Raw genomic sequence first — 44,684 nt, forward strand, 5'->3', positions numbered from 1 at the left:
CGCCGCCGAAGCCGCCGAATTCGGCACGGCCAGGCGCTGATTCACGGACAGGATCGCAACGTGACCCGCAAACTCGATATCGATGAGCCCGACGAGATCATCGCGGCCGCCGGACGTGCGACGGCCGCGGCCGCCGCCGTGACCGGCCGCGCGGGGACCACGATCGCCGGTCTCACCCCGCAGGGCACGGCCCGGTGTGAACTGGATACCGCGCTGCTGGGCGTACTGCACTGGGTCAAGACCGGCTGCACCACCGCGGTCACTTCGGACAGCCGAGGTTCGAGCGCCGCACACCACTTCATCGTGCAGGCCGCGCACGCCCTGACCACGACCGACAACCACGGCCGCACCGTGGTGCGCCGAACCCACGACCAGGCCTGACCCTCCCCGATGCGGCCGCAGTACGAGAACCCCTACTGGGATGCCATCGTCGGGGACAACTGGCCCGGCATCGAAGAAGGGGCTTGGCGCACACTGGAATCCGCCGCACGCGCCGGTGCGGCGGAAATGGATGTCACCGCGTTCGAGCAGGCCCGCCGCGCCTTCGACGAGCACATCCGGATCAGTGCCGCACTGCAACCGGCGCAGGACGCATTGCGGGTGGAGCAGGGCAGACTGTGGGCGCTGACCGATGTGCTGAACCTGGCCGCCGATCTGTTCGGGGAGATGGCGCAATTGGTGCGCCGTACCTGCGCGCGCATTCTCGACATTCTCGACTCGGCCGTGGCGGGCATCAACGGTCTGCGAGCTCAGCAGGATGAGACCCAGGACGAGCGCGACGATCGGCTGGCGCGGATCGACCGGATCGTTCGCAATGCTCGCGATGAGGTCGCCGCGGTGATGGCGCGGGCGACACAACAGGCTGGGCCGCAGGGTTTTCCGGAACTGTCCGCTATCGCCGACCTGCTCGGTATACCCGGCATGGATGAAGCCGGGAACGGTTGGCAGCCACACTGGGGCCCGGGCGGACCGGGCCGACCCGCAGGGCCCGCCCGGCCGGGACCGAGGCATCCGCGCGGACCCGACCACGGCCGCCCCGGATCGACTGTGCCGCAACCGCATCCGAATCAAAATCCCGTTCCGTCCATGGATCCCACCGGGGACGGATCCCTGCCGGGCGCGAAACCGGGGGGCCCGCCGGATGCGGATGCGGACACCGATGCCGATCGCCCGAGCACGGTGCCACCCGGTACGGCAGTTGTCCCGGACCCGAATCGGAACGAGCGCCCGCCGGCACCGGTCGACCACGGCGGTGGCGGTGGCGGCGCGAACTGGGGTGATGCACCCGGGTACCGCCCGCCGACGCCACAGCCGGGCATGCCGGGCGCGAACCCGGGATTCCTCGGAGGAATCCCGAATGTGACCGCACCGCCGCACTACTCATCGAATGACGCGGTGGCGGACTCCGGTGGTGACACCCATACGCCCGGAGCGGCGGCGGACTCGGTCGGCGGATCCGCTCGTTCCGACCGCACCGGCACCGAGGATTCGGCTTCGAACTCTAGTGACAGCGCGAAATCGACAGGCGGGTCCGCGGATTCGCGAACCGACTCGAATTCGGGCACAACCGGCCATGATCTGTCCGATGCGAGCCCGGTGAGCGCGGGTGACCCCGCACTCGGTGGTCCGGCCGGAGCGGGCGGGCCGATACCATTCCTGCCGTTCGGCCCGGCCCCGGCGGGCGCATCGGCGTCGCCGCAAGGTGCGGGGGCGCAGCCGATTTCAGCGCAGACCGGTACGGGCGCGGGGAACAGTGCGAGCCCGGGGACCGGTGCCGGTCCTGCGGCAGGCGGTGCGGCGAACAATGCGCCTCGGCCGGGTCAGGTCGCCGGACCGGGTGGCGTGACGTCGTCATCGCCATCCTCTCCCCCGGGCAGTGGCACCGTGTCCGCACCCGCGGGCGACCACGCGTCGCGAAACCGCACCGGTCGACCCGAGCAGCGTGAGACCACCGAACACGCCGCGCCCGAACATGATTCGTCGGCGTTCCAGGCGGCGGTGGGCGCGGCGATGGCCGCCGCTGCCGCACCGTCCTTCGTACTCGGCGATCGCGTGGACGGCGATTCGGCGCTCGCCCGCACGCTGTTGCGCAGCATCCTCGCGGTCGTGGACTGCTCACCGATCGCGCCCGCCTGGGCGGTGGCGGTGACCCGCCACGCCAGCGGTGTGAGTGCCTTCGTAACCTCGAACGAGGGCCGCGGGTGGCTCCCCGCGGGCCTGTATCTGCCGCGCACCGTATCGACCCCCTGGGTGTGGCAGGCGGCGCGCGACGCGGCCTGGGAGGGTGTGGCCGATCCGGCCCGCGTGCTCGTGGAGTTCGGCAGGGCCTGGGGGCGTACCTCCGGGGCCGAGGTCTCGGCGGTGGCCTCGTCCCTGGTGATCGATCCGATCCTGCGCGCGGCGCTGCCGTCGGTGCGATTCGAGGGCGGGGTCGGCCCGTCGCCGGAGTTGAATCTCGGTGTGCCCGCTCCGGATCGGCGAGATCGCCTGGAGGTCACCGCGTCATCGCGGCTGCTCGACCGGGTCATGGCGGTACAGGAGCCGACAATCGGATTGCGCTGCACCGAACTCGCGCGGGACGCGCACGCACGGGTCGCCCGGGCGATACCGGATCCCTTGCACGCCATGGGGACTCCCGCATTGCGCCAGCGCATCCTCGCGGCCCTGCGCAACCGCGCCCCGGTGCCGGACGAGTGGTTCGAGGAATTGCGCGATGCCGATGACCTGCTCGCGGCGAGCACGGTGTCGAAGCGATTGGACGTGAGTCGAATTCCGCTGGGGGAGTTGCGGTTCGAGCAGAGCGGCGAACCCGCCGTGCTGCGTGCCATCCAATTGCAGCGCCGCTGCGACGAATTGGTGCTGCTGCTGGCGCAGACCCCGGATCGGCAATGCCTGCGAGACGCGGTGTACCTGCACGCCCATCTCGCCGAGCATCCGGCCATTGCCGCGGCCGGGGAGTCCCGGGTCCCGCCGCGGGTGAGCAATTGACCTGCGGCGGGATGGCGATATGGCATACGCCGGTGGCATGCCCCGGCCCATCGGGGCATGCCACCGAACTCGCCGAATGGTCTGAGGCGAAACCGGGTTCGCCGACTTCGGACAGAACAGTAAAGGCTTCCCATTGGTGGGGAGGCTCGACAATTGTGCGAGTCGCCGAGGGCGGAAGGGAGTTCGATTCAACGTGGTCGAGAGAGTGCATATCGATCCTGCGGTACTCCGCCAACTCGCGGTGCAGCACCGCAAGGTCGGTGACGACACCGTGGAGTGGGCCAAGCCGCCGTCGGACTGGCTCGAAGCCTTTCCGCACACCTACGGGACCATCGCCAGCCCTGTCCTCGACGCGCTGAAGAACTACTACAGGGCCAGGCAGGAAGCGGGCAACGCCCTTGCGGCACAGCACTATCGCACCGCGGACGAACTGAACGCCTCGGCGGACGAATACGAGCGCTCCGATCGCGACAGCGCGGCAGCGATCCGTCGTTCCCTCGGCGACCACCCGGGCAGCACCGGAACACCATCCCCGGCGCCGACGCCGATGCCCGCACCCACGCCACAGCCGACCCAGCCGGGCGGACAGTTCCCGGGCGATCCGGGCAATACCGGCGCTATGCCACCGGGCTCGGGCGGCAGCGACGCGAATATGCCTGGGCGACAGGACACCTCGCCGATATCCGCACCGGGGACACCCGGCGCCGGCAATCAGCCGCCGCCCGTCGGCGCACCGGGCACCCCCGGTGTATCGGGAGCACCGATCGCACCCGCCGCCTCCGTGACGCCGGATACGACAGGTTCGGGTACCACCGGGCGGGACGTGCTGCCCGGCAGCACCGCCGACTCGGCGCGTCCCGGCGCGGTCACCGCTCCGTCCGGCACCGGCGTCGCACCGATCCTCAACGGATCCGGTGGGGACGCGACCCAGAATGCCTCGGCCGCCGGAACCGGTGTGCCCGGCGATGCCGTGCCGACGATCGTGCCGACCCCGTTCGCCGCGGCGGTGGCCGCCGCCAAGGATCGGGAGACCGGGCCCGCCAATGTGGTGAACGAGGCCGTCAACGAGGATCTGGTCATCGCCCGCACACTGCTCGCCGCGGTGCTCGCCGCCGCGGACGAGCCGATCATCGGCCTGGCCTGGGCCGTCTCGGTCATGCGCGGCCCCAGTGGAATCGGCCTGTTCATCACCAGCAACGAGGGTCGCGGTTGGCTTCCCGCCGGCCTCTACCTGCCGCGCGAGGTATCCACCCCGTGGCTGTGGGACGACATGCTCGGCCCCGAGCAGAGCTGGCCCTGGGAGGGCGTCGCCGATCCGGCGCGCATACTCGCGGAGTTCGCACGCGCCTGGGGCGGCACCACCGAGTCCACGCTGACCGCCCTGGTGTCCTCCGGCTCGATCGACGCGAGTCTGCGCGCGCAGCTGCCCGATACCGCCGTGGAGGGGATGGTCCCGCCCGCCTACGACGTCGATCTGCGCTCGCCCGGACCCGGCACCGCCGACCGACTAGCCCTCGCCGCGTCAATTCCCGCGCTGGAAAGCGTTGGTGCGGTGGCAGATTCGGCCATTCACCGCCGACGGACGGAACTGGCCGAACAGGCGCACGGCGAAGTCGGCCGCACCATCCCGACCCCGGCCGAAGCGGCCGGAGCCCGGGCACTCCGTGGTCGAGTCCTCGCCCTGCTGCACGACAACCAGCAGGTGCCCGCACAACTGTGGCAGGACCTGCGCGACGCCGACGATCTGCTGGCGGCCACCATGCTGTCCCGCCGAGTCGACGCCGGCCGGGTCAGCCTCGGGCAGCTGCGCATCGAGGATCAGGCGGAAACCTTGCGCGCCATGGTCTTCGAGCGCCGCTGCACCGAACTGACCCTGCTGCTCGCCGAGCAGCCCACCCGGCAGGGCCTGCGGGACGCGGTATACGCCCACGAACAAATCCTGGGCCACCCCCTGTTCGCCGCACAGCCCGTTGCCGCCGCCACCGCCGCGGAGCAGGTCTCCACGGTCGACACCATCTCCACCCGGGTCGCGCCGCCGACCATCACCGCGGGTCCGCCCAGCGGGGTCACGGTGGCGCCGGTCGATGATCGTGTGAACGGGTAGCGCACGGATCGGGCATTCCGGTGACGTGCCGGAATGCTCGACCCATCCCGGCGGATGCGAGGCGTCCAGCCTTCACCGTGACGTGTCAGGCGGCGTCCCAAATGGGCGTTCCGTACACATTCACATTGCGGATGCCACCATCAGGCGAGCAGCCCAGGCCGACAACCGAATAGCGCCACGAGGCGCCGACCGATTCGGAGGCCGAAGTCAATGCGTCCAAGGCCGCCGTGCCGCCATGGTGGCGTACCGCCAACGCATGTACGAGTGGGGTCAGATCGCCGCCTCGATGCGGCCCGAGATGCAGTGCAAAGATAGGCTCATCGCCGCGTCGTCCGGTACAGATCACTATCGGAAACTGATGTAGGGTGGCGGCGTCCGCGCCGCAGCGAACCACTTCGGATAACACCTCCCATGCTGGATCGCCGAAGTGCCGCACCAGTTTCATCGGTGTGGCCGCGTCGTCGTACCTAGCCCTGAAATAGACCTTGTGCGCGAACCCGCCGTTGGAGTCGATTTCGATTGCGGCGAAGTAAGGTTCGACGAAAGCGTCGCGTGCGGGAACGAGGATCGATTCGGCGAACTCGGGGAAGGTAGCGCGCAGCCTGAGCAACCCGTCCGGTACCGCAAGCAGGCTTCCGTACAGCTTTACGCCGACCCTGCTTTCGGGTCCGTCGCCATGATGCGCGATTCCGAGCCAGGTGGCGAAACCATGTCGCGTGCCGACCGCGGCCGGATTCGGATACAGCGCGGTGACGAAGGATCTCAATCCAGCCGCCTCCGCCGCGACGATATTCGGAATCGCTGCGGTCACGGCATCGATCGCTGCGACCTGCGCGGTGAGACGTGATCCGAAGTCCGGGTGCTGAGTTCCGGCCTCCACCACATAGCGCAGGACCGGGTGAACCCGCCCCCTGCCGCCGGTCACACTGGCCTCGAACGGGATACCGGTGACCGAGAGTGTGCTGGTTGGGAACCCATCGGCGGCACGGCCGGTCAACCGTCCGCCGCAGGCACTACGCAGTATGGCGCGCATGGGCTCGGGACGATTTCCGAATCCGAGCAGTTCGGCCGCGGCGAGGAGAAAGTCGGCCGCGACCGTTGCCGGTTCCATCCTCAGATCTCACCGCTGGGACGGGTCGGAGGGGTCGCCGCGGGCACCACACCGGGCGCCGCGGGTGCTGCGACCTTGGGTGGGTCCTCGGGCTTCGTCTGGGGCGGAGCCTGCCCGTCGGTGCTCAGATCTGCTCCCGTCGGATGGAAGAAGCCTTCGAACTTTCCGAACTCGCCGCCGAGTGAATCCGGCAGATTGTTCGGATTGAACTGCACCAGATGGCCGTCCTGCATCGGACCGAGTTTGCCGTCGAGGATGATCTGCGGTCCGTTGTCCGTCATCACCACCAGGGCGGTCCGGTTGCCCCACTGCGCGATATCGCCGGTACGGAGTTCGGCGTCGGAGATCTGCTTCCACGGCATTCCCGGTGTGGATTGTCCTGGACCGCCGTCGTACGCGGCGCGAGCGTCGCAACCGGCCGGGTTGCTGAACGCTTTCGTGAGCGCGTCCTGAACCACGGTCGATACCTGCTGGGTTCCGTTCAGGCCCGGAATCGTGACATTCACCAGACCCTTGGCATTGGTCGGCGGGGGAGTCGTCTGGTCGGCGGTCACCACGGGTTGCCCGGGCGCACCCGGTGCTCCCGGGGCCGTGGGTGCTCCGGGTGTGTTGGCCGCCGGGTTGACAGCGTTCGGGTCGCGGGGGCGGCGCGGTTCACCCCGGTCGTCCTGCATTCCGCCATTGCCCTTGTCCCGGTTCTGCATTGCCTGCTGCAGCGCGGACATCATCATGAGCTGGCTCGGATCGAAACTCGATCCGCCACCGGAATTCCCGCCGCCATTGCCACCGCCGCTGTATCCACCCGCGTTCGTGCCGGGGTTGTACACGGCCGGTGTGACACTGTCGTTCTGCCGGACGCGATTCTCCGCCGCGTCAATCGCGTCCAGAGCCTGCTGGTTGTTGTTGGTATCGGTCGATGTGGTGCCGGGCTGTGTGCCCTGTGTGCCGGGAGGAGTCGCGCCATCCGCACCGGGCGGCGTTGTCGCCTGGCCGTCGGGGCTGTTCGCGAGCGCATCCTTGAACAGCGCGCTGTAGTCGGTATTCTGCGGAGTCGCGGGACCCGGTGTGACGGCAGGACCTGGACTCGGTGTCGCGGCGGGCGGGGGTCCGGGTGTGGGTCCGGGTGTCGGTCCCGGCGCCGGGGGGCGTGGGGGCGTGGGCGTGTCAGGGGGAGCCGGGAGCTTCTCGGCGTCTTTCAAGAACTCCTTGGCAGCCTCAGCGTACTTCTTATCCCATCTCAGAACTAAATCCTTGAGTGGCTTCACATAGTATTCTTGTTCTGCTTCCGGCGTGAGGAAGAACTTGTTGTTGTCCGCCTCGGGGGTTTTGTAGAGTTCATTTTTCGACGTATTCCGCTCGAACAGAACCTGTGTGGTTGGCTCGTCATGGGGATGGTTGATCTTCTTGACCAGCTTATCGCCGTCGCGGGTCCACCCGTCCAAGGTTTTGCCGAGTAACTTCTGGGCCTCTCCGACCATGCCCACCAGGTCTGTGAAGAGTGCTTTTCCTTTTATTTCGGTATCGAAGGTAGCATCGGTTGCTATTTTATGTTGACCGTTATATTCGGTTTGGCGCGCATCCAATTTCCCCTTCAGGGTTTCGTGCGCCGCTCTGATATCGGACCAGCCACTCACGGTGGTATATCGCTCGTCTGCTACCAGTACCGGGGAGAACTCGGGCGGAGCCGTCTTGGGCGTATGAAGACCGAGCGAGTCAAGGTCCCACTGCATCGTGAACTCGGTGTCCTGTACCAATGCTTCGAGTTGCGCGCTGGCGCCGTCCGGCGCTGTCAGGACCACCTCGACGATGTGTTTGCCGAAGTCCGGGACGCCGGTGGCCGGGTCGTGTTTCGCGAAAACCGGTTTATCGGCATCGTCCTCCGCCTTCTTCTTGGCGTCGATGACCGTTTTCGGATAGTCATGCTGAACCGATGTCAGGAGATCCGCATACTTCGGGTCGTCTCTGATTTCCTTAGGTACCTTGTTGAACAAGCTCGTCTTGAGATTGTAGTACCCATTGTCGCTTTTATAGTCCATCTGCGACCAGGCATATGCAAACTCTTCGGAGTTCATCTTGTTCAGCTTTTCGGCCGCGTCCGCAGCCTGTTTATCGGTGAATCCCCAAGGATCTGATCCCCAGTTCCAAGGCATAGCGCCCGAGTGGGAGTCGCAATCATTCTTCATTTGCTTGACAATGTCGTCGATCTTCGCCTTATCGACAGGTGGCACCATCAGCCGGTCCTCTCCATTTCGGAGTCGAAGGAGCCCGCAGATCGCTCCGACCCCAGCGGGTGGTCGGCAATCTGGTCACAGGTGTAGAGCATGTCGCGCAGTGTGGCGCGGGTAGGCGGGACGAGCGTCGACAACTCCAGCAGTTCATCGATCCGGCGCGCGATGAAGGCCTCGTGCGAGGTTGTCGCGCCCTCCAGCAACTGGTCCTGACCCTTTGCGGCATGTACAAACTCGAGGCAAGTCGAGTGAATATCGCTGTCGGACAATGTTTCCGCACGCTGTAATGATTCGTCCGATCCTGCCGCCGTGAGCCGGTCGACGAGCCCGGGGCCGGGCCGCGACAAGTCCGCGTCGGCACCGGCGGCCGTCACCCGATCGGCTACGGCCGTGTCGATTGTGAGCGTTCTCCGCAGACTGTCGGCGATATTCGTGGACGAAGCCAGTGCGCTGACTCGAATATTCGAGCCTCGCCCCGCAATAGCGAGGAACTCGAGGAGCGTTTGTGCGGGGTCATCGTTTCCCACCAGTGCCGAGGCGGTCCGTAGGTCGGCTTCACGGAAGGCGAAATACCATCGCCACGGGACGATCACCTCCGACGGCAGGAAGAGCCCCGGGGGCAACCAGCCGCGACCTGCCGTGGAGGTCAACAGCAACACAGGTCCCCTGGGCGTCTGCGCGACCGCGGTTGCCCATTCCATGTTGGGCTCCGAATCGCCGACGGCGGCAAGCACTGCCGCGAGCAGCGTGCGAGCGAGCACGAGATCGGCGTCCACCGTGTCACCAACGACCAGCGACTGTCGAGAGGACTTGCCCGCCGCGGCTTGTGCCGACGCGGCGAGCGGGCCCGAGGACAACGGCCCGGGAGGCGGCCCAGCGGACGGTCCGGGTGTGAACACACGTTGACCGGGAGCCATCGGATTCGCAGTCATCGCCGGCGTGCCTATACCGCTCACCGAGCGTGTGGGCGTTCCGGCTGTGGTCGATATCTGCTGGGAAGCGGGTGCGACCGCGCCTCCGGTCGCGGGCGGGATGCTTCCGGACCTCATCGCAGGGCCGTTGGTACTCGTAGATCCCAGCGGCGATAGAGATCCCACCGACGTACCGGAACCAACGGGTGCGATCGGAACGCTCGACGTACCTACGCCCACGGGTGAAATCGGACCGGCGGAGGGTGCCGAGCTCGGGACCGGCGACACGGCCGGTGGCGATGTCGACGGCATGCCAGGTGTGATCTGTCCGGGTACGGGCGGGGCCATCGGAACCGGCCCGGGCACGGTGGGGTTTACCGGTGACGGCGAGATGGGCCCGGGTATCGGCGCCGGGAGAGCAGCGGTCGGTGCACCCGGTCCGTGCGCACCATCCGGGGGGATATCGAAGCCGGTGCCGCCGGCACGGCTGATCTGCTGTCGGTTCTGGTAATCGCGTTGCTCGAGTTCCTCTGCCGCCCTGAGTAATTGGTCGCGAGTCTGCTCGTTCCTGCTGGCGAGGCGTTCGGCCTTCTCATGCCGATCGTTGTAATAGTCGACCAATGCCCCGTACATTGGGTCGGCGATCGTGCCGTGGGTGCTCGGGAACTCGTCGAGCCAGTCCTGCGGGATCCTGCCCCATTTACGAAGGTCCGCCGCGATCAGCCGATGTTGCTCCGCGGAGCGTCGCAGGTCATCGGGCTCGACGATGAGGTGGTCGGCCATACTCTGATATCCCTCCCGCCCGTCCTGTCCGCATCATTCTTTCGTCTTCCCGAATTGAGGGTCCTGGAAGCCACCGCTCCCGTTGACACGCCACTCACCCATGACCTCGGCGAGCGGACGCGGGAGCAGCGCCGGATCATTCATCGTGAGGTGGTACTTACGCTTCGCGTCGGCCGTGCTCTCGACAATGGCTGTCATCAGTTCGGCGATCAGTTCGTGAGTGTCGAACCTGTCGCATGTTCCGGGCGCCAGATAGAGATCACGGAGTCGCCCACGTGTATCGACCTCGGGTATGACCAGTCCGGACGGAGAGGGACGGCGTGCGACGATTTCGGCGGCCCGCTCCTGCATTTCGTCGATGCGGTGCCGTAACTCCCGTTTCATCGCGAGTCCCGCACGCACGTCGGGGTGAAGTTCTCTCATCGGTCCTCGTTCGTCGGCGGCCCTGTCCCCAGCATGCTTCACCGCATGGCGGGCGACTTCCCGTCGCTGGGAAGGAGTTTCGCCGAAACAAGTACGGGATAGCCTGCCGCGCAAGCTATCCCGCTGACGTCATGCTCCGGCGGAACCCGTGCGCGGGGGCGGGGGCGGCGGCGGAGCAGGAGGTGCGCCCGGCGGGGGTTGCGCGCCGGGCACCGGTACCGACGCTCCGGCAGGCTGAGCCGTCGTGGCCGGATCTCCGCCCGGACCCGGTTGCGGTGCGCCCGGTGCGCCCGGTGCGCCTGGCGCGGTCGCGCCGGGCGGGGGAGCGCCGGGCGAGTCGGGGCCGGCCGCACCGGGCGGCGGAACACCGGGGGAATTGGGGGCCTGGGCGCCCGGTGCCGGGGGTGCGCCCGGGACTCCTCCCGGTGGTGCGCCGTTGGGGGGTGGTCCGTCGTGTCGATCGTCGTGTCGATCGTTCTTGTCGTTCATCTTGTCGACCAGTTGCAGCGCCGAGGGCAGCAGACTGGCGCCCAGCATCGGAATCATCATGAGCGCCTGCATGAGTCCGGAGCCGCCGCTGTCACCGCCACCGCCACCCTGCTGCGGCTGACCGCCGTTCCCGCCACCGCCGGAGTTCCCACCGCCACCGCCGTTGCCACCGCCGCCGGGGTTGCCGCCATTGCCGCCGCCCGACATGCGCAGATTGTCCTCGGCGACCTTGGTGACCCGCTTGTAGACCTCCTCGATCGTCTTGGCGATCGTATCCATGAGGCTTACTTCGTCGGCGGGTTGCAGCTTGGCGGCTGTTTTCCTGCTCAGCACGGCAACCAGATCGGCGATCATATGTTTGATCGCGGCCAAGGTGCGATCCTTGTCGGCCGACATCACATTGGCGACGTCGAGCACCTTGTCATCCATGGTCAGCAGCGAGGCCTGGCGAGCGTCGACCGCCGCGAGCGTCTTCTGATACTGCTCGTTGGCCTTACCCTCACCGAGGTTCTTGTAGACGACCGTCGTGAGCAGATCGTCGACCCGGGGCGGCGGGAATGTCGTTCCGCGGCCGAGCAGATCGACAGCGGTCTGCAGGGCGGCCTCGGCCATAGCGATGAAACTCTTGAGCGCGGGCGAGGCGCCTGAGGGCACGGGGAGTCGCGGAATCGTCCAGTAGTGCTTGCCGATCCCTGATGGTCGCGGATCGTGGCCGGTTTTGGCCGGGAGCGTGCGCGCCGCGATCGGCGTGCCGAGGTCATCGGTGTCGGCGGGCAGGGTTCGGGCGCCGTCCGTCGTGGCAGGAAGTGTTCGCGCGTCGTCCGTTCCGCCCGGCAGAGTGAAGATAGTCGCCGGGTCGGCTGTGGTCTCCGCGTCGGTCGTATCCGTCGCATCCGTGGTCATCGCCGCTGGCACCCGCCTCCCTGTTGATCTGATTCATTGTCAGGTGTTCCCCGAGGTGGGAAGGCGCGCGGCGGACCGTCATGCATAGTCGACGGACGGCTATGGCCGATCCGCGAACGCGTGCTGCCCGGAAACGGCTGGGCAGCACGACAATCGGGAACTTGACGGACGCTCGGTGGGCACGAAGGCGGGTGACGCGAATGGCGACGGTTCTGGCCGATGACCTGAGCGGGGTGCTGAAGTCATTGCTCGGCCTGTACGGAGCGGGTTCTCCCGATCCGGTACAGATGGCGAGACTGGGTGTGCTCGAACGGGATACGGGTGAGGGCGCGGGCATCACGGCAACCGCGTACACCGGTGCGCGGGGGATGCATATGTCGATCGCGGATTCGCACGAGGGCAAGGACAATGTGGTGCGACAGGCGGTCGCGGTGTCGGGGGGCAATACCTCGGACGGCCGAAATCACCTCACCCATCAGATTTCCGACCTGCAATCGCGCATTCAGGCGATCGCCGGTATTCGCGATACCCGATTCAGCGGTCCGGCGCTGCTGGATGCCGTGCAGACGACCATCACCAACGCGACCCAGCAGGTCGACCGGGATACCGTCGCCGCACGCAAACTCGCCGCGCAGATCATGCCACCGGCCGCGCCGAAGGCCATCACCACCAGGTCCGCCACTCCGAGACGCCGCCGACCGCGGGTACGTCCCCGGCGGCGCACGCGAGTTCCCGGTGACGGCACCGCGGGTAGCAACGCCGTTCTCGCGGCGAGCAATTGGCTCGGCACCCGCTACGTCTGGGGCGGTGGCGGAGCGGGCGGCCCCAGCGGCGGCGGCTTCGACTGCTCGGGCCTGACGCAGTACGCGATCGCCCAGGCGTCGAACGGTGAGGTGATCCTGCCGCGCACCACCTACGAGCAGATCCACAGCGGCGTCCGGGTTCCGGTGTCCGAGGCTCGTCCCGGGGATCTGGTCTTCCCCGCCGGTTCGTTCAGCTCGCGCGGACCCGAACACGTGCAGCTTGCCGCCGGCAACGGAATGGTCATCGAAGCCCCGTACACGGGATCGACGGTCAAATGGTCGCAGATGTCGAGTCAAGCCATCGTCGTCCGAGTGCTCTGATCCACGCTGTAGGCGGATATGGCCATCGAGATACCGCACGAGGTGGCGCTGTTCCTCAATTTCGCGGGTGTGCCGTATCCCGATATCAATGAGGACCAGGTCCGCGAATTAGCCGCGCACGTAGGGAATTTCGCTGCCAAGGTGCGCGAGAGTCATGAGGGTGCGACCGGAGTCATCCAGAATATGGGCGCCGTCTGGTCCGGCTACTCCTACCAGCAGCTGATCACCATGTGGGCGCGGATGAGCGCGACGCATATGGCCGAGCTCGACCGCGCCTGCGACATCGTGTCGAAAGCGCTCTATGTCGCGGCCGAGGTGATCGCCGTGACCAAGGCCGCGGTGCTGGCCGAACTCGCCGCCCTGGCGTCGATGTATCTCGCTTCCCTGGCGGGAACCTTCGCCACCGGCGGGCTCTCCGCCATTGCGGCGCAGGCGCTTCCGGCGGCGGCGAACAAGCTGCTCTCGGTGATGGAGCAGGTGCTGATCGCCTACATCCTCGCCGAGGTGCTGGGCAAGGCGATCGAACCGCTCGCGCATCTCATCGATCGCATGATCGGCGGCACGCTGCACAACATGGTGGCCGACGTCCTGGATCTGCCCGCGCCGCCGAGCAGTTCCTCAGCACCGCCGATGCGGATCGATCCGGAGGAAGTGCTGCGCTACGCGGATGCACTGGATGCCTACGCGGACCAAATGCTCTCGCACGCACAGGACTTCGCCGACAAGGTGGGAGGGCTGGATTTCACCACCGCCGGTGGTCGCGATCTGGAATCTCCGAACGACACGTCTCGTGATCCCAGGACGGACGCGATCGCGACCCCTCGACCCGACCCGACGCCACCCGGAAACCAAAGCCTGTCGATCGCCCCGCCCCCCGTTCGTCCAATGCAGGTGCAGTCGCCGCCGGTCATCCTTCCCCCCGCTGTCACGGGCGGGCCGCAGCTCCCGGTGCATACCGACGCGGTATCGGCGCCGACTGCTCCCGCCAATGTCAACGCAACTCGGCCGGGATCGAATCCGGCTGTGCACGAGTCGAACTCGAAAGGAGCCGGAGCATCGACCGGATCGGGTCCCAGCTCGACCGCCCCGGCGGCGAACCCGGTGTCGGCACCGGCGAATGTGGAGGCACCGCGATCGAGTTCCGTGAGCCCCAAAACAAGTTCCGCTCTTTGGGGAGACAACGGCGGGCTTCCACGGGGATCGGTGGGTGCGCAATCGGTCCAGCCCATCGGCGCGGACGCGGGTACGGCGATCTCCGCGCCGCAGTCCTCGAATCAGGTCGAGATGCCTGGCGTCACAACACCTTCCGTGTCGGGAAGCGAAATTCCGAACTCGCGCGCGTCCGTGGAGGATTACACGTCGCGAACTCTCGGCACCGGCACCGATGCGACGACCAACAGCGGTGACGGAGGCAAATCGACTGTGCTGGGTGCGGATTCGATGGCGATGGGAACCCCGCCGGGTGGCCGGACCGCGTCCAACCCGTGGCGCGGTGGACTCGCGCGCCGTCGACGCCCCCCTCGCGCGAACCGCAATCAGCGTTCCGACGCCGAAACCGCAGCGGCGGAATCCGAGGTCCGCGACCGGTCCGCGCGCGAACCACGGCAGCGTGGCGTCAGCTCCACGCCGTGGACGAAGATAGGGCGTGCGGCCGACACCGCGGCAAAGGTTTTCGCTCCGGAGGCACCGACGCCGGCGCCACGAGTCACGGCTCCGTCTCCCGTACAGCGACCTCCGGTCCCCAAGGGAGGTTCCGACGCCGACCCGGACCAAAAGCACGATCGACCGCCCGAGCGGCGAGAAGACCGTTGATCGATCAGGGCCGTGCGCGATCGCCATCCCTGCCCACACCGGTTCCGTGTGTGGACACCCTGGCAATCCAGGTTCCGGGCGGTGGGGTCGGGACGCGTGTGGGCGGGGGCGGTGCGGGCACGGACGGTACAGGTGCGGTCAGCCGTCGAGCCTTTCGCGCCAATACCGCCATACCCACGACCAGCATCCATCCCAGCGCCCCCGTGCCGAAGATCGACACCAGTACCCCGGAGGCCAGCGCGCCCGCGGCGGTGCCGCCGTGCGAGATGAGCTTGCTGGCTCCGAAGATTCGGCCGATCAGTTCTTCGGGGTAGACCCGCACCCGGTACAGGGTTAGCGGAACGTTGACCATGGTTCCGACGAATCCCACACCCATCCAGCAGATGCCGAGGACCAACGGATTCGAGGTGATCGCGATCGGCACGGCCAGCAGCGTCCAGGCCCACAGCGAGGCCGTCAGCACCCGCTGTGGATCGAGACGATTGCCGAATCGCGCCGCGGGCACCGCGCTCAGCAGACCGCCGATACCGGTCGCTCCGAGTACAACACCGACGGTCCACGTCGCGTGGCCACCGTGCTTCACCGAGAGCGTGATCAGCAGTATGAGGACCTGGATGATGCCGTTGGATACCGCCAGGATGATCATGGAATCGCGCGCGAAGGGATCCTGGGCAAGATGCCGCATGCCGATCCGGACCTGATCCCAGTCCCAGATCCGGGTGGCTTTCGCGGGAGCGGGTGTGGCCTGGTCCCGACTGCGAATTCTGGACAGGGTCCACAGGCAATAGAGGTAGGAAGCGGCATTGGCGAGAAAAGGCAGCCCGCGTGCGATGCCGAGCAGTGCCCCACCGAGCGATCGGCCCATCATATTGGCGATCGGTTGCTCGGCCTCCAGGAATGCGAACGCGGCGGGGCGCTCTTCCTCGCTGACGACGTCCCGAATCAGAACCAGCTCAGCGGTATTGAAGAAGACATACGCTGTGCCTTCGGTGAAGGCCGCGATGGCGAGGAAGAACGCCAGGCCCGGTGGCCGCGCGACGATGACGGCAGCGGCGAGCAGGGTGGCCGCCAAACCCATACGCTGGCAAAGGATCAGGGTCTGCCTGCGATCCCAGAGGTCAGCCGCGACCCCCGCGGGAATCTCGAACACCAGTCCCGGCGCGGCGATCGCGAAGGCAACCAGACTCGCCGCGATCGGCGAATCGGTGAGTAACAGCGTCAGCAGCGGATAGGCGATGCGTGCGCCCTGCAACCCGACATGGGAGATGGCGTTGCCGGACCACAGCAGCAGGAAGTCCCGGTTTCGCAGGACGGTCGCACCGGTCATTCGGAATCGCTTCTGTGTGAATGGAATTGGTCGGCGACAGCTAGAGGATGCGAGCGGCCACAGCTTTTGTCAGGTGCAGCAGACCACGTCTGGCGCGTAACGCGGCCACCGCGGCCGAGACCACGGTGATGGCAAAGGCGATCAACGCGGTGGACGTCAATCCGGCCACGCGGAGCTGTGATTCCTTGCCGGGCCAGGGGTACTCGGTGGTGCCGCGCAGCGCGCCGATCGCCAAGCCGAGCTGTGCACTCAGATCCTTGCTCATCGACACCGCCAATTGCACCTTCGGGATGGCTGCGTTGAGGTGGTAGAGGTCCGCTGCCACGAAGATCGCCGCAGCCAATGCCGCTATGGCAGTGAGTGTTTCGGTCGCTGAACTGCGGTACCGGCTGGCCCGGATCGCCGCCACCACGGTGATGACGATGGCAACGGACGCGAGTACCGCCCAGGTGTTGCTGATGATCCCGACCGGTGGCGGAGACTGGGACCACAGATTCAGGTGTCTGGTCGTGCGACGCAGGCGGCCGAAAGCGTTGACCACGCCGAAGCCGTCCCAGCCCGTGGCGGTCAGCCATGGCTTGAACATCAGGTAGAAGACCGCGGAATTCGCCAGCGCCACTGCGATATACGGCCACCCCTCACTCAGCGGGCGGGTCGCTGTGCGTTTCGGATCGGGCCCGTGCTGCGCCCCTGTCGACGGCGACGGAGTCGATTGCACCATCGGTCCAACCTAAGCCGTGCCGACGCGGTGGTGCTGCCACCGCTGGGGAGAGTCCGCGCCCGGATGAATTGCGGGCCTGGGGCTTTCGTCCACTATCCGGCAGTAGCTCATCAAAAACGGCCGCAGCAGCGCGCGCATGAAGTCCGGCCCGTCGGCGGCCGTGACCGGCGGGACGGTCGCCGGTGTCTCGATGCCTTCGCGGTACCAGTGCAGTGCGAGCGGGCACGCGCTGCCATTGTGCAGCCGGAGTTCCACCGAACCCTGTGCGTTGAGCCGGAATTCAGCGACGCGATACCACTCGTTCAGTCCCAGTTCGTAGATCGAGACCAAGGTGGGGATGTGCTGTACGGGACTGCTGGGGATCATCTGATTTCCTCACTCCCTTTCCATCATTGGATCTCCGACTAGGCCGCATCGGCCAGCGCGGGCGCTTCCCCGGCCTGGGAAGTCACCGAACGCGCCACATCGGGCATCCTGCGAACAGCGGGTGAGATACCACCGTGCGGTTGCGATGGCGCGAATTGGCCCTCAGCTGACGCTTTCTGGTACCTGAATGCCGCTCGTCCCGGTCGTAGAGTCGATGCACACTTCGCCGACGGGTTAAGAAAATGAGCCCGGGGTCACACGGCGACATGATCCGGAATCAATCGGCTCGGAGATTCGATGAGGTTAGTCAGCACGACCCGGATTCGGCAGACTGCGCTGCCGGTCGAGCGGCAGTGTCGTTCGACGCCCACGGGAAAGGGCGGGTGCCATGCTGATTCAGAGTAGTCGTTGTCGCACTTTCGAATACGCGGTCACCACACCGTCGGCCTGTGCGGTCGGGGTGGCCGAGGGCGAGGTCGGCAAGGCACACAAATTCAGCGAATGCCTGGTGGTCTCGATCGCGCTCGAACACGGCGATCTGCTTCTCGGCGCGGCCGCGGCCAAGTTGGTGCGCAAGCTCATCGCGCGCACCGAGGCGACCTCGGTGGTCATCGACGGCTATCTACGGCCACCCGGCCGGGATGAACGCGCGGCGACAGGGACCGAGTTACTGACGGATCTGGCGGATTCGCTCGATCTGCTCGCCGAAGTCACCGAACGGCTGACGCACAGCGGGGAACGGGTGCACACCGTGCCGTTCGGCTGGCGCACCGGAGCGCGGGCCGAGGTATCGGGCGGTGCGCACGCACAGCACAGCATTCGGCTCAACGCGGCCGATCCCGATACCGGCGGTGGTGTGGTGGCAGCACTGGATGTGCCTGCGGCGCAACGTTTTCGCCCGATGAGCGCAGCGACTTTCAGTCCGACCTGCGCGTAGGGGTTTTCCGGATCGGCCGGTGGTGTCCCAGACCACCGGCCGTCCGTGGAGCAGGTTGTCGTGGGGAGGGATTTTCGACAAACCATGTCCGAGGCGGCTGGCATACCCGGATCGCGGGGGCTCCAGCCACTGGGTCGATACCAACCCGATGAGGGGCAGGGTGGTATCGATCCATCATGCCGTCAATCAACGGCACAACGAATGTTGGCATATTTCAACGGGTTTCGGCGACCACCGATTCCCCCTCGTGGGAAGCGCGAGGTGATCGCGGGCAAACGCCGCACGGGTATTCCCAATGATGGGAAATGTCCTGGCGGCCTTCGCCTCTAACCTTCGTGCAGACGAAATCGGTGGAAGGGAAGTCCGAGTTGTCAGCGGCCGAGGACGCGTTCTACACAGGGATTCAAAGTCTCGGATTGGTTTCCGGGGGAGTGCGCAACGACCAGCACGCGCTGGCGGCATTCCATGCGGCGACCGACCTCGATCCGGATATGTGCGATGCCTGGCTCGGGCTGGCCATGGCCGGGGAGATCTCCGGGGAAGTCATCTACGGGGCCTATCGCTCCGTCCACAATCTGTACCGGGATCAACAGCGCGCGGGACTGCCCGACCGATCACTGTGGTGCCAGGTCGAAATCGGCATGTACGGGCTGCGAGTGGCGATGTCGGATCGCGATCAGATCGCGCTCGCACAGGCCTGCAAATACGCCGAGGGCGGTGAATGGGATGAGGCCACGGCCATTCTCGATCAGCTGCCCGCGGACGACGTCGCCGACTTCGTCCGGCTCTCACTGTATTTCCGCACCCACCGCTGGCCCGATGTCATCGAATTCCGGGCGAGCAAGCCGGTACTCGACGACAATCTGCTCGATATCGCCGCCGAACTGATGACAGCCCAGGCGCTCGCGCATCTGGGTCGCTTCGGTGAGGCGCAGCCTCGGGCGCAGCGCATTGTGGAGGACAGCTCCTCGGGCAGCCTCTCGTATATCTGGGCGGACGCACACTTCCTGCTCGGAATGGTGTTGCGGCACAACGGAGATCATGAGGCCGCCGACCGAATCCTGAAGGGGCTGCAGGGATCCGCGCTGTGGTCCCAGCACGAGGATTGGCAGCGCGCGGTCGCGGACAAGAACTATCGGTTCGAGATCACCAGCGCCGAGGTCATTTCCACCCGCACCAACCGCTGGGATGCGCGCACCGGAGACGATCCGGCCGAAGTGGCGGCCTCCGCCGCGCGCGACGAACGCGAATCCCTGCTCACCGAGGCTTCGGATCTGCTACAGGCCCAGATCGGCATGGACTCGGTCAAGGAACAGGTGGACCGTCTCAAGTCCGGGGTGCTGATGGATCAGGTGCGCGCCAAACGCGGTCTGGCCGTTGACTCCCGGTCCCATCACCTGATCTTCTCCGGGCCGCCCGGAACGGGTAAGACCACGATCGCCCGCGTCATCGCCAAGATCTTCGCCGGTCTCGGCGTGGTGCAGAACGCGGATGTGGTCGAGGTGTCCCGCAACGATATGGTCGGCACTCATCTCGGTCACACCGCACCCAAGACCAACGCGCTGATCGACTCGGCGCTGGGCGGAGTGTTGTTCATCGACGAGGCGTACACCCTTATCCAGGAAGGGCTTTCGGGCGGTGACGCATTCGGCAAGGAAGCGGTCGATACGCTGCTGGCCCGGATGGAGAACGACCGCGACAAACTCGTGGTGATCATCGCGGGGTACGAGGACCAGATCGACCGGTTCCTGGCCTCGAACGATGGTCTCGCGTCGCGCTTCACCAAACGGATTCGCTTCGCCAGCTATGACGCGGACGAGCTGGTGCGCATCGCCGAACATATCGCCCAGCACAAGGACTCGATCCTCTCGTACGACGCCAAGCACACTCTGCACGAGCGCTGCGAACGGTTGTCCGGGCAAGCCCGCAATGGTCGCCGCCTGATCGATCTCGCCGGTAACGGCCGCTTCGTGCGCAATGTGGTGGAAGCCGCTGAGGCCGAACGCGACTACCGATTCACCCGCGAGCTGGCCAATGTGGCGGCCATGACCGATGAAGAACTGATGACCATCTCCGAAGCGGATATCACCGCCGCCCTGGAAGGGCTGGCACCGGCCGCCACGAACTGATCGGCGCGACGGGAAGGAAACACACGACGGTGGCTCGCTTCCGGGTGGTGACCAAACACCAGATCTCCGGCTGGCGTTTCCTGTTCCGGCGCATCGAACACGCGCTGGTCCGGCGGGACGCCTCCATGATCGATGATCCGCAGCGCGGGCGTTCCACCGCGCTGTCGATCGGCATCGCCATGGCGTGTGTGGTCATCGCCGGATCGGCCGTGCTGGCCTTCTTCAAACCGGCGAAGCCGCTCGGTGATTCGCGCATCGTCGCCGAAAAAGGCACTGGTGCACTATATGTGCGGGTGGGCGGGCGTCTGCATCCCGCGCTGAATCTCACCTCGGCGCGGCTGGTGATCGGCGCCGCCGAGAATCCGGTGCAGGTATCCAAGGAGGAATTGGCCAAGCTCCCACGCGGGCCGATCGTGGGAATCGCCGGTGCGCCGAACGCCATCTCGGACAGTAATGACCGCGACTCCTCCTGGGCTGTATGCGACACCACCGCAACCGGTTCGGCGGGTCCGACCGATCCGGCCACCGGCCTGCCCACCACCAGTCGCTCCCCTGTGCGCACGATCGCGATCGGCGGTCGGCTGACGATCGACGGTGACGCCATCCGTCCGCTCGGCGATACCCAGGCCCGGCTGTTACGCGAGGGCTCGATCACCTGGCTGGTGTATCGCGACCACGATCGCGGAATAGTCAGGGCCACCATCAATCTCGCTGATTCCCCGGTAACGCTCGCGCTCGGGATCGATGCCACCGCGCCGGTGCTACCGGCGTCGGCCGGTCTGCTCGAGGCCATTCCGGAGGTGCCTCCGCTGCGGGTGCCCGCCGTGCCCGGCGCGGGCCAAGCCATCGTCCTGCCTTCGGGGCTCTCGGTCGCCGTCGGCTCGGTGCTGTCGGTGTCCACCGTCGACCGCGGCGCGGCCTACTATCTGGTCTCGCAATCGGGTGTGGTGCAGATCAGTTCGGTGCTGGCGGCCATGGTGCGCAATGCCGATTCGCACGGGGCGGTCTCGGCCATCGCGGTCGGCCCGGACGTCATCGCCACCAACCTGCGTCCCGGCGGCTGGCCCGGCACCACCAGCTATCCCACCGCCGCCGTGCGCATCGCCGATCCCGAACGCGACAGCATCACCTGCTACCACTGGACGCACGCGGCCGCCGATCCGAACGCGAGCACCGAACTGCTGGTCGGGCGGCAGTTGCCGCTCGCCACCGACGAAATTGCCCGCACGGTGCCGCTCGTCACCGCCAGCGGTTCACGCGGGGCCACCGCCGATGCGGCCTACCTGCCGCGCGATACAGGCAGCTTCGTGCGCGTCACCGGAATCGATCCGGCCTCGCCGCTGCGCGAAGCGATGTTCTGGGTCTCGGACAGCGGGGTGCGCTATGGCATCGACGCGCGTGGCGGCAGCACGAGCGATGCCACCCTGACCGCGCTGGCATTACGCAACCCCATTCCCGCGCCGTGGGCCATTATCTCGCTCTTCGCGGTCGGCCCCACCCTTTCCCAACGTGATGCCCGTATTCAGCACGATGGCATCGCCGCCGACCGCGCCGCCGCGCCACTGCCCGGAGGACAACCGTGACCACCACGCGCCGTTTCGTCCGTCCCGCCCGCATGGTGCGCGGGCCCAAGGCGCCGGCGGTGGCCGAACTGCGCCTGCAACCGCCCACCGAACTGCCTAAACCCGTTCCGCCGTCCCGGCTTCGGATGATCATGCCCGTCGTGATGATGGCGGGCATGGGCGGAATGATGGTCATGATGTTCCGCGGCGGCGGGGCCATGAATCCCATGGCGATGATGTTCCCGATCATGATGCTGGTGTCCATGTTCGGGACCATGGGCGGCGCGATGGGCGGTAATGGTTCCGGCGGCGCGGCCTCACTCAACGAGGAGCGCAAGGACTACCTGCGCAGCATCGCCGAGAACCGGAAGTCGGTGCGCGCCACCGAAGCCGAACTCCAGAAGTACCTGGCACACACTCACCCCGGTCCCGATAGCGTCGCTCGTCTGATCGGCGGCCAGCGCATGTGGGAGGTGCAGGTCGCCAGCCCGCAGTTCCTGCGGATCCGGGTGGGACGCGGTCGCATCGCCAACCAGGTCCGCGTAATCGTTCCCGAGGCCGCGCCGCTGGCGGATCTGGATCCGGTCGGCGTGGTCGAGGTGACGCGATTCGCCAAGGCGTACTCGACGGTCGGCGGTATGCCGGTGGCGATCAATCTGCTGTCCGCGCCCGAGATCGGATTGGACGGCGACGCGGCGGCCGTCGCGGGCCTGGTGCGCGCCATGCTCGCGGAAACCGCTGTGCTGCACGGTCCGGACCAGGTCGGCGTCGCCGCGGTGCTGTCCGATCCGGACGCGCCGGAGTGGGCGTGGCTGAAATGGCTGCCGCACACCCAGCATCCCGCCGACAAGGACGCCATCGGTTCGAGCCGCATGGTGTACCGCTCGGTCGCCGAGCTCCGGGCCAAAGTGCTGGCCGGGCTCAATCGCGGACCCTTCTCGGCCAATAGCCAACCGTCGCTGGAGCGTAAGCATTTTCTGCTGATCGTCGGGGTCGGCGGTGCGGCGAACGAACGCGATATCTCCGGCATCGACGGCTGCACCTGGTTGCGGCTCGGCGACACCGAACAGCCGCTACCGCGCGCGCTGCGCTTCAGCGTGGACGCGGACCGGTCGCTGTACGAGATCTCCGCGCGTGGCAGGCGCCGGGTCGGCCGGGCCGACGCCATGTCCGTCAGCTCCTGCACCGCGCTGGCCCGCAGCCTCGCCCCTTACCGCCTGTCCACCGTGGTCGAAGCCGTGGCAGCGGAACAAGCGGGCGGCACCACCTGGGAGGACATGGTCGGGATCACCGATCCCGGTGATATCCAGCCGGATCGAACCTGGCGGCCGATCCGCGATATCGACCGCTCGCGGTTGAATGTGCCATTCGGATACGACCCGGCGGGCAGCCTGGTCCACCTCGATATCAAGGAATCCGCCGAGGAGGGGATGGGTCCGCACGGCATGTGCATCGGGGCGACCGGCTCCGGCAAATCGGAATTCCTTCGCACGCTGGTGCTTTCCGCCGTGACCACGCACTCCCCGGATCAACTGAACCTGCTACTGGTCGACTTCAAGGGCGGTGCGACCTTCCTGGGCTTCGATCGTCTCTCCCATGTGACCGCGGTGGTCACCAATATGGAGGAGGAGGCCGATCTCGTCACCCGTATGGAAGATGTGATCAACGGCGAAATGGCACGGCGGCAACGCATTCTGCGTGATGCGGGCAATTTCGCGAGTGTCGCGGATTACGAGCGTGCGCGCGAACAGGGTGCGCAACTCGAGCCCATGCCGACCCTGCTGATCATTCTCGACGAATTCGCCGAACTGCTCGAACAGCACCCCAGCTTCTCCAAACTGTTCGTCGCCATCGGCCGACTGGGTCGATCACTGCGTATCCACCTGCTGCTCGCCTCGCAGAAGGTGCCCTCCAGCCGGATGGGTGAGTTGGAGGCGCACCTATCGTATCGAATCGCGTTGCGCACCAACCAGACCAGCGATTCGCGCGATGCCATCGGCACCGCCGATGCCTACCACCTGCCCAAGAAGCCCGGCGCGGGCTATCTGCGGGTGGGCGCGGGCGATCTGCAGCGTTTCCAGGCGGCCTACGTGGGCTCGCCCTATATCGCCCCGATGCAGGCGAATACGGTCGGCACACAGCGTGCACGCCGCGCCGGTGGCGGCTATCGAGCGCCGCAACGATTCACCGCGGCCGCTATCGCCGAAACCCAGAGCACCGTCATCGAACCGGTGGCCGCGCCCGAGCCCGAGGTGATCGACGTCGAGCCGGTGACGGTGATGGAGACCGTGCTGCAGCAGCTCGCCGGGCATGGCCGGCCGGCACATCGAATGTGGTTGCCGCCGTTGAATGTCGCGCCCACCTTGGATCAGCTGGTGCAGAACGCGGTGCCGGGCACCTTGCAATTGCCCTGGGCGATCGTCGACCAGCCGCGCCTGCAACGCCAGGATGTATGGACGGTGGACCTGTCCGCCGCGGGCGGACACGTCGCGATCGTCGGTGGACCGCAGTCCGGCAAATCGACTGCGGTACAGAGCCTGGTGCTCTCCGCGGCCCTCACCCACACCCCCGAACAGATGCAGTTCTACTGCATGGACTTCTCCAGCGGCCTGGCCGGGTTGCGCAATCTGCCGCACGTCGGGTCGATCGCCTCGATCCGCGATGTGGACCGGGTCCGGCGTACCTTCGCACTGCTGACCAATCTGCTCGCGCACCGGCAGAACCTGTTCGGTGAACTGGGTATCGACTCGATGCGCGAATTCCGCCGTCGGCGCGCATCGCCGCGAGAATCGGCCCAGCTCAACGCCTATGGCGATTTGCATGGCGATGTATTCCTCGTCATCGACGGCTGGGATGTCGGGTTCTCCAGCAACGGCCCCTTCTATGACGAATACCTGTCGGTGGTGGAATCGCTTGCGCTGCAGGGGCTCAACTACGGTATCCACCTGGTCATCACCAGCTCGCGCTGGGCGGCCATTCGCGCCGCTATCAAGGATCTGCTGCAGACGCGCCTGGAGATGCGACTCGGCGACCTCACCGATACCGTTTTCACCACTCAGCGGCAGGTCGTCGCGGCCATTCCCGCGAATCGTCCGGGCCGTTGTATCTCCACCGAGGCGTTGCACATGCTTACCGCGCTGCCGCGTATCGACGGCGTCTCGGAGGTGGACTCCACCGCAGCGGGAATGAACGCGGCTATCGAATCCCTGATCCGCCAGTACCCCGGCCGTCAAGCACCGGAAGTGAAACTGTTGCCGGCGCGGATCACGCTCGAGGAAGTCACCGCGGGAATACCCGCGCCGACCACTCCCGCGCAGCGGATGGTGGTGCCGTTCGGTCTGCGCGAATCCGATCTGACACCGGCGGCCATCGACTTCGGCGTCTCCACTCACATGATGGTGCTCGGCTCCTCGGGTTGTGGGAAGTCGACGGTCATCGGTGCCCTGCTGAATTCGATCCATCGGCAATTCACCCCGGACCAGGCGCGCATCCTGCTGATCGACTACCGCCGACACCATATGGACGTCGTCCCCGAAGAACATCTGATCGGATATCTCACCAGCGAACGCGATTTGCACGAGGGGCTCGGCGGTTTCGCCGATCGCATGCGCCAGCGGCGCGCGCCGGACGGGGTGACCGCGCAGCAGCTCAAGGAGCGCTCCTGGTGGAACGGGCCGGAGATCTTCGTGGTCATCGATGATTACCACATGGTGGCCCAGCGTGGGCAGATGAACCCGCTCGATCCGTTGAAGGATCTCATTGTCGATGGTCGCGACACCGGCCTGCACGTGATAGCGGCGCGCAATATCGCCCAGTCCGATTCCGCCATGTACGACAACATCTTGGGGCAGATGAAGAATCTGAACTCCTCGGGACTCATCATGGACGGTTCGAGATTGGACGGCATGCTGATCGGCGATGTGAAGCCCACCAAGCAGCCGGTGGGGCGAGGCATATTCGTCGAACCCCTGCACGCGCGCCGCGACCTGGTGCAGGCGGCTGTCACGGCTGAACAGGAGTGAGTCGCCTGCTTCTTCCGGCAGGTGTCGTGTGGCATTCGAGACGTATTCCCATGTGTGGGAATGCAATAGCGTTTCTCACATACCGCTCCATTCGAGCAATCGAATAGTCGCAAGGAGACGATCAATGTTCGTCGATGTCGCACCCGAAGAGCTCCCCGGTATCGGCGGGCAGCTCCAAACTATTCACGCGAGCCTCTCCTCGGTCGTCGGCTCGCAACTGCACCAGGCGGTCCCGATCCCCGCCGGTGCCGATTCGGTAAGTGCGCTCGTGTCGGCCCGCTTCATCGCGCAAACCGCACAGCATTTCGCGGTCACCGTACCCGGACTGGCACATCTGCTGGCCGGGGCCGAAATGATCTATCCCGTCAGCGGCGCCTACGGCGGCCAAGACGGGCTGGGCGGCGTCGGTATCGGTGCGGCGGGCGCGCGGTTCCAGGCATAGGCCCCACATCCGGTTCGGAGTGATGCCATGGTCGACTTCGCGGCGCTGCCGCCGGAAGTGAATTCCGCACGACTGTTCGCCGGCCCGGGGCCGGAGGAGATGCTCAAAACCGCGGCCGCGTACGCCGCGATCGCCGAGGGCTTTCACACCGCGGCAGCAGCATCGGACGGAAGCATGGGCCAGATGGAGGTGATCTGGAAGGGCCCCTCCGCAGATACGGCCCAGGGTGCTTTCCGCAACCACGCCAATTGGCTGCGGACCGAAGGCGATGCCGCGGCTGCCACCTCCGCTATTGCGGCCGGGGTCGCCGCTGCCAACGCCACGGCCCTTGCCACCATGCCAACCGTTGCGGAAATCGAGACCATTCAGGCCGCTATCGTCGCGGCGTCCGCGCTCAGCTCGAGCAGTCTCGGCGTGGGTGCCGTAACGGTGGCCGCGCTCGAGGGACTGTACATGGCCGAGTGGGCGCGAGCGGTCGTGGTGATGACTACCTATGCGGGTGCGACAAATGCGCTGATGGCTCAGCTGCCACCGCCCAGTCAAGCGCCCCCGATTGTGAGCGGTGGGCCGCCCGGCGCGCCGCCGGGCGGCCCGGGACCGGGTCCTTTTACGCCGGGGCATGATCCGGGTGGCGGACCCACCTATACCACCGACACGGGCGGCGGTGATACGGGATCGCAGCCACCCGGTGGATCAAGCGATGGTCCCGGTCAGCCTGGTCAACCCGGCGACCCCGGCCAACCCGGTGGCGACCCCGGTGGTGACCCCGGCAATCCAGGTCAACCGGGTGGCGATCCCGGGCAGCCCGGCGGTGAACAACCTGGTCAGCCGACCGTTCCGCAAGCGCAGCAACCGATTTCGGAACTTCCGACCATGCCCACCGACGGTTACGGGGGTGGCGACGCGTCGCTTTCCTCGAACGGTGGCTTGCTGGGAGCCTCGCCGAACTCCAGCACCCTCGCCGGACTCAATGGCGGTCTGGGCAGCATGGTGGCGCTGGGCATGACGCCGAGCGGTTTCGGTGCGATGTCCGGCAGCGCGTCCGGGCTCCGGATGCCGACGAACTGGTCCAGCATGCCCACCAGGGCTTTCGGCATGGGCACGGGAAAGCCTGTGGCACAACCGATTGCGCCGCGCACCGCACCGCGCGGGGTCAGCGCGCCTCGGGTCAGGCGTCGTCGCGACCGGGACGAGCGCAAGCCCTCCAAGGCATTCGCGCCCGGAGAGTCGCAGGACGTGCCGGTGCTCGAAGAACCACCCGCGATCGGGGTCATCGAATATCTCGACGGCGATCAGCAGCAGGAGTCGATATCCGAACAACTGCTGGCGATCGATATCAACGAAGGCCGCGGTGATGACGATGAAGCAACTCTCGATTATCTCGCTCCCATACCCCCTCGGTAATTCGCCGAGGTCGGACAGTTAGCACTCATTCGAAAGGAATGGCTAATGGCAGGCAGGATGAAGGGCGACCCGGTAAAGGTCCAGGAGTCCGCCAACAACACGTGGAAAGCCCACGAGGAGTTGGAGAATGATCTCGGGGCGCTGTTCAACGTCTCGGACGAATTGCGGGCGTCCCTGGACAGTAAGGGCGCGGGCATCGCCGCCAACGAGGCGCTGACCGATGCTCTGCAGAAGGGCAAGTCGCTCGACCAGCTGCTGGTTCAGATCGTTGAACAGATGAAGAGCACCGGCGTGAAGGTCGACGAGTCCGACAACTGGGCACAGAGCAAGATCCGTGCCGTGGCCGACGGAGCCGGAAAGATCTCGAGCTTCCCGATCTAGTCCACGCCCACTCCAGAAAGGTTGAACAGAAATGCTTTACAACTTCGAAGAAATCGAGACCCACACCAGTAATCTGGGCGGCATCATCGGAAAGATGGAGCAGCACACCCAGCATGTGGTGTCTGTGCAGCGCGATCTCATGGACAGCGGATTCTTCGGCTCGGCCGCGTCCGGGTACGACTCGGTCGTCACCGAGATCACCACGCGCCTGGAAAACTACAAGGGCAGCCTGGACAGGCTGAAGGGTGCGATCGGTACGGCGAGCAACGATATGCAACTCGTCGACACCAACAATGGCAGAGGCTTCGCGGGAATCCTCTGAGGAATTGGAAACCGATCCTGCCGCTGTCGACCTGAACATCGATGCGGCTCTGCTGCTGAAGACCATGGTCGGCATCGACTCGTATCCGCTGGTGCTGGCGATCATGCCGAATGTCGAAAGCATCGAGGACCGGGACCGGGTCAACGCCTTCGTCGCCGCCCAACTCACCGAGGCGGGCATACTCGGCGACGGAGGCGTCCACCCGTCGATCGCGCATTGGCTGCGATGCCTGGCCCGGCCGGACATGGAATTGGTCGTTCGGGTGATCGATCGAGGCACCGGCGAAGGCCCGGGAATGCTGCGAATGTCGTTGGTGCGCAGCGCCGAAACGCATGTGCTCGCGGCACGGTATGACGATCACCTGGTCATCCAGGAGGTCATCATCGACAAGGAGCGAACCGATGAGGTGGCGGCGGCCCTGCTCGCGGCCTTGGGCCCGGCGTCCGCGCTGGAGATCGCCCCGCTCACCGCGACTGAGGAGGAATTCGCCGCTGTTCCGGCCGACGCGGAGTCCCGCCGCGCCGAACTGGTCCAGCTCGGCGCCCAGGCTCGCACCGCCGCGGTGCTCACCCGAGCGCTCGAGGAGGTCGTTCGGCGCGCGGAAGTGCTGATGATCGAACACCACGATGGTGTCATCGCCACCCCGGATGTGTGTATGACCGTGCTGGACACCGAGTCCGGCCGGATCGCAGTCGTGCCGAGCCGGGACTTGAGCGGGCAACTGCGATCCACCTACCTGCCCGGGGACGACGCCAGCCTGCGGGCGGGCATCCGGGCGCTGGCCGATCTGCTACCCGGCGGAAGTTGGTTCCGAACCAGTCGAACGTGATTGTCCCTCTGGGATTTTCGAGAGGATGAGGGGAAATGAACAGAGCACCGAGCAGCAGCGGTGAGACGACCGGATCCGTGCGCGCTCGGGGCGGCTACGACGCCTACTTCGGAGCCCAGGAACAAACCGATACGGGCAGCACCTGGCGCTCGACCGTCGCGGGCCGCAGCCACCAGCCTCCGCCACCACCCGGCCGGGCGCTCCCACCCGACCCGGAACCGGCCGAATCACCGGACACTCCGAACGGATCTACGCCGAAGCCGAATGCCGCTGGACCGGACCCGGCCTCGCGCGCCCCCGGTGCCGCCGGCGATCCCGCTCACGGTGCCGAATTCGGGCCGTCCCTCGGCGGCGAACCCGCCTCGGCTCACGGCGGCACACCGCACCGGACCTCGGGCGGCGAATCCGCCTCGGGTTACAGCATTGCGCCGCAACGGGGTTCGGAGGGCGAATCCGCATCCGGTCACGGCGGCGCACAGCAGCGCACCTCGGGCGGCCAGTCCGCGACCGGCTACGGCAACGCGGCGCAGCAGACTTCAGGGGCCGAATCCTCTTCGGGTTATGGCAGCCTGGTCGGACAGGGTGGTGGTGCGAGCCCGGCTTTCACCCCGCCCGTCACCCCTCCCGGATTCGATATGCATTCCGCCGCAACGCCATCGGGCGCCGCACCGGCTTCGCCGAGTGCTTCGGGTACCGGCGCGTCCGCGGCAGCGCCGAGCATGGCGGGCGGTGGCGTCACCTTCTCGACCGCGCCGACCGCTCCGGCCACCAGCAACTCTTCGGCGTTACCTCACGCCTCGAGCGCGGCGAGCGCATCGGCCACCCTTCCCGCCGGTTCCGCCGCGGCGCACTCGGCGCAGGCCCATGCGCCGAGTGCCGGATCGGGCCGCGCCGAGTTCGGTTCCGCGCCCGCCCTGCAACATGCGAACCGGCAGGCCGCGCCACCGGCGACACGAACCGCGCCGCAAGGCGGCTATCAGGCGCTGCCGATCTCGCTGACCTCGAACGAACTGCTCGCCGATATCGCGGCGAGCCGGCAGGCGCAGCTGCGCTCGTCCACCGGTATGCGTGGCGCGCTGAACAAGGTCGGGTTCAATCTCGGCCTGTCGCCGACCGAACTGCGCACCGAGGACCGGCACGCGCGCATTCGTCGCCAACTCGGCACGGCCTATCAGGTAGCGGTGCTGAACGTGAAGGGCGGCGTCGGCCGGACCACCACCGTTGCGGCGCTGGGCGCGACGTTCGCCGCCCTGCGCCCGGATCGGGTCGCCGCCATCGACGCCAATCCCGATTTCGGAGATCTGGCCGCCCGCACCAGCCGGCATCCATTCGGGCTGACGCTGCGCGATCTGGCGCAGGAACGTCATCTCGACGCGTTCTCCGCCGTGCAGTCGTTCGCCTCGATCACCAATTCGGATCTGGCCGTGGTGGCTTCGCCGTGGTCGCCCGCCGCCATGGAGTCACTCACCGGCTCGGAATACCTGGCCGCCACCGAGACCCTGCGCAAGCATTACAACCTCCTGATGGTCGATTGCGGCACAGGCGTTCTCGGCTCCGCCGCGAGCGCGGTGCTGGAGTCCAGCGATTCGGTCGTGCTGGTCACACCGGCCACCGTGCGCGGGGTGACCGGCGCGGTCGCCACCCTGGAATGGCTGAACGCGCACGGGCAGTATCGCCTGGCCGCCAATTCGGTCATCGCCATCGTGCTGCAGCACCCGTCCAAACCGGTGGTGGAGGTCGCGCGCATCGAGGAATTGTTCGCCACCGCTCAGCGCCCGACCTTCGTCATTCCCTATGACGCGCATCTGGCCGAGGGCGGCGAGATCGATCTGCGCCTGCTGGACAAGGAGACCGCGCTGGCGTTCGAGGAGCTCGCCGCCACCGTCGCCGACGGATTTCCGGACAGCATGATGGCCGGTTACGGCCGTACCGAGCGAGGAGGACGCCAGTGAGCGCCCCGTCGGCCGTTGCCGCACCCCCCGCCCCGGCTCAACAGCCCGCCGAGGTCGCCCGCGCCCGGGTGGCGATCATGGTCGCCTCCTATCAGGTCGATGTCGTGGTGCCGACCAAGTTCAGTGTCGAAACCTTCATGGACGACCTGATTTCGGTGCTCGAGGCCAGCGTTGACGATCCGACCGTGGATTTCACGGCCGAGAACGGACACTGGACGCTGGCCCGCCCCGGTAAATCCCCACTGCCGCGCTGGAGCACGCTGGCCGAACACGATATCGCCGACGGCGCACTGCTATTGCTCACCACCACCGAATCGGCCGAGGTGTTCGATCCGCTGGTGGAGGACATCACCGACGCCCTGGCGCGCGTAAATGAGCGAGAGTTCACCGAATTCGATTCCGGCACAGCGGCATTGACCGGTATGTCGGCGTTCGGCGTTGGCGCGCTGGTTATCACGGCGCTGCTGTCGTGGTCGTGGACGCGCACCGGTTCGGTGTTGTGGTGCGCGGCGCCCGCGCTGATTCTGGGCGTGCTGTGCGTTTTCGCGGCGACCGCGCTGGAGCGTCGCTATCGCGAGCCACGGCTCGGCCTCGGTGCGACGCTGTCCGCGATACCGCTGCTAGCTGTCGGCGCGGCCATGCTGGTTCCGTTGCCATATGAGCAGCACGGTCCATTCCAAGCGGCGAATCTGGCCGCAGGTGCCGCCGTTGCCACCATTGTCAGCGTGATCCGGTTGCGTTCGACCCGACTTGGGCTGGCCGTACTGCTGGCGATCGCGGTGCTCGGCGCACTGCTCGCCATCTTCGCGAGTATCGAAACCGCTCTTGATCTTTCGGCGCGCCAACTCGCCGGAGCGGCGGTGCTGGTCGGACTGTTGCTGCTGACCGCCGCGCCCCGGCTGGCCGTTCTGGTCGCCCAGATCCGTCCGCCGGATCTGCCCGATCCGGGCCGCGAGGTCAACCACAGCACCCTCACCGATATCTTCGATGCCGAGACCGCAGGCCCCGGTGAAGAGGAACAGCCCGCGGCGCAGCGCAATCGGGCCACCCTGTCGCTGGAGAGTCGAGCTCGCTTGGCGATCAACGGTTTACGTGGCCTGATCATCGCGGCGTCGACCCTGCTCGCCGGTGCGGCCGTGCTCTCGGCCGCGCTGAGCCCCGCCGGAATTCGTGAGATCATCATGGCCGCCGCGGTTTCGGGTGTGCTGGTCATGCGCTCGCGCTGGTACCCCGATCGTGTCCAGGCCATCGCATTGGTAGCCGCCGCCACCGTGACCGTGGTGGGAGTCGGGCTGGTGCTGGTGGGCGCGTACGCGACCGCGCCCGCCCGCACGATGGTCGTGCTCGTGATCGCGGCGTTGGCTGCCGCGGGCGCGGTGTCGGGCGCGCGCCTGCCCGGTGTCCGGCTGTCGCCGGTGGTGCGCCGCATCATCGACTTGATCGAATACGCCTTCATTCTCGCCGTACCGGTGCTTGCCTGCTGGATCATGGGCATCTACACCGCGATGCGGGGGTTGTGATGAGGGTTGTCGGCGCCTCCGCGCTGATCGCCGCGATGGTGGCGCTGGCCCCGGTGGCCGGACCCGCGCTCGCGGTCCAACCGCCCGAGGTAACCACCGCGCCGCCGCCGGCCGATGACACCCCCGGGCCGGAGATCCCCACCAAACAGGACAAGGGATGTGTCGCGGTCGGAATGCTGGCCAATAGTGATCCGGCCCAGGTGCCACCGCCCGAGCGCGCCCTGGACCTGCGCCGGGTTCGAGCGCTGAGCACCGGTGCGGGCGTCACCGTGGCGGTCATCGATACCGGTGTCGGTCCGAACTCGCGCCTGCCCAACCTGGTTGGCGGCGGCGACTACGTACAGGCGGGCGGCGACGGTCTCACCGACTGTGATGCGCACGGCACGCTGATCGCCGGAATCATCGGTGCCGCAGCCGATCCGGCGGACGGTTTCGCCGGCGTCGCACCCGACGCCCATCTCATCTCCATCCGCTACCGCTCCGGGGCGTACACCCAGGAGGGGAACGTCAACTTCGATGCCGCACAAAAGCTTTCGCAGCAGGTTCGGGTGCTCGCGCGGGCGATCACGCATGCGGCCAATCTGGGTGCGCACGTGATCACCGTCGCGCTTCCCATCTGTATCCCCGCCGGACTGGGGGTCGATCAGTCCACCCTGTCGGCGGCGGTCAGCTATGCCAGCCGAGTGAAAGGTGCGCTCATCGTGGCCGGGGCGGGTGATGCGGGCAGCGGTTGCGAGCAGAATCCGGAGATCGATCCGGGTCGCCCCGCCGATCCGCGCAATTGGACCGGCGTCAAGACCATCTCCAGCCCCGGTTGGTACTCCACCGATGTGCTGGCCGTCGGCTTCACCACCGCGACCGGCGACACCATGGGCGGTTCGCTGACCGGTCCGTGGATATCGGTCGCCGCGCCCGGCACCGGCATCGAATCGCTCGGCCCCGGCGGCGGCGATCTGATCAATGGGGTCGGCGAGCCCGGAAAGCTCAATGCGGTCGGCGGCGCGTCCTTCGCGGCCGCCTATACCAGCGGTGTCGCGGCCCTGCTGCGCTCGCGCTACCCCAATGAATCTCCGGCCGAGATCGCCGCGCGCCTGCAAGCCAGCGCGCACGCACCAGCCCGCGGCATCGACAATATCGTGGGCGCGGGTCTGATCGATCCGCTGGCGGCGCTGAGCTACCGCAGTGCTCCGACCGCTCCGGCCGGACTGTATCGCGGTGCGGTGCTGGATATTCCGGCGCCGCCACGTGCCAAGGATCAGCGTCCCGGCATTATCGCGCTCTGTGTCGTAGTCGCGGCCGTGCTGCTGGGCGTCGGCTCGAACGCGGCCTACGGCATGTTCCGGAGGAAACGGTGAGCGATTCACGTTTCGGGGTCGGCGGTATCGGCCGGGGGCCGCTGGCGGTCCTGGTCATCGTCGGCGGTCCGGCGCTGGCCGCGCTGTCGGCGCATACGCCATGGTGGGTCGGTGCGATCGTGCTCTCGGTCGCGCTGACCGTGACCATGCTGCGGGTGCGCTCGCGTGCCCCCGTGGACTGGCTGCTGATCTGGGCCGATTATCGATTCGGCCGGACCGGCCGGGCGGAGCGCCGCACCGCCGAGACCGAGGTGGTCGATATCGACACCGCCGCGGGTCCGTGTGGAATTCGCCTGGGCGAGAACACGTTGGTGGCGATGGTCCAGCTCGCGCCCAACCTCGATCTGCCCACCATCATCACCGAGCAGACCGTGTACACCGAGGACACGCTCCCGGTCGGGCTGTTACTGCCGCTGCTCGAGCAGTACGGCATCACCGTGGACATCGATATCGTGACCACCGGCCGCCGCGCCCGCCCCACCGGTGACTACAGCATGCTGTACGACCAGTTGATCGGTTCGCATCCGGTGATCGGTGAACGGCTCACCTGGCTGGTGGTCCGGCTGGATCAGCATCGCAATCTGGCGACGCTGACCCAGCGCGGTCCGGTCGCGGTGTCGGGTCCGCGTGCCTTGGCCGCGGCCACGCATCGGATCTCCACGCGCCTGCGTGAGCGCGGCATCATCGCCCAGGTGCTGCCCGCCGCCGCTGTCCGTGAGGCAACCGTGTTGTTGCACACCGGGGTTCGGCTGCCGGAGCTGCGTGAGGAATGGGATCACCTCGGTGTCGGTTCCTCCGGACGCCGGGTGGCGAGCTTCATCGTCGACTGGACGCGCCTGGGCGATGACGTGCTCGACGACTGCTGGAGCTGGAATCGTGGTTGGACCACGGTGGTGATCGGACTCTCCAAGGGTGAGGACGGTCCGCGCGGGCTGGTCCGCTTCGTCGGTCCGGAGCCCGAGGGCACCCTGCCCGAATATCTGCGGCCCATGTCGGGTCGCCAATCCGAGGCATTCCTGGCGACGCTGCCCGGTGAGGGGTCGGTGCGTGAGCTGCCCTTGGCCGCTCGTGGCGGCGACCACGCCCCGGCGGAGGTGCTTGCCGACTTGGTGGTGCCGATCGGTCCGAACGGTCAGATCCTGGGCGCGATCAGCGGTCAGCCGCAGCACACGCTCGCACTGCCGCTGTTCGATGCGGCCCGCTATCACCCGCGTCGGCGCACCGTCGATATCCGTGCGGCACTGCCGGTGGCGCAGCAGATCGTCCTGCGCGCCATGGTGGTCGGGGCCAGTGTCGAGGTGCACTCCTCGCGCCCGCAGGCCTGGCTGCCGCTGGTCAACGCGGTCGGCGATCCGAATTCGCTACGGCTGGCGGCTGAACCCGGTGCGCGCGAACAGGATCCGAACAGCCCGCCGGTCACCCTCGAGGTGTTCGATCAGATGTCGCCGCGCGGTTCGGCGGCCAACGCCATGGTCACCATCGGCGATCCGGGCACCCGCCCGCGCCGATCGGTGGATCTGGCCATCGAACAGGTCGACGATGGCACCGTCGAGGTCGGCATCCCGATGCGCACGGTGCGGGTGGATCTGATCGAGCCGCGCGGCGAGACCAGATATTTCGAACAGCCGCCGAATCCGGTGAGCCCGGGGCCGGAAACCGCGGGTGCGCCGACGCCCGCGGGTACACCGGTCCCGGTGCCCGGGTCATGAAATCCGGGTCAATCAAACCGGGTCCATCAAATGAAATGAGGTGGGGCAGTAATGTCTTTGGGCGTGGTTACCGATTCGCAGCCGTACGAAGGTGATGGCCGGACGCTCGGCGAGGACGAGGAGCAGAGTCCACGGCAGGCCGCGGCGGCGATATTCTCCAGCCGACTGTCGGCGCTGATCTCCGAATCGATGGTGTCGACCGAGGACGGCGCGACTCGATCGCTGACCCTGTATTCGCTCGCACAGCATCTGGAGCTGGCGTATCCGGATGTGCCTGTCTCCCAATCGGGTTTGTACCGGCTCATTCACGGGGACGCCATTCCACGGCTCGATCTGATCATCGCGCTGGCCCGGGTATTCGATGTACCGCCGGAATACTTCGTCACCGGGGAAAGAAGTCGCTGAACTCGCGAAATATCTTCTCGCTGGCGGGAATAGCTTCGAGTCGGATCCGCGCCGGGCCTGGATACGATCCGAGACATGCCCGACAAGGACCCGGGAGATGTTTTTCTCCAGCACCGGGAAGCGGTCCTGGAAGCGTTGTTGTCCGATCCGGCGCTCGGATGGACCGGCACACCCGCCGCGGATGATCCTCCGCTCGGCGAATTCGATGACGACTTCGACGTCCCCGCGCCCGCGGTGCCGGACACCCCGCCCGCACCCGCTACCGGCGGCGGGCCGAAGGCCAGCGAACGCATCCTCGCGCTGCTGAACGGGCAGACCGCCAACACCGAATTCGAATGGTCCGATTACTCGCCCCCGGCGGAGAAGCCCCCGGCGATGCCCGCCGCGGAGGAGGCCGCCGAGCAGCTCACCGCATCCACCGGCGCACGCTCATCGGCCGCCAAGTTCGCCGATCCCATCCGGGAGCTGGCGCTCAAGGCCCGTAACCCCAAGGTGGCCTTGGCAATCGGCGGTGTGCTGGTATTGATCGTGGTGCTCGCCCTGGTGACCTCCGGCGGTGAGCCGGAGAACACGAGCAATCGCACGGTCCTTGCGACCGCCACCGGACCGGCGACTCCGGCTCCGGCTCAGCCCACCACGACCGCCCCCGCGGGCGGGGTTCCGATTCAGGTCAAATCCGCGCAGTCGCATTGCCCGCCGGGCGGCACCCCCGCGATGGACGCGTTCGCCGGTACCGGCAAGGCGTGGTCGTGCCCGCGCGCCTATAAGGTCGACGGCCAGATCCTGGTCATCGATCTGGGCCGCTCCTACCAGGTCGATTCCATCGGCATCGTGCCCGGCTGGGATGCCATCGGTTCCGATGGCGGTGACCAATGGGCGAAATACCGTACGGCGAGCCGGATTTCGTACAAATTCGATGACGCCAATGCCACCACCTACACCCAGCAGACCCTGGATCAGCGTGCCCTGGTCGTCACCAAGGTGAGCCCGGTCATCAGCGCGACCAAGATCGTGGTGACGGTCCTGGAATCCAAAGGCGATCCGACCGTGAATTCGATCGCCCTGTCCTCGATAGTGGTTACCGGACATTGAGCGTTCTCGATCAGATCTGTGATTATTGCTCCCACCGTAGCCAGGCGGGGACCACGGGCTGCTCCAACTGCGGTGCGCCGCTGGCCAAAGCGGCGGCGCCCATCGCGGCCGCGGTGTCCGGATTCTCCGGTGATCCGTTGGCGCTGCTCGGCCCGGTCGCCGCGAGCGCGGACAAGCTCATCGGCCCGGCGGGCAAGTCCATCGAGGGCGCGGTCAAGGGTGCGGCGAAGTCGGCGCTCAGCGAAGCGGGAATGCGTCTGCCGCAATGGATCGCGGCGCTGGTGGGTGTGATCGCGATGGCGGCCGCGGTCTTCTTCCTGGTGAACTCGTGCGGCCCGGAATTGCGCTCCGGATGGACCAGCCCGGCGCGGACACTGCCGCAGACCTTGCTCTCGGCCTCGACCTGTTCCGGGCCGGGGGAGGATGAGCAGTGTGTGATCGCGGCGGGAAATCCCTTGCTGTCGGCCGGGATCGGCGGCGGCCGGGAGTTGGCCTATGCCGCGCGCGTGGTTTCGCCCCAGCAACTCTCCAATGATGTGCTGCGGTGGCGATCCGCCGGTGCGACCGTGGTCGCCGACGGTACGACCTTCATCGCGATCAGTCCGACGTGGAATATCTGGTATGCCGATTCCCAATCGGGCCTGCGGCTCGAGACGGGTGCGTTACCCAATGCCGCGGCCGCCCGCGCGTTCCTGATGCGGTCCGGGCTGCTCGGCTGACCGGTCTTCTCACTGCTGGATATTGGCTAGATTGGTTAATGCGCCGTTGTTTAACGGCACATTAAACAGGTGCTGTGACCGTAGGGTGCGGCTCGAATCTCGGGAAGGGTGCGGTCGATGGTGGCAACCACGCTGCAGATGCTTTCGTGGCAGAAGCTCCGCGAAGATCCAGCAGACCTCGAGGCGGTCTACTTCCGATGGATACGCCCGGACGCGACGATCGCCATGGTGACCGATCGCGCCGGACAGATCGTGCGGCGGCACCTGGAACTGGCCGAAACGCGCCGTCCCGGAACGACTGTCACCCGCGTCTACCGTCCCGGTGACGAGAGCGAACTCGGCGCCGCCATTCAAATCGTCAATGACGATATGCCGCTGCTGGTCGACTCGGTGTCGTCGATGCTGCGCCGCCTGGGGGTGACGGTCAGTGAGGTCATCCATCCGGTATTCGATGTGCTGCGCGACAATCGGGGTCGCCTGCGCGCCGTCGCCCCGGGCAATAGCGCTCACCACGAGGTCGGCGATCACACCATCGCCGAGTCCTGGATCCACGTGCAGCTCGGATCCGAGGTCGACGCCGCATTGCTGGACCGCATCGAGAGCACCCTGCCCGGCCTGCTCGCCATGATTCGAGGCGTGGCCCGTGACACCGCGGCCATGGCCACCACGCTCGCGAGTGTGGCGAGCGATCTCGAACGCGCCGCGGCCCGCGCCGACGACGCCGAGATCACCGATAACGCGCGGCTGTTGCGCTGGCTCGACGAGAGTCGGTTCACCCTGCTCGGCTACGGATATCACAGCACCGCAACCGATTCCGAGGGCCAGCCCGAACTGCTGCGCCGCGCCGGGCTCGGGCTGCTGCATGATCGGATCGCCTCGGACCTGGATATTCCCGCCGCGCTGTCGGGTTCACCGATGTTGCGCCTGTCCAACGGTTCCCTCGACCGCGTGCTGCCCGGATCCCCGGACGGTTACGTCATCAGTGTCGCGGACCTGGGGGACGGGTCCGATCAGTCGCTGCGCGGCACCCACGTCTTCATCGGAACCTTCACCGTCACAGGCCAACACGAGAACATCCTGGACATCCCGGTGATCTCGCGGCGGGTGCGTCAGGTGATGGAATGGGCGGGCTTCGGCCTGAATTCCTTCTCCGGCCAGGAACTGCTCGAACTGTTGCAGACCTTCCCGCGCGCCGAGCTGTTCGCCACCGACGCCCGTCGTCTGTTCGAAACCGTCTCCGGCGTCATGGATTTGGGTCTGCGACGCCAGGTGCGGCTGTTCCTGCGGCCTGATCCGCGCGGCGAAGCGGTGTACTGCCTGGTGTATCTGCCTCGCGACCGTTACTCGACCGAGGTGCGGCTGCGCATGCGCGATGTGCTGCGCCTGGAATTCGGGGCCGAACAGATCGACTACTCCGCGCGCGCGACCGAATCCGAGTTGGCCGTGGTGTATTTCACCGTGCACCGGCCCGCCGGAGCCGCCGCGGTCGACGTCTCCGAACAGAACCGCGCCCGAATTCAGGAGCTGCTGTTCGCCACCACCCGCACCTGGTCCGATCTGCTGGTCGCCGAGGCGGCACGCGGTTCGGAGGTGCCGCCCGAGGTGGCCGCCGACTATGCGTCCGCGCTGCCCGCCACCTATCGGCAGGAGTTCCCGCCCGCGCGTGGTCTGGCGGATCTGCGCCGGCTGCGCGCGCTGGCCGAGGGGGCGATCGATACCCAGCTGTACCGTCAGCCCACCGCGAAGGCGGGGGAGTGGCGGTTCACGCTGTACGTGCACGGTGAAGAGGTGTCGCTGAGCCGCGTGCTGCCCATGCTGCACAGCCTGGGCGTGGAAGTCCTGGACGAGCACCCGTATCCGCTGGAGCTGGCCGACGGCTCGCGCCGCTGGATCTACGATTTCGGATTGCGCGTACCGGTTGCGATCGGTGCACCGGATCCACTGCCCGGCAATGACATTCGCGAGCGCTTCGCCGACGCCGTCACCGCGATGTGGTTCGGTGCGGTCGAGGTCGACGGGCTCAATGAACTGGTGCTGCGCGCGGGCCTGGACTGGCGGCAGATCGCGTTCCTGCGCGCCTATGCCCGCTATCTGCAGCAGGCGGGCTTCGCGTATTCCTTCGGCAATATCACCCGGGTGCTGCAGAGTCATCCGCTCATCGCGCGTTCGTTCAGCGAATTGTTCGAAGTGCGTTTCGATCCCGACGGTGCGGGCGAAGTCGCCGCCGCCCGGGCGTCCGCCCTCGAAGAGGAATTGAGCGCCGAGATCGACGCGGTGGTCAGCCTGGACACCGACCGGATACTGCGTGCGATGCTCGACCTCATCCGAGCTACCTTGCGCACCAGCTACTTTCGGACTGATAAGACCGCGGGCGATCGAGACTACGTGTCGTTCAAGTTCGATCCGCGTCGCATCGCCGTATTGCCCGAGCCGCGACCGCAGTTCGAGATCTTCGTTTACTCGCCCCGGGTCGAAGGCGTGCACCTGCGCTTCGGCGCGGTAGCGCGCGGCGGGCTGCGCTGGTCCGACCGCCTCGGGGATTTCCGCACCGAGATCCTGGGCCTGGCCAAGACACAGGCCGTGAAGAACGCGGTCATCGTGCCGGTCGGAGCCAAGGGCGGATTCGTGGTGAAGCGCCCGCCCGTCGCCACCGGTGACGCTGTCACCGATCGACAGGCATTGCAGCAGGAAGGAATTCGCTGCTACCGCACCTTCATCTCCGGACTGCTGGACCTGACCGACAATATCGACCGCACCTCGGGGGAAACCGTGCCCCCGCCACGGGTGGTGCGCCGCGATGCGGACGACACCTATCTGGTGGTCGCGGCCGATAAGGGCACCGCCACCTTCTCCGATATCGCCAATGAGGTTGCCCAGCAATACGACTTCTGGCTGGGCGACGCGTTCGCCTCCGGTGGTTCGGTGGGTTATGACCACAAGGCCATGGGCATCACCGCCCGCGGCGCGTGGGAATCGGTGAAGCGCCATTTCGCCGAGATGGATATCGACACTCAGACAACGGATTTCACCGTCGTCGGTGTCGGCGATATGAGCGGCGACGTATTCGGCAACGGCATGCTGCTGTCCCGGCACATCCGCCTGATCGCCGCCTTTGATCATCGGCACATCTTCCTGGATCCGAACCCGGACGCGGCCGCGTCGTTCGCCGAGCGCGAGCGCATGTTCGCGCTGCCGCGCTCGTCCTGGGCGGATTACGATCGTTCGCTGATCAGCACGGGCGGTGGGGTTTTCGATCGCACCGTGAAGGCGATCCCGATCACCGCCGCCGTGCGCACGGCACTCGCCCTGGATCCCGGAGTCGCCATGCTCTCCCCGCTCGAACTCATCCGCGCCATTGTGAAGGCTCCGGTGCAACTGCTCTGGAACGGCGGTATCGGCACCTACATCAAGTCCGCCGCCGAGACCAACGCCGAGGTGGGCGACAAGTCCAATGACGCGGTTCGCGTGAACGCGAATGAGTTGCGCGTCAACGTGATCGGTGAGGGCGGCAATCTCGGCATCACCGCGCTGGGCCGCGTCGAGTTCAGCGACGGCGGTGGCAAGTGCAATACCGACGCGGTCGACAACTCGGCAGGTGTGGATTGCTCGGACCACGAGGTCAATATCAAGGTGCTGCTCGACAGCGTGGTCGCCGCGGGCGAGCTGTCGCTGACCGAACGCAACCTACTGCTGGCCTCGATGACCGAGGAAGTCGCCGAACTCGTTCTGCGCGACAATATCTCGCAGAACTTCCGGCTCGGCATCTCCCGTGCGCACGCCCCGCAGATGGCCGCGGTACACCGTCGCCTGCTCACCAAGCTCGAATCCGGTGGGCTGGACCGAACCCTGGAAACGCTGCCTTCCGATAAGGAGATGCGCCGCCGAATCGACGCGGGCACGGGGCTGACCTCGCCCGAGTTGGCGAATCTGCTTGCGCACGTGAAGCTCTCGCTCAAGAGCGAGCTGCTGGCGGGCGGCCTGCCCGACCATCCGGCCTTCGCCGCCATCCTGCCCGGCTACTTCCCGGAACCGCTGCGCGAACGCTTCGGCACCGCCCTGCAACGTCATCCGCTGCGCCGCGAGATCATCGCCACCACGGTGGTCAACCGCGTGGTCGACTACGGCGGCATCACCTACGTGTTCCGCCTGGCCGAGGAAATGGGCGTCACCACCGAAGACGCCGTACGCGCCTTCACCGCCGTCGCCGAAATCTTCGACCTGCACGAACTCTGGCACCGCATTCGCACCACTCCCATGTCCACCGAAGTCCGCGACGATCTCGAACTCGAGACCAAACGCACCCTCGACCGGGCCTCGCGCTGGCTGCTGACGAACCGTCCGCAACCCATCGCGATCGGCGCCGATATCGCCCGGTACCGCCTGGGCGTGCGAGCCCTGAGCCCGCTGGTCCCGACCTGGCAGCCCGGCCGCATAGCCGAAACCCTGCAGATCCGATCCCAGGAAGCGATCACCCGCGGCGCTCCCCGGGATCTGGCCGAACAGGTCTACCTGCTGATCCATCGCTACCCGCTGCTGGATGTCATCGATATCGCCGAACTCGCCGATCGTGATGCGCGAGACGTGGTTTCGCTCTACTACGCCCTCGATCAGCATTTCGACATCCAACGCCTGCTGGACGCGGTGGTGAGCCTCGAGCGCACCGACCGCTGGCGCACGCTGGCCCGTCTGGCCGTCCGTGACGACCTCTACGATTCCCTGCGCGCGCTCACCCTCGACGTACTCACCACCGCCGCAACGGAAGAGAGCACCGAAGACAAGATCGCCTACTGGGAATCCATCAACCGCTCCCGCCTGGTCCGTGCTCGCGCGGCCCTCGCCGAGATCTTCGCCACCGGCACACTCGACATGGCCACCCTCTCGGTAGCCGCGCGCCAGGTCCGCGGCATGTCCGGTGGCGCGGATTCGGTACCCACCACCACCGCCTCCCTGGAGTGAGCGACACGGTCCGAGCCGGGCAACCGGCTCGGACCGTGAATCACACTGCTATTGAATCGATTTCGATAAGAATTACTATCGCCCGAAGAGTCGCTCGATGACGACCGCAACCCCGTCCTCGTCATTGGACAACGTACGCCGGGCCACCGCCGCTAGCACCCGCGCATGTGCATTACCCATCGCGTACCCGGTCCCGGCCCAATTCAAGATCGTTAGATCGTTGGGCATATCGCCGAAGGCATGAACATCGGCGGCTTCGATACCGCGTTCGGCACACAGTGCGGCGAGCGTCCCGGCTTTGGTGACGCCCGGCGCACTGATCTCCAGCAGCCCCGGCCCGCCGGAGTGAGTGAACTGCGCCAGCCCCGGCGCTGCTTCCTCGGCCACGGCCAGCAGGAAGTCCGCGTCGTACCGCTCCGAGTGCGCGAGGAGTTTCACGATCGGCGTGGTCAGCGTCCACAGATCGGCCAGCGCTCGCACGGGCGACTCGAACCCCGGAAGCTCCGCGAACCGCAGCCGATAGCGCGGCTCATAAATCACCGAACCGCCTGTCTCAACAGCGAATCCGACTTCGTTGATCACCCTCGCCACCGCCCCCGCCACCGCCTGTGCCGCATCAGCGGACAGCACCCGAGACTCGACCACGGTGCGAGAGGCAATGTCATACACCACCGCCCCGTTGCTACACACCGCCGTTCCGCTCAACCCGGTCACCTCGGCGAGCGCATCGACATAACGCGTCGGGCGAGCGGTAACGACCACCACCTCCACCCCGGCATCGGCAGCGGTCCGCAACGCATCCAGCGTGCGCCGCGAGATAGTCCCATCCCCGCGCAACAGCGTGCCATCAAGATCGGTAGCAATAAGCCGAGGCAGCGTCATCGACTCACTCTAAGGACCTGTCCCCGCCGAGGCGACGCGAATTTCGGCGCCGATGCTACGCGCCGAGCCGTTCGCCGCTGAGCGAAACCACCTATGGCACGCTCGCACCATGGACGATCCACTCTCATTCGACAACGAACGGATGGTCCATCTGGATCGCGGCACCTATCACTGGGTGAGCGTGAAGAGATTCCGGATAACCGCGGACCACCAGGCACCCGAACTCCTCGCCGCCCTCGTCCACCATCCCCAGTACCGCGACAACTACGCGGGCGGCGGTCCCGATGACCAGTCCTCCCCAAACCTGCACGGTCCCTACCTACTCGACCGAATCCATCCCGACACCTTCACCCGCATCGCTCCGTCAGCCGCGCAGGACCTGTTGCGGCAGTGGGCAACCCGCGCGTGTGGAACCGTGTCGTCCGCAGTCCAATCCGACCTGGATCACTGGGTGTACTCAACCCTGCCGGGCAGCACCGTATTCGAACTACCCAACATGCGCCCGGACGCCGAACACGACTGGGGCTGGGTTGTCGGAGCCATCAACGGCTTTCACGAACTGGTCACCGTCAACCGATCGAGCCGCGTTCTAACTCTGATTGTCGCCTCCGACGACTGACGTATGTCGTTGCCGGTAAAGGAACCCCTCGCAGGAAATGCGCGTGCCATCGGGTGCGCACGCCTCCTAAGACCGTGTCTCACGTCGTTGAATTCTGTTTCCAGCGTGTCGTGATGGCGTGTGCTGCATGATGTTCGGCCGTGACCGACGAGCTGTC

33 protein-coding genes (1 of these 33 only partly in view) are annotated in these 44,684 nt (G+C 66.7%); 24 read left to right on the top strand and 9 right to left on the bottom strand.

The features are described 5' to 3' along the window. The 4 genes from AB0L82_RS40975 to AB0L82_RS40990 form a co-directional block, all read left to right on the top strand. Positions 1-40, top strand: partial view of a hypothetical protein gene (locus AB0L82_RS40975; protein ID WP_364650002.1) — the 3' portion only. Its footprint begins 311 nt before the window's first position; only the last 40 of its 351 coding nucleotides appear in the window; the start codon falls outside the window, past its left edge; it ends in the stop codon at positions 38-40. 20 nt (positions 41-60) lie between these two features. Further along, positions 61-381, top strand: a complete 321-nt coding sequence (locus AB0L82_RS40980; protein ID WP_364650005.1) for a hypothetical protein — start codon at positions 61-63, stop codon at positions 379-381. 9 nt (positions 382-390) lie between these two features. After that, positions 391-2,988 (top strand): hypothetical protein, encoded by a 2,598-nt coding sequence (locus tag AB0L82_RS40985; protein WP_364650008.1) that lies wholly within the window; start codon positions 391-393, stop codon positions 2,986-2,988. Between the two features lie 193 nt (positions 2,989-3,181). Continuing rightward, on the top strand, positions 3,182-5,092 hold the full coding sequence (locus AB0L82_RS40990; protein ID WP_364650011.1) for a type VII secretion target: 1,911 nt from the start codon (positions 3,182-3,184) through the stop codon (positions 5,090-5,092). A gap of 85 nt (positions 5,093-5,177) precedes the next feature. On the opposite strand, the gene AB0L82_RS40995 is transcribed toward AB0L82_RS40990, so the two are convergent. From AB0L82_RS40995 to AB0L82_RS41015, 5 genes are all read right to left on the bottom strand, one after another. Next, a complete protein-coding gene (locus AB0L82_RS40995) occupies positions 5,178-6,203 on the bottom strand; it encodes a hypothetical protein (protein ID WP_364650014.1) in 1,026 nt (341 codons plus the stop codon). Between the two features lie 2 nt (positions 6,204-6,205). After that, positions 6,206-8,434 carry a hypothetical protein gene (locus AB0L82_RS41000; protein WP_364650017.1) on the bottom strand — a complete coding sequence of 743 codons (2,229 nt, stop codon included), beginning with the start codon at positions 8,432-8,434 and terminating at the stop codon, positions 6,206-6,208. Next, the gene (locus AB0L82_RS41005) at positions 8,434-10,125 is read right to left on the bottom strand and encodes a type VII secretion target (protein ID WP_364650020.1); all 1,692 of its coding nucleotides are present in this window, start codon (positions 10,123-10,125) and stop codon (positions 8,434-8,436) included. The genes AB0L82_RS41000 and AB0L82_RS41005 overlap by 1 nt, the downstream gene beginning before the upstream one ends. A gap of 33 nt (positions 10,126-10,158) precedes the next feature. Continuing rightward, positions 10,159-10,548: a hypothetical protein gene (locus tag AB0L82_RS41010; protein ID WP_364650023.1), complete on the bottom strand. Its 390-nt coding sequence runs from the start codon at positions 10,546-10,548 to the stop codon at positions 10,159-10,161. 129 nt (positions 10,549-10,677) lie between these two features. Next, entirely contained in the window at positions 10,678-11,940 is a 1,263-nt protein-coding gene (locus AB0L82_RS41015; RefSeq protein WP_364650026.1) for a hypothetical protein, read from the bottom strand. Positions 11,941-12,140: 200 nt separating this feature from the next. Between AB0L82_RS41015 and AB0L82_RS41020 the strand changes: the two genes are divergently transcribed. After that, a complete protein-coding gene (locus AB0L82_RS41020; protein WP_364650029.1) occupies positions 12,141-13,064 on the top strand; it encodes a C40 family peptidase in 924 nt (307 codons plus the stop codon). Positions 13,065-13,082: 18 nt separating this feature from the next. Beyond that, positions 13,083-14,876, top strand: coding sequence for a hypothetical protein (locus AB0L82_RS41025; RefSeq protein ID WP_364650032.1), 1,794 nt, complete (start codon positions 13,083-13,085; stop codon positions 14,874-14,876). Positions 14,877-14,880: 4 nt separating this feature from the next. Here AB0L82_RS41025 and AB0L82_RS41030 read toward each other — a convergent pair whose 3' ends face one another. The 3 genes from AB0L82_RS41030 to AB0L82_RS41040 are packed head-to-tail and all read right to left on the bottom strand — an operon-like array spanning position 14,881 to position 17,290. Further along, the gene (locus AB0L82_RS41030; protein ID WP_364650034.1) at positions 14,881-16,203 is read right to left on the bottom strand and encodes an MFS transporter; all 1,323 of its coding nucleotides are present in this window, start codon (positions 16,201-16,203) and stop codon (positions 14,881-14,883) included. A gap of 40 nt (positions 16,204-16,243) precedes the next feature. After that, positions 16,244-16,924 (bottom strand): hypothetical protein, encoded by a 681-nt coding sequence (locus AB0L82_RS41035; protein ID WP_364650037.1) that lies wholly within the window; start codon positions 16,922-16,924, stop codon positions 16,244-16,246. Between the two features lie 9 nt (positions 16,925-16,933). Then, positions 16,934-17,290 carry a hypothetical protein gene (locus tag AB0L82_RS41040; RefSeq protein WP_364650040.1) on the bottom strand — a complete coding sequence of 119 codons (357 nt, stop codon included), beginning with the start codon at positions 17,288-17,290 and terminating at the stop codon, positions 16,934-16,936. 388 nt (positions 17,291-17,678) lie between these two features. Here AB0L82_RS41040 and AB0L82_RS41045 point away from each other — a divergent pair, with 388 nt between their 5' ends. The 17 genes from AB0L82_RS41045 to AB0L82_RS41125 all read left to right on the top strand — a co-directional run bounded on the left by AB0L82_RS41045 (position 17,679) and on the right by AB0L82_RS41125 (position 43,026). Next, positions 17,679-18,227, top strand: coding sequence for a hypothetical protein (locus AB0L82_RS41045; protein WP_364650043.1), 549 nt, complete (start codon positions 17,679-17,681; stop codon positions 18,225-18,227). Positions 18,228-18,595: 368 nt separating this feature from the next. After that, positions 18,596-20,356, top strand: coding sequence for a type VII secretion AAA-ATPase EccA (gene eccA, locus AB0L82_RS41050; protein ID WP_364650047.1), 1,761 nt, complete (start codon positions 18,596-18,598; stop codon positions 20,354-20,356). Positions 20,357-20,385: 29 nt separating this feature from the next. Next, positions 20,386-21,939: a type VII secretion protein EccB gene (gene eccB, locus AB0L82_RS41055; protein WP_364650051.1), complete on the top strand. Its 1,554-nt coding sequence runs from the start codon at positions 20,386-20,388 to the stop codon at positions 21,937-21,939. Next, on the top strand, positions 21,936-25,940 hold the full coding sequence (gene eccCa / locus AB0L82_RS41060) for a type VII secretion protein EccCa (protein ID WP_364650054.1): 4,005 nt from the start codon (positions 21,936-21,938) through the stop codon (positions 25,938-25,940). The genes eccB and eccCa overlap by 4 nt, the downstream gene beginning before the upstream one ends. A 124-nt stretch (positions 25,941-26,064) precedes the next feature. Further along, complete coding sequence (locus tag AB0L82_RS41065) at positions 26,065-26,382, top strand: PE domain-containing protein (RefSeq protein ID WP_364650056.1); 318 nt, start codon at positions 26,065-26,067, stop codon at positions 26,380-26,382. 27 nt (positions 26,383-26,409) lie between these two features. Continuing rightward, complete coding sequence (locus tag AB0L82_RS41070) at positions 26,410-27,786, top strand: PPE domain-containing protein (RefSeq protein WP_364650059.1); 1,377 nt, start codon at positions 26,410-26,412, stop codon at positions 27,784-27,786. Between the two features lie 45 nt (positions 27,787-27,831). Further along, complete coding sequence (locus AB0L82_RS41075; RefSeq protein WP_364650062.1) at positions 27,832-28,167, top strand: hypothetical protein; 336 nt, start codon at positions 27,832-27,834, stop codon at positions 28,165-28,167. 31 nt (positions 28,168-28,198) lie between these two features. Continuing rightward, on the top strand, positions 28,199-28,489 hold the full coding sequence (locus AB0L82_RS41080) for a WXG100 family type VII secretion target (RefSeq protein ID WP_364650065.1): 291 nt from the start codon (positions 28,199-28,201) through the stop codon (positions 28,487-28,489). Then, positions 28,461-29,318 (top strand): ESX secretion-associated protein EspG, encoded by an 858-nt coding sequence (locus AB0L82_RS41085; RefSeq protein WP_364650068.1) that lies wholly within the window; start codon positions 28,461-28,463, stop codon positions 29,316-29,318. Before AB0L82_RS41080 ends, AB0L82_RS41085 begins: the two co-directional genes overlap by 29 nt. 35 nt (positions 29,319-29,353) lie before the next feature. Beyond that, entirely contained in the window at positions 29,354-31,270 is a 1,917-nt protein-coding gene (locus AB0L82_RS41090) for an AAA family ATPase (RefSeq protein ID WP_364650071.1), read from the top strand. Further along, positions 31,267-32,790 carry a type VII secretion integral membrane protein EccD gene (gene eccD / locus AB0L82_RS41095; protein ID WP_364650074.1) on the top strand — a complete coding sequence of 508 codons (1,524 nt, stop codon included), beginning with the start codon at positions 31,267-31,269 and terminating at the stop codon, positions 32,788-32,790. Before AB0L82_RS41090 ends, eccD begins: the two co-directional genes overlap by 4 nt. Beyond that, entirely contained in the window at positions 32,790-34,145 is a 1,356-nt protein-coding gene (gene mycP / locus AB0L82_RS41100; protein WP_364650077.1) for a type VII secretion-associated serine protease mycosin, read from the top strand. Before eccD ends, mycP begins: the two co-directional genes overlap by 1 nt. Then, on the top strand, positions 34,142-35,854 hold the full coding sequence (eccE, locus tag AB0L82_RS41105) for a type VII secretion protein EccE (RefSeq protein ID WP_364650080.1): 1,713 nt from the start codon (positions 34,142-34,144) through the stop codon (positions 35,852-35,854). The genes mycP and eccE overlap by 4 nt, the downstream gene beginning before the upstream one ends. 51 nt (positions 35,855-35,905) lie before the next feature. Further along, the gene (locus AB0L82_RS41110) at positions 35,906-36,259 is read left to right on the top strand and encodes a helix-turn-helix transcriptional regulator (RefSeq protein WP_364650083.1); all 354 of its coding nucleotides are present in this window, start codon (positions 35,906-35,908) and stop codon (positions 36,257-36,259) included. A 75-nt stretch (positions 36,260-36,334) separates the two neighbouring features. Then, on the top strand, positions 36,335-37,351 hold the full coding sequence (locus tag AB0L82_RS41115; protein ID WP_364650086.1) for a hypothetical protein: 1,017 nt from the start codon (positions 36,335-36,337) through the stop codon (positions 37,349-37,351). Beyond that, the gene (locus AB0L82_RS41120; protein WP_364650089.1) at positions 37,348-38,070 is read left to right on the top strand and encodes a hypothetical protein; all 723 of its coding nucleotides are present in this window, start codon (positions 37,348-37,350) and stop codon (positions 38,068-38,070) included. Before AB0L82_RS41115 ends, AB0L82_RS41120 begins: the two co-directional genes overlap by 4 nt. Before the next feature lie 117 nt (positions 38,071-38,187). After that, complete coding sequence (locus tag AB0L82_RS41125; RefSeq protein ID WP_364650092.1) at positions 38,188-43,026, top strand: NAD-glutamate dehydrogenase; 4,839 nt, start codon at positions 38,188-38,190, stop codon at positions 43,024-43,026. Positions 43,027-43,101: 75 nt separating this feature from the next. Here AB0L82_RS41125 and AB0L82_RS41130 read toward each other — a convergent pair whose 3' ends face one another. Continuing rightward, a complete protein-coding gene (locus AB0L82_RS41130) occupies positions 43,102-43,908 on the bottom strand; it encodes an HAD hydrolase family protein (RefSeq protein WP_364650095.1) in 807 nt (268 codons plus the stop codon). A 109-nt stretch (positions 43,909-44,017) separates the two neighbouring features. Between AB0L82_RS41130 and AB0L82_RS41135 the strand changes: the two genes are divergently transcribed. Next, a complete protein-coding gene (locus AB0L82_RS41135; protein WP_364650098.1) occupies positions 44,018-44,527 on the top strand; it encodes a hypothetical protein in 510 nt (169 codons plus the stop codon). Positions 44,528-44,684: the final 157 nt, after the last annotated feature.

This window comes from Nocardia sp. NPDC052001 (assembly GCF_040680615.1).
Lineage (GTDB): Bacteria > Actinomycetota > Actinomycetes > Mycobacteriales > Mycobacteriaceae > Nocardia.

Coding starts and splice junctions, on each gene's coding strand:
- AB0L82_RS41090 (WP_364650071.1), top strand. CDS start 29,354: ATGAACAGAGCACCGAGCAGCAGCGGTGAGACGACCGGATCCGTGCGC.
- AB0L82_RS41075 (WP_364650062.1), top strand. CDS start 27,832: ATGGCAGGCAGGATGAAGGGCGACCCGGTAAAGGTCCAGGAGTCCGCC.
- AB0L82_RS40985 (WP_364650008.1), top strand. CDS start 391: ATGCGGCCGCAGTACGAGAACCCCTACTGGGATGCCATCGTCGGGGAC.
- AB0L82_RS41110 (WP_364650083.1), top strand. CDS start 35,906: ATGTCTTTGGGCGTGGTTACCGATTCGCAGCCGTACGAAGGTGATGGC.
- AB0L82_RS41085 (WP_364650068.1), top strand. CDS start 28,461: ATGGCAGAGGCTTCGCGGGAATCCTCTGAGGAATTGGAAACCGATCCT.
- AB0L82_RS41080 (WP_364650065.1), top strand. CDS start 28,199: ATGCTTTACAACTTCGAAGAAATCGAGACCCACACCAGTAATCTGGGC.
- AB0L82_RS41070 (WP_364650059.1), top strand. CDS start 26,410: ATGGTCGACTTCGCGGCGCTGCCGCCGGAAGTGAATTCCGCACGACTG.
- AB0L82_RS41025 (WP_364650032.1), top strand. CDS start 13,083: ATGGCCATCGAGATACCGCACGAGGTGGCGCTGTTCCTCAATTTCGCG.
- AB0L82_RS41130 (WP_364650095.1), bottom strand. CDS start 43,908: ATGACGCTGCCTCGGCTTATTGCTACCGATCTTGATGGCACGCTGTTG.
- AB0L82_RS41065 (WP_364650056.1), top strand. CDS start 26,065: ATGTTCGTCGATGTCGCACCCGAAGAGCTCCCCGGTATCGGCGGGCAG.
- AB0L82_RS41000 (WP_364650017.1), bottom strand. CDS start 8,434: ATGGTGCCACCTGTCGATAAGGCGAAGATCGACGACATTGTCAAGCAA.
- AB0L82_RS41005 (WP_364650020.1), bottom strand. CDS start 10,125: ATGGCCGACCACCTCATCGTCGAGCCCGATGACCTGCGACGCTCCGCG.
- AB0L82_RS41125 (WP_364650092.1), top strand. CDS start 38,188: ATGGTGGCAACCACGCTGCAGATGCTTTCGTGGCAGAAGCTCCGCGAA.
- mycP (WP_364650077.1), top strand. CDS start 32,790: ATGAGGGTTGTCGGCGCCTCCGCGCTGATCGCCGCGATGGTGGCGCTG.
- AB0L82_RS40995 (WP_364650014.1), bottom strand. CDS start 6,203: ATGGAACCGGCAACGGTCGCGGCCGACTTTCTCCTCGCCGCGGCCGAA.
- AB0L82_RS41135 (WP_364650098.1), top strand. CDS start 44,018: ATGGACGATCCACTCTCATTCGACAACGAACGGATGGTCCATCTGGAT.
- AB0L82_RS41040 (WP_364650040.1), bottom strand. CDS start 17,290: ATGATCCCCAGCAGTCCCGTACAGCACATCCCCACCTTGGTCTCGATC.
- AB0L82_RS41010 (WP_364650023.1), bottom strand. CDS start 10,548: ATGAGAGAACTTCACCCCGACGTGCGTGCGGGACTCGCGATGAAACGG.
- AB0L82_RS41020 (WP_364650029.1), top strand. CDS start 12,141: ATGGCGACGGTTCTGGCCGATGACCTGAGCGGGGTGCTGAAGTCATTG.
- AB0L82_RS41115 (WP_364650086.1), top strand. CDS start 36,335: ATGCCCGACAAGGACCCGGGAGATGTTTTTCTCCAGCACCGGGAAGCG.
- AB0L82_RS41045 (WP_364650043.1), top strand. CDS start 17,679: ATGCTGATTCAGAGTAGTCGTTGTCGCACTTTCGAATACGCGGTCACC.
- AB0L82_RS41015 (WP_364650026.1), bottom strand. CDS start 11,940: ATGACCACGGATGCGACGGATACGACCGACGCGGAGACCACAGCCGAC.
- AB0L82_RS41035 (WP_364650037.1), bottom strand. CDS start 16,924: ATGGTGCAATCGACTCCGTCGCCGTCGACAGGGGCGCAGCACGGGCCC.
- AB0L82_RS41030 (WP_364650034.1), bottom strand. CDS start 16,203: ATGACCGGTGCGACCGTCCTGCGAAACCGGGACTTCCTGCTGCTGTGG.